Raw genomic sequence first — 57,671 nt, 5'->3', positions numbered from 1 at the left:
TGTGGAACTGCTCACATTGCCAGCCGTACTACAGAAATAACTGCGAGTCCACATCGACGGCATTTTCATCAACGGATCGGGAAACTCCTTTCTTAGTTGATGTGCTGAACGTCCTTTGATTTTGAACATGATGTCTGAAGGTGCCATCGTTGGAGGGCTGTTGAGGAATAAATGAACGTGGTCATCCATAATCTCCAACGCCAGTACCTTGCACTCAATCTCTTGAGCCACTTGATAAATCAACTCCTTGAGCCGCTCTGCAATTGCACCTTTAAGCACTTTGCGCCTCCGCCTGAGAATCCAGACAAAGTGATAGTTAAAGTGGGCGGGAGTCCGTCCACAGGCTTAGGAGATGTAAGACTGGCTCAGCCAGCAATCTCTGCATGAAGCCTGAATCCCACGGGCTTTAGCCCGTGGGAGTGGCTCAAGCGCCATAGCCATGCCTCCCAATCTAGAGATGCGCCTGCTGCAAATGCTGCTGATTCGAGCTATGGTGGCTTGGTTTTGGGAGTCTCCCTATACCAAACCCCTCATCCGTTGGGGAACGACACTGCACGATCGCTTTATGTTGCCCCATTTCATCGGCGAGGATTTGAAAGTCGTCCTTGCCGATTTGCAGGAAGCTAGATATCCTTTTGAATTTGACTGGTTTGAGCCATTTTTCGAGTTCCGTTTTCCCCGTTACGGTGAAATTGCCAGAGAAGGCATCCAGTTAGAGTTGCGTCACGCGATCGAGCCATGGCACGTTTTAGGGGAAGAAATCGCCAATAGAGGAGTTGCCCGATATGTTGATGATTCCCTCGAAAGAATACAAGTAAAATTGCGCGGGGCAATGGGGAATTCTCCCAATAGAAATGCCTTTTCCGCTCGCTACGTCGTTACGTGCAATGGTTATCCAGTGCCGCTCATTTCAACTGGAGTCGCAGGAGAATATGTCGGCGGCGTTCGCTTCAGGGCAAGACAATATGCATCGATGTTGCATCCTGCCATTGATTCCCACAGTCCTTTGACTTTTGAGATTGTCGATACGTGGGAAGGGCGATCGCTGGGTGGTTGCACTTACTCCGTCAATCCTCCCGATGGCAAGCTTTATCATACATTTCCGACTAATCCCTCACAAGCTCACAAGCGCGTCGCAGAACGCTTTATTGCCAATCCTCCCGCGATCGCAACCATTAAAGTGCTACCGTTGCCGTTAAATCCAGAATACCCCTTGACGTTGGATTTAAGACGGGTATAGGCAGGGAAATTAGACGGACATTATATTACTCGTGCGATCGTCTGCAAAAATTCTCCCCTCTCAAAATAGTCAAGGTAAGCGCGACGGGCATTTTTAACAATCCGAGCCGCTTCATCGGGATGCTTGAGATAATAATCGCATTTTTCTACCAAATCTGAAAAATCCCAGCTGACAGGCACGTAGGTTTCCCCTTCCACATAAATATTGGGTTGCGTCTCGATGTGCGCCATCGAAGGTTTTACCAGCAAGCAATTGTAACAAACCGCCTCAAAATCGCGCCAACAACTCTCGCCCCATCCAAACGGACTAAAGACAATGCGACTGCGTTTAATTTCTCGAAAGTATTGGCGACGAGAAACGAGTTGAGCGTGAATTTTGCCGCTAGAAACCACCTTATAATCGGATTGCAAGGGTTTGAGACTTTCTACTGCCATTTGACGATAGGCATAGTACCAATCTCTTTCGTGGCTAGAACCCAAAGATAGGCGGCAGAAAATATCGATTTCTTTGGCAGGTTGCCAGAACTCAAACCAAGATGGGGTTTGCAATTTTTTCTTGAATTGTTGGGCAGTTCCCAGATTCCAACCACAAACAATGCGATGTTGGTATTGTGGGGGCACTTGTGAACCGACGTGCCATTGACTAAAGTCTAGCTTTAACTCTCTAGCCAGAAAATCGGTGAACATCGAGCCACCGACGAAGGAGCGCTGATACTCATCCAAATTCTTATAACGCTGACGTTTGAGAAAATAATCGACATGGGGCAGCACATTAAAATAGTTGCTGGTTACCTGGGCGAACGGATCGATAAAGACTATCGTTCGCGTCGGTTGCTGTTGGCGAAGCGATCGCATGACTTGTTCGGCTTGGTCTGAACTTTCATTCCAAAAAGGCAGTACGAAGATAATCTCGGCATTCTGGTTTTTACAAGCTTCTCCAATCGCATCAAAAGATTCGGCTGCTATGTGTTCGATCTTCAAGTTAAGTTGGCGGCTGAGAAGTTTTTGGTAATAACGAAATGGTTCTTGTTGAGCCTTTGTAATGGAGTCTTTAGTATGACCGACAACAAGTGCTTTTTTCATGTCAGTTTTTTGTTCTAGCTTTTAAATAGGCAAACCGATGGGGTCAACATGGTTGAAATTCGCTATCGCGACTCACCTTTCAAGAATTTTCTAGTTAGAACGGCTGACTAATTGCAAATTGGTATAATTCAACCTGTTGCGATCGCCTCGGTCTATTATGAAACGGAGTTGTTCTCCTTAGTTCCCATTAATTAGCTGAATCTTCGAGAGCTTCGAGAACCCATTGACAGTAAGGTCGGGAATTTTCATCGACCTACCAAGTTCTTGCCTTGCGTTTCATTGGCTGTAGGGGCAAGACATTGCAAAGCCCCTACAGGAGAAGGTTAAAGCTTGATGCAAACTGCTTTGACCTCAGTATAGAGTTCCAACACGTCATGACCCATTTCGCGTCCCCAGCCTGACTGCTTGTAGCCACCAAAAGGCAGGGCTGCATCGAAGATATTGTAGCAGTTAATCCAAACAGTGCCAGCACGAAGCTTGGCTGCTAAGCGATGTGCTTTTGATAAATCATTTGTCCAGATGCCTGCTGCTAGCCCATAAATGCTGTCGTTGGCTAACGGTGTGAGTTCGTCGAGTTCTTGAAAGGGCATTGCTGTGACGACGGGACCAAAAATCTCCTCTTGCACCACCTTCATCGTCTGCTTGGTATCCACTAATACCGTCGGCTCAACAAAATAGCCCAAATCGCCGAGGCGCTGTCCGCCCGTTACCGCTTTTGCTCCTTCGGCAAATCCCGATCGCAAGTAGCCACAAACGCGATCGAGTTGCTCGTCAGAAACTAACGGGCCCATTTCCGTGTTAGGGTCTAGTCCCGGCCCCACTTGAATTTTCTTGGCTTGCTCGGCGACTCCTTCCACGACGCGATCGAAAATCGATCGCTCGACATAAAGTCTCGAACCAGCACAACAGCATTGACCGTGGTTGAAGAAAATCGCATTGGCTGCACCCGCGATCGCGGTTTCTAAATCCGCATCTTTGAGGACGATATTGGGAGATTTGCCACCCAGTTCCAGCGAAACTTTCTTGAGATTGCCGGCCGCAGCTTGCACGATTAGTTTACCGACTTCTGTCGAACCAGTAAAGGCAACTTTATCGACATCGGGATGGGCAGCGAGGGCAGCACCAGCCGTTTCGCCGTAACCGGTGACGATGTTGACGACACCATCGGGAAATCCCGCTTCGCCGATTAATTCGCCCAAACGGATGGCAGACAGGGGGGTTTGTTCGGCAGGTTTTAGGACGACGGTACAACCAGCAGCTAACGCTGGACCTAATTTCCATGCCGCCATCAGCAACGGAAAGTTCCAGGGAATGATTTGTCCGACAACTCCCACGGGTTCGCGTACAGTGTAGGCAAAGTATTGGCTATCGGGCGTGTAAGGAACGGATAGGGGAATGGTATTCCCTTCAATTTTTGTCGCCCATCCTGCCATATAGCGAAACAGGTCAATCGCCAGCGGCACGTCGGCAGTGCGAGCAACTGTAATGGGTTTGCCATTATCGAGGGACTCTAATTCGGCAAACTCTTCTAAATGGGCTTCCAATAAGTCTGCTAATTTCCAAATTAAGCGTCCTCGTTCTGAGACCGCGAGTTTTGTCCAAGTTCCTTCCTCAAAGGCATGACGTGCGGCTTTTACGGCGCGATCGATGTCCTCGCGTTCTCCAGAGGCAACACTAGCAATAACGCGACCGGTTGCCGGATTATATACGGGTAAAGTTTGACCGTTTGCCGCGTCAATCCACTTTCCGCCAATGAGGTGTTTGAAAGGTTGGTTTAAAAATTTCGAGACTTGGCTGCTGAGTTGAGGTTCAACAGCTTTTTGTATTTGAGTTGTCATATTTCTCTCCTTTGTATATGACTGGAGTGTTAATTAAGCGTTTAAAACGTTAAAAATTCTCGGTTGCTATTGGATAATCTGAAGGCAGAAGCGAGCGTCTCATGAGACTTGAGTTTATGCAATAGCGTTCGAGCGATCGCTTCTGCCTCTTTTTCAGTCTAGGCATCGCGAAGATTGCTCGTGCTATATCGGCAATAAAACTTAGACAAGATTCAGCACAATTCTGTGATAGGGTGCGTCAATTGGCGATGGGGTTGCGATCGCGTTCGCGCATCGGTGCATAATTATGAATTGAGCATTGCGAATTGTAAATTGGAGATGATATGGCCAATTACGATTGGATCGTTATCGGTGCGGGAATTACGGGATCTGCTTTGGGCTACGAACTGGCAAAAAAAGGATTCCGCACTTTGCTATTAGAAAAAGATGCTCGACCAGATAATGCCACCTACTATAGTTATGGGGGACTTGCCTACTGGTCTGGAACGACGGAATTAACTCGACAAATTTGTCAAGAAGGCATCGAAATTCATCGCAATTTGTCTGAAGAATTAGGGGCAGATACCGAGTTTCGCGACATCGATTTGGTGCTAACTATTGATGCACAAGACGAGCCTACAACGGTCGCTACCAATTATTCCCAATTTGCGATTGCCCCTCAAGTCCTCGATGTTGCCGGGGCTTGCGAATTAGAACCTTTGCTCAATCCCAATGCTATCTCAGGAGTTTTGAGATTTCCCCACGGCCACATCCATCCCCACAAGACTAACCTCGCCTATCAACAAGCTTTTTGTCGTCTGGGCGGGGAACTGAAAATCGAGCCAGTCGTCAACTTACTACGTCAAGGCGATCGCATCGAGGGAGTCGTCACCGATCGCAATCAATACTATGCAGCCAATACGGTAGTCTGTGCGGGAGGTTTGAGTAGAATGCTCCTCAAGGAAGCAGGAATTAGTATCAGACTCTATTTCACTCACGCACAACTGATTAAAACGCCGCCTGTCGATATTCGTCTGCGAACATTAGTTATGCCAGCTACTCAGAAACGGATGCTGCTGGAGGCACAAGCAACTGCACCAGAAATAGAATCTCTCTGGGAGCAACCAAGCCAGGACTTTATTGCAGGCGTTCTCGATCCCGGTGCCGTTCAATTTTTGGATGGCAGCTTTTATATCGGTCAAATCAGCGAAATCTATACCAATCCTCAAGTAAAAATCGATTCGGCGATTAGCGAGGCGCAAATTCGCACGGGAATGACCATTATACTACCTTCATTACAAAATTTACCAGGAACTTGGCATCGCTGTCTAGTTGCTTTTGCCAAAAATTCTCTCCCGTTAGTGGGTGAAATTAATCATTTGACTGGTGCTTATCTTTTCTCTGGATTCACCAGTACTTTAGTTTTTGCGCCACCTTTAGCCCGACATTTTGCTAGTTGGGCCGCCCAAGAAAAAGACAATATTATTCCTCAATTAAGTGCAAATAACTAATATCAAATCCGTTTAATTAGTCATAATATGTAGTCCTGCTCGCGACTCCTGTTGGTCGCACTACTGGTTATTGTGGTCATTCAACCGGATTTGGTATAAGTTAAATTCCCGAATTATCGACTAAGACGTTAGATTTGAGAGGATTTTTTTGGAGCTGATGCTCCGATTCTTCGGTTGACCGTTAAATTTCATAAACTAGAATGGTAGAGTTGTCATCCCGATAAAGCGTTAAAATTTTGTTCGTTATGGAGCGATTTTTTGATTGGATAGCCCATGCTAGGGAGGTATTAGGCTATAGCAAATCCCTCATAATTTGGAATCTTTTTCTAGCCTATATTCCTTTAGTCTTAAGCGTCTGGCTATTTCGGATTGTTGGGCGGCGATCGCTGCTTTGGTGGGGTGTTTTTGCCGTTTTTATCGCTTTTCTCCCCAATGCTCCTTATATTTTAACAGATATCATTCATTTAATCGAACTAATTCGACAAGGTTACTCGGTTTGGACGATTACTTTAGTATTGATTCCCCAATATTTAATATTTATTTTGGCTGGGATGGAAGCCTATGTTATTTCTCTGATTAACTTAGGTTACTACTGCTATAAATTAGGATGGGGAAAATATATTCCTTGGATCGAGTTAATTACTCACGCGCTTTGTTCTCTGGGAATATATCTCGGTCGCTTTCAGCGTTTTAATAGTTGGGATATCGTAACCAAGCCCGATAATTTAATGGATAGTATTGTTGATAATTTAACGGGAAAATGGTCGGTGCTGATGATGAGCGTTACTTTTTTAATTTTAGTAATCTTATACTGGTTCATGAAAGAAATAACGCTGGGCTTAATTTTCAGATTTCGCGATCGCAAAAAATATTAGTCGGCAGGCAAGGAAACAGAAAAAAGCTGAATATGAGTCAGGATTGTCATTGCGATCGCACAGAAAATGTCAAGCAGACGTGGCAGTACGAATATGTACTTCGAGAAAGCAACACCAAAAAAGCGATCGCTCGAAGGATTGGCTATGATAAGAAATAAGATAGGGTGCAATTCAAGGCACCTGATTTCTATAGCTTACTCCTGAAAATTATGGCAGTTAAGAAGCAATTTTCTAGTTTTCAAGAACTTCTTGCCAACTCACAGATTCCCGTCTTAGTTGATTTTTATGCGACTTGGTGTGGTCCGTGTCAAATGATGGCTCCGATTTTAGAGCAGGTGGGAATGCAGATGAAAAATCGGCTACAAGTCGTCAAAATCGATACGGATAAATACCCCGGATTGGCATCTCAGTATCAAATCCATGCCCTACCGACCCTAGTTTTGTTCAAAAATGGTCAGCCCGTCGATCGCATTGAAGGCGTAATGCTCGCACCCCAGTTAATCGAACACCTACAAACGTTACTTTAGATCGGTGCCCGTGAGTACGAAGATGTTCTATCTCGTCAACTCTCAATGCGTGCTGGCAAGAACTAAAACCTATTTTAGAACAATCTATTAGGCATTACTGATGTCAACAAGTTTTGCCGAGCCAGGTCATTCAGATTAAGACTTAGGCTTATAAGTCGATTTTACGTGCAATTCTTTCAACTGTTTTTCATCGACTGGTGCGGGTGCATCTGTCAGCAAACAACTTGCTTGTTGTGTCTTCGGAAAGGCAATTACGTCCCGAATCGATTCTTCGCCAGCTAATAGCATCACGAAGCGATCTAAGCCATAGGCAATCCCACCGTGGGGTGGCGTTCCGTATTCAAACGCTTCGAGAAGGAATCCGAATTTATTGTAGGCTTCCTCCATCGATAATCCAATCGTTGCAAACACTTTTTCTTGGATTTCTCGCTGGTAAATCCGCAAACTGCCGCCGCCAATTTCTACGCCGTTATAAACTAAGTCATAAGCTTGTGCTCTGGCTGTTTTTAGATCGTTTAAATCTTCCGGATTGGGTGCAGTAAAGGGGTGATGCAATGCTTCTAGGCGCTTTTCTTCTGCATTCCACTCAAACATGGGAAAGTCTGTCACCCAAAGTAAATCAATTTTATTGCGATCGATTAATCCGAATTCTTCTCCAATAACCAAACGCAACCTCGCCAGAGATTTATTAACCATATCTACATCTCCAGCGCCAAAGAGCAATAAATAACCGGGTTTCGCCCCTGTTTTTTCTATTAATTGCTGTTTCTGTTCTTGGGAAAGATTATCTTTAATGGCGCCAATAGTATCGAATTCATTGTCTTCGCGAATACGTATATAAGCGATACCTTTTGCACCCGCATTGCAAGCTTCTTCAAATAAATCTCCTTTGGGTTTAATTCTTACATTTGAGATAGCATGATTGCCGCCAGGAATGGGCAAGACTTTTACAGTTCCGCCACTTTGTACGGCACTAGAAAAGACTTTAAATCCGCTATCTTTGACGATTTCTGAAACATCAACTAGCTCTAAATTAAAGCGAGTATCGGGTCGATCGGTTCCGTAACGCGCCATCGCTTCGGCATAGGTAAGGCGCGGAAATGGACGAGGAATATCGATATTTTTAACGGCTTTAAAAATGTGGCAAACTAACGCTTCATTGAGTTCTAAAATCTCGTCGCGAGACATGAAGCTCATTTCCATGTCTAATTGGGTAAATTCTGGCTGTCTGTCGGCACGCAAATCTTCATCGCGGAAGCAACGCGCGATCTGATAGTAGCGATCGAACCCAGATACCATTAAAAGTTGTTTGAATAATTGTGGCGACTGGGGTAGGGCATACCATTCTCCTGGATTGACGCGGGAGGGAACGAGATAATCTCTCGCACCTTCGGGAGTGGAACGAGTCAGGATAGGCGTTTCAACTTCGATGAAATTCTGTTCGTTTTCGAGAAAGTGACGGATGGCTTTGACGACTTGGTGGCGCAATTGCAGGTTTCTATTCATGCGATCGCGTCTCAAATCTAGATAGCGATATTTCAGCCGCACTTCCTCTCGTACTGAGTCTGCCTCCGAACTGGAGACGACGAAAGGCATTTGTTTGTAGACTCCATTGAGAATTTCAATGTTGTCGGCGTAAATTTCTACCTCACCCGTAGGAATTTTGCTATTAATGGACTCTGGCGGACGTTGGCTGACTCGTCCGCTGACTTTCACGACGTATTCGTTACGCAACGACTCTGCGGCTTTATAAGAGTCGGGAGTGCGCTGGGGATCGCTGACGATCTGAACGATGCCGCTGCGATCGCGCAGATCGATAAAAATTACGCCTCCGTGATCCCGACGGCGATCTACCCAACCGAAAAGAGTGACTGTTTTGCCTATCTCAGTTGCTCTTAGTTCTCCACAATAATGAGTTCGCATAGTCGTTGTTTAATAGATGCTGTAATATAGAACCTTTTAGATTAACAGAATTTGCACGCATTGCCCATTATCCTGCATTTTTGCCAATCGTGTCAGGTCTGTTTGTAGTATATTTAATATATTATTGTAATTTAGGTGGATTTCGCTGCTGCGATCGCGAAAAATTCTAAATTGACCAAAGGATCAAGAACGCTGGCGCAGCCATCGCCAAATGCTCGCGACCCATTCTTCTGTCAAGAGCAACAGGCGATCTAGCCATTCCAAGATTCTTTCTAGGGGATGTTTGACATAGCCAACTGGAGTGGCTTTCGTTTCAATCCAATCGGGGTCGAGTTCTAGAGAATCATCCATTGGTTGACTGGGGACGATGGAAGACGGTTGTTTGACTTCGGCAACGTTTTGATGTCGAACTGCTGGCTTTGCCTGTCGATCGCGCGAGGAATGGCGAAGGGTTGAGAACGACTTTTGAGACTTGACTAATTTGGCAGAAGGCGGTGGCAACTGAGTTGGAACGGAATCGCCCAGACGAGACGTGCGATCGCTCGTAGATACCGTTTCTGTCTCGCTATAGAGATCGTCCCACGATAGCCAAGGATCTTCTATTTCTGCTGGCGATGCCTTGGCAGTCTCGTCTCCCGACAACTGCAATTGCTCTTGACGCTGACCGAAAAAGTAGTCAATGGCAGCTTGGATGAGTGCCTGAATTTGAAAGGGATCGGGTTCTGAGGTGGCTGGTTGTTGGGAGGACTTTAAGCCAGTCTGTAATCTTTGTAACCATTCCACGGAGCGATCGCGAACCGTTTGGGGTTCGGATGGAGATAGGGTAGCATCGGCGGAAGGGGAACGAACGAGATGTGATTCTCCAAACAGATCGATCGCGATCGCGATTGGACTCGTCTGCACCCAATGCATGACTTTCCAGAACAATCTTGCAGGCGGCAAGACATTATCGCTATTTTGCTCGAAAGACGAAACGAGTTCGGGAAATGGGTTGGCTGCTTCTTGCTGTAGGCGGCGTTCGTACCAAAAGTTAGCTATCTCCCAATAAATGCGCTTTTGTAGGGTTTTTTGCTGTTCGCCAGAGAAGATATCTAAAATTTGATTGTCTGAGGTAACTAAAACCAGATCGCGCGTCTGGAGAGAGCTAGCTATGCCTCGAACGATTATCTGACTGCTTTTGGCTGTCTTTGAAGAAGACCGAACGGCTAGATTTTCCGTCGATCGCGACCTTAGTAAATCGGAGGTTTTAAGAGTGCTTTGGGTTTGCTGTTGAATTCCTGCTAGCAGTTCTGTAGGCTGAGGAGATGAATTGCTCGAACTTTCTGGCGCGATCGCAACTTCGATCGCTTGTAGGACTTGTGCGATCGGTCGATCTGCGGGAGGAGAGTTTGGCTGAGTCTCCGTCGGCGAAGAAGATGCTGGTAATTGAGCTTTTTCAACCGTTTTTCCCAATTGCCGCCCAGCCATGCGTCCAGCTTGTACCAGCAAGTACATCGGGTAGATGAGGATTTGCACTCCCCACTCCAATGCCACTTTTAAGTGTCGTCCGGTTTTCTCGAACCGATCTTTAAACTGTAGCGATTGGCGATTGAGGAAGTTAAACAGTCTGCTCTTGTAGGGACCGGGGGCAGAAGAAGACATGGGAATTGAGGAAGGTTAACCTAGTAAAAATTGTCTCACCAACTTGAATTTTTGGCTGGTTACCTTGATGATAATTGACACTCTCCCGACTTGCAGATAGGAATTCTTGCCTCACCGGGGACGATCTAGAACAATCCCACAATCCCATAGCTTATTTCCCAACACTATCCCCTCTGCAAGCAATTTGTTTGATTTCCACAGGCTACCTTGACGGCAGAGATTGAAGCGCGTATTACCGAAGCAACTGGGCTTTGGACGAGGTAAGTACAATTGAGCGATCGCTTGCACAAAAATTGTTATTAGTTGCGATCGATTAGGTCAGTCTTTTTCTAAAAGGTTAGCGAGTAGTCATTAGTAAAAATTCCTACTAACTAATAACTATTAACTAATCCCTACGATCTTAATTAATTAAGAATTGTAGAAATTTTCCTAATTTCTCTTTCCATCAGCTATGACAGAAATAGGCTGTGAGGGGAAAAGGAATGCAAGCGATCGCACAATTTATTAAAATTTCGATACAATTTTTACTGATTTTCGTCCTCGTTTTGGGAATAGCGGGATGCGACTTTATAAAAATCAAATCGGGAGTAGAACCGTTACCTTCTATTGCTTCTTTACCTCTTCCGCAGCTACCCGATTGGATCGAGCAAATTAGTCCTACCGGACAATCCGAACCATTAGCCCAAATTCGCATTCGCTTTAAATATCCCTTAATTCCCGTCGAAAAGATCGATAGTCCGGATCGAGAAGAACTTTTAAAAAAGTTTGAACTTTTACCACCTATATCGGGAAAATTCCGCTTTTTAACTCCTCGTATGGTAGGATTTCAAGCCGACGAATCACTGCCTAAAGCGACTCGCTTTCGAGTCACTCTTAAAACAGGATTGGGAGATTTAAATAATAATCAGTTAGATAAGGATTTAGCTTGGACTTTCAATACCGAACCAATCCAGATTACTAATTTACCAGGTAGTATTAAGGCTGAAGATGCCGATGCCAATCCAATCGATTTAAAACCCAATCTAACTTTTACTTCTAATGTAGAATTAGATCGGGATTCTATTAAAGAACACTTGTTACTGTTGCCAAAAGATAAAGATGAAAGAATTAAAGTTAATGTAGCGCTTAAAGAAGAAGAAACTTCATTGGCAGAAGAACAATCTCAAGCAAGGTTCGATCCTTCTTCTCGTACATGGAATTACGAGATAACACCGCAACAGAATTTAGACAAAGCTACTCGCTACCGGATTGAATTTTCTCCTGGTTTGCGTCCCATTCGCGGAAATCTGCCTAGCGAAAAAAACTGGATTAGTTATGTTTCTACTTATGCGCCGTTGGCTTTTGAACAATTAGAATATTATGGTGCGCTACAGAAAGGAGTAGCTTACGGACGCTTTATTAAAGGCAGTCCTCAATTAAAATTTAATAATGGTTTAGTAGCAGATTCTGCTTTTAAACATATTCGTATTACACCTACTCCTAAAAAAGCAGTAAAACTTTTCCAGGTGTATGATAATGATAACTTAGTTGGTATCAATCCTTGGGCATTAGAACCTGCTACAACTTATACAATTAATATCGGGGAAAATCTCAAAGATAAATTCGGACAGAGTTTAGGAAAACCCATCACTCTGCAATATAATACCGGGGATGTTGCAGCGGATATTTGGGCACCGACCGGATTAAATATTTTTCCAGCAGATACTAACTTACAACTTCACGTTTCAACAGTTAATTTACCTAACTCTCGATATCAAGCTGCTTATCAAGTTCTACAACCAACGGATCTAGTTTATATTGATGCTAATTATCCTCAAGGTAGTGTAGAAAAACTGTTATCCCAAGCTAGTAGTTGGTCAACTTCCAAAGCAGGAGGAAGAAAAAATGAAATTTATGACAATATAGTTCCCTTAAAAGAAAAACTAGGTTCCGCTACAGGATTACTAGCTTATGGCATTAAAGCCAAAACAAATTATTATCAAGAAAATGGTCGAGAATCTTGGTTGGAACCAGAATTTTATGGATTGGTTGAGTTAACAAATTTAGGAATATTTTCTCAATGGTTTCCCGACTCCGGTTTGATTCGAGTCAATCATCTTTCTGATGGTTCTGCGGTTGAAAATGCGACGATTGAAGTTTATAAAACTCAATTAGAAACGAAATCTAAAACCAAACCAAATCTCTGCGCGATCGCAACTACCGATCCGACAGGAACGGCTATAATAAAAGGTCAAGATTGGCAGCAATGCCTCCAGAATAAAAATGCTCCTAAATTATTAGTAATTGCCCGCGAAGGTCAAGATTGGGCTTTTACGCAAACTGATGAATACAGCGGCAATTATGGCTATGGTATCTACGTAGGTTGGGATAATGGAAAACCTCAAGCAAGAGGAACAATTTTTTCTGACCGACAGTTATATCAACCAGGAGAAAAAGCTTGGTTTACGGGAATAGCCTATTATCTACAAAATGGTGTCCTCAAACAAGATAAAAATACTTCCTATCGATTGACACTCAGAGATCCTGCTGGAAAAGAAACCGATTTAGGGACTCAGAAAACCAATGAATTTGGCATGTTTTCTTTAGAATTAACCCTCGACAAAAATCGACCGTTAGGTTACTATAGCCTACAAGCAAAGGGAGAGGATGGAGTAGAAATTTCTGGTGACTTTCGCGTTGCTGAATTTAAGCCACCAAACTTTAAAGTCGATCTGACTCTCGATAAAGAATTTGCCACAATTGGCGAGAAAGTTGGAATTAGTACGGAGAGTAATTATCTCTTTGGATCTCCGGTACAAGGTGGGAAGATAAAATATTATGTCACTCGCCAAAAAGCAGAATTTATTCCTAAAGGTTGGGAGAAATTTTCTTTTGGTCGTCAGTGGTTTTGGCCCGAAGAACCACCAGAAGTTTCGGCTGATGTACGACAAGCTAGTCAAGTATTAGATGCATCGGGAAAAAATAGCGAAATCCTTGCAGTAGCAGAAGATTTACCGTATCCGATGACTTATCGCGTAGAAGCATCAGTTTCTGATGTCTCTAATTTATCTGTATCTAATGCGAAAACTTTTACAGCTTTTCCGAGTAAATATTTAATTGGATTGCAAAGCGATTTTGTTGCCCAAGCAGGTCAATTTTTTCCAGTTAAAGTAATCGTAACCGATTCCGCAGGTCAGATAATACCTGGGGAACGAGTTCGCGTCGAACTGCAACAGATGGAATATAGCAGCGTCACGCAACTGCAAGAAGGAAGCGCGACTTCTCAAAATCAGGTGGAATATAAAACCGTCGTAGAACAGGAGATTCGTTCGGGAAACGAACCGCAAACGATATCTTTTACACCACCCGAATCGGGTTCTTATCGCATCCATGCAAATTTCGCCAACAGTCAAAGCGATGTCAGCGCAACCGATACGCAAATCTGGGTGACGGGAGAAAATGTAGTGAATTGGGGCGATCGCTATGATAATAATCGCATAGAAATTCACCTCGATAAACAAACCTATCAACCGGGCGAAACTGCTACCGCATTAATCGAATCTCCCTATCCCGAAGCGGAGTTATATTTTGCCGTGATTCGCCACGATACTCTCTACAAGACCATCGAGAAAGTCCAAGGCGGCGCACCCAAGATACAATTTCAAGTGACTCCAGACATGGTTCCCAATGCCGCCGTAGAAGCAGTATTAGTGCGTCAGGGACAACCTATCTCTCAAGTCGAACCGGGAAGCGTCGAAAATCTCGTCCGCATTGGATTTGCCCCGTTTAATACTAGCTTGGAGGATAAATATTTACAGGTAAAAATAACTCCCCAACAAGACAAACTAGAACCAGGAACGCAAGAAACGGTAGACCTAACTTTACAGGATGACAAAGGCAATCCCATTCGAGGACAATTCACCGTCATGGCGGTTAATGAAGCCATCTTACAACTGAGTGGCTATCGTCCTCCCGATTTAGTCGCAACCGTCTATGCAGAACAAGATATTGCCACTCGCTTCGCCGATAATCGTCCCGATGTCATCCTCACTCCCCAAGCTTCTCCGTTAGAAAAAGGATGGGGATATGGCGGAGGAGAGTCAGCAGCAGCAGCAAACACCCGCATTCGCACGAATTTCCAGGCACTCGCTTACTATAACGGTTCTGTCCTCGCCGATGCTAATGGAAAAGCCAGCGTTACCTTTACTTTACCCGACGATTTAACTACTTGGCGCGTCATGGCAGTGGCAACGGATGGAAATCTCCATTTCGGCAATGGAGAAGCGACTTTTATGACAACTAAACCCCTGGTTACTAACCCCATTTTGCCGCAATTTGCTCGTTTGGGCGATCGCTTTCAAGGAGGTTTATCCGTCACCAATACGACGGGACAAACGGGGAATTTAACCATTAATGGTTCTGTGACAAACAAACTCCAATTTACCGATAACTGTAGAGACGCTACATGTAACGTCTCTACCAATGCAACATCAGGAACCAATGCCTATCGCTTTCCAATGGTTGCCTCTAAAGTTGGCGAAGGGAAAGTCCAGTTTGTCACCCGACTCAATAACCAAGCAAGCGATGCTTTTGAAGTTCCTCTGGAAGTAAGAGAGTTAGAGGTGACAGAACAAGCAATTGAATCGGGGGTAACGACGAGTCAAGTCAAAATTCCCCTGCAAATCGATAATAACGTCCTTCCCGATGCAGGTGGATTAGATATTTTCCTTGCCAGTACCCTCATTCCAGAAATTACTGCCCCAGCGAAAGAGGTTTTTGCCCAAGATTGGTTACCTTTCTTAGAAACCTCTGCAAGTCAACTTGCGATCGCGGCTAACTTACAAATCCTTTCTCAAAAATACGGTCAAACCTTTAGCAATTTCAACCCTACCCAAGAGGCGACTAACGCACTAGAAAACCTCCAAAAACTCCAGCAACCCGACGGCGGTTTTGCTTCTATTCCCTCCCCAGAAAACCCTCAGTCCGATCCTCTAATAACTCCCTACGCGGCGGAAAGTATTGCCCAAGCAAAAACCGCAGGATTTATCGTAGATTCGGAGATTATAGCCCGTCTCAAGGCTTATTTAAACAAAATTCTGGCAAATCCCGGTCAATACGATTGGTGTACTCTCCCATGCAGACGACAAGTACAGCTAGAAGCATTGATGGCGTTGGCACAATTAGGAGAAAAACGCACAGATTTCCTCGTCTCTATCTACGAACAATGTAATTCATTCGATCGCGTCAATCAAATTAAATTAACCCGCTATCTCTTCCAATTCCCCGAATGGCAAGACGAAGCACAAACCCTATTTAATGAGATTCAAGAAACAGTTTACGAAACGGGACGCACTGCAACGGTAAACCTGCCGCAAGAATGGCGATGGTTTAATTCTAATACGACTGCTCAAGCACAAGCCTTGCGCCTGTTTATTGCCCAAAAAGCGAGTCCAGAAAATTTAGATCGCCTCCTGCAAGGACTTTTGGCAATGCGGCGAGAGGAAACTTGGCAAACTAGCTATGACAATGCCCAAGCTTTAACGGCATTAGTAGAATATACTCAACTAGAACCGACTCCGCCTAACTATAGCGCTATCATTCGACTAGCTAATAAACAGTTAGGCAAAGTTCGCTTTGAAGGGTATCGCAACCCCGGTTACGAACTGCAAGTCCCGATGGAGAAGTTACCTCAAGGACGACACGATTTAATCCTCAACAAATCCGGTAAAGGTAACTTGCATTATTTAACTGCCTATCGCTATCGCCTGAAAGGAAATCAACCCGGACGTATAAATGGGTTGCGAGTCATCCGCTATATCCGTCCTGCTAACCAAGCACAAGTCTTGCGCGAAATCGATTTGTATGCGCCTGACGAATCCTTTACCGTACCGCCGGGACAGGTATTTGATATCGGATTAGAAATCATTACCGACCATCCCATAGACCATCTCATAATTAACGATCCCCTTCCGGCTGGTTTTGAAGCAGTCGATACCAGTTTCCAAACTTCTACCTCATATTTTCAGCCACAACAGGATAGTTGGGAAATTAACTATCAGAAAATCTATAAAGATAAAGTCGTGGCGTATGGCGATCGCTTAAAGGCTGGCGTTTATAGCATGCACTATTTAGTGCGTTCCGTCACCCCCGGTAGGTTTGAATATCCCGGTGCAGAAGTTTATCTACAATATGCCCCAGAGGAATTTGGGCGTTCTGCTTCTTCTGTTTTAGAAGTATCGGATAATTCTTAACAATTTGGCGAAAAGCAAATTTACAAAACTTTAAAATTTAAATTTGCTTTTAAAGGGTAAAAAAGCTAATAATTAGCTGATTTTTGGGAAAAATAGCTATCTTAGAACAACTTCAATAATGAAGAATTGTAAGGATTCTCCTCGCGATCGCGCCAAGGGAAAATTCCTGAAAAGTCTGATAAATTAGCTCGTTCGGACTCTTAGCGATCGTCCAATTGTAAATTTTATTTATTAAATTTAATGCAAAGAAATATAAGTTTATTTATATAAACATAGTGATATAAAAATATACAAAAAAATGTCACCCGATCTTATAAAGATGTAAATATACTTAAAAAATATATTGCAAGGTAACTCTTGCGAAATTCATCAAAAACCAACGTATCATCTTTTTAGTAATCATTCAGCTATGACAACCACTTTACAGACACGCGAAAAAGCCTCTTTATGGGAGCAGTTTTGTGAGTGGATCACCAGTACCAACAACCGCATCTATATCGGTTGGTTCGGCGTCATCATGATCCCAACGCTTCTCACTGCAACCATCTGTTACATCATCGCCTTCATCGCTGCTCCCCCAGTGGACATCGATGGCATCCGCGAACCCGTATCTGGTTCTCTCCTGTATGGCAACAATATTATCTCCGGTGCTGTCGTACCTTCCTCTAACGCCATCGGCTTGCACTTCTATCCGATTTGGGAAGCTGCCTCTCTCGACGAGTGGCTCTACAACGGCGGTCCCTACCAGTTAATCCTCTTCCACTTCTTGCTGGGAATTTGCTGCTGGATGGGTCGTCAGTGGGAGTTGAGCTACCGCCTGGGCATGCGTCCTTGGATTTGCGTTGCTTACAGCGCTCCCCTGGCTTCGGCTTTTGCCGTGTTCCTCATTTATCCCATCGGACAAGGCTCCTTCTCCGACGGGATGCCCCTGGGAATCTCCGGCACCTTCAACTTCATGTTCGTTTTCCAAGCCGAGCATAACATTCTGATGCATCCCTTCCACATGCTAGGCGTAGCTGGCGTGTTTGGTGGTTCCCTGTTCTGCGCGATGCATGGAAGCCTAGTTACCTCTAGCTTAGTGCGCGAGACTAGCGAAAATGAATCCCAGAACTACGGCTATAAGTTCGGACAAGAAGAGGAAACCTATAATATCGTTGCCGCTCACGGCTACTTCGGACGCTTAATCTTCCAATATGCGTCATTCAACAACAGCCGCGCCCTGCATTTCTTCTTGGGTGCTTGGCCTGTCGTTTGCATCTGGTTTACCGCTATGGGCGTCAGCACCATGGCATTTAACCTCAACGGCTTCAACTTCAACCAGTCAGTTCTTGACTCTCAAGGTCGCGTCATCAGCACCTGGGCTGACGTGTTGAACCGTGCTAATCTTGGCTTTGAGGTCATGCACGAACGCAACGCCCACAACTTCCCCTTGGATTTGGCTAGCGGCGAAGCCACTCCAATCGCTTTGACAGCTCCCTCTATTCATGGGTAAAGTTTCAGGCAAAAAATCCTAAAAGTCTAGGGTTATAATCATAATTGATAGGCGCTCTTTCGATCGAGAGCGCTTTTTGTTGTCAGCGATCGCGCGCGATCGCTTTCTATAATAAGAAAAGACTAAAAAGGACTAAATTTGGAGACGCACTCGCTATTTATACACCTCCCCTAGCTCGCCTGATCGAACAACTGCAACGTTTGCCCGGTGTAGGACCAAAAACCGCCCAGCGACTGGCACTGCATATTCTCAAGCGCTCCGAAGCCGAAGTGCAAGCATTAGCTAGCGCTATAATCGAGGCAAAAAAGCAAGTCGGCTTATGTCAAGTTTGCTTTCATCTCTCAGCCGAACCCATCTGCGAAATCTGCCGCAATCCCAATCGGGACAGTAGCACTATCTGCGTAGTGGCAGACTCTCGCGACGTGATTGCCATCGAAAAAACGCGAGAGTATAGCGGCAAGTATCACGTGCTAGGAGGAGTCATCTCTCCCATGGACGGCATCGGTCCCGAACAGCTTAATATTACCCCTTTGGTGCAGCGAGTCGATCGCGAGAAAGTAAAAGAAATCATTTTGGCAATTAGCCCAAGCGTTGAGGGAGAGACGACAACCCTTTATGTCGGTCAGCTTCTTAGACCATTTACGAAAGTCACGAGAATTGCTTTTGGTTTGCCCATGGGGGGCGATTTAGAATATGCCGATGAAGTTACTCTGGCAAGAGCTTTAGAAGGAAGGCGAGAACTGGATTAGAGATGATTGGAGATGGGGGTGTGGGGAGTGTGGGAGGCAAGGGGAGACTGGGGAACAAGAGGGACAAAGGAAAGTGGGGAGAAAATTCCCTAATCACCAATCCAAAATCCAAAATGGATCGTTGGCTTTTCCGATGTGACGGGTTTGCTTTCAGATGCTTGCTGCCCTCAAACAGGATAGGATAAACGCAGGTCAGCTATATTTTTGTTTCCTAATTCTCCATGAGCGAACCTGTCGTTAGTCAGGCAAGAAATTTGGGATTTACTTGTGAATTGACTGTCAACGGCAATTGGCAGATTCTTCCCTTTCACCCAAAGGAAAATTGGGTACTCTCCCAACTGGAAACTCGTTGGTTGCTAAGCATCGGCAATGTAGCGCAAATGTACTTATCTTCTGCCGAAGCGATCGCGTTTCTCAAACGTCGCCATCAACTTTTTTACGATCGCTCGCGGGGGGGGGTATAATATTATAATCGGTAACTACCCGATTGCCGTCTGGTAAATACGTCCACAGCCACTCCACCAAAAAACCTTCTGCTAGCTCAATCCAGTAAATTGAAGGCATAATATCGGGACTGCTAGGAGGTGGAGCTCGAACGATATAGGTGTTTTTCCCTTCTTTAACTAGATTATTCATGCCTGTCACTCCCTTTTTGGCAGCAATAAGATCGCTTAAATGCGAGCGCTGGAGCTTAGGCTAGAGATCTTTCTATCTAAACTCCAGTATCAAGTCAGACCTTGAGTTTTACATTGCTTTTTATTCTCCCACAAGCAACGAACTTTTTCATAGCCAAAACTTGACTAGCTTGCTGCGGCTTCAGTTTCAGTTGCTTGAACTTCTTCGGTTCCTGCCTCGGCGAGTTCGGCTTTAGCTTCTGCGATAAGATCTTCGAGGGTTTCGCCGACTTCGGCAATTACTCCCTTGCCTCTTTCATAAAGGAGAATTCCTCCTTTGATAGTGGCTTTAGCTATCGGTTTGCCTACGCCTGCCACAACTGGAACGAGAACGGGCAGGAGAACGATCGCAGCAATTCCGGGAACGCCAAGATCTTCAACAACACTTTCAATATCAGGGATGAGTTTGACTGCCATTTTTTCTCTCCTTAATCCCTACGCTTTTAGTCTATATCCTAAGAGCTGGCACTAGCCAAACAAAATAGAAAAATCTATCTAGAATGAAACAATTTTTAATAAGACAACACAGTTATAAATCAACATAAAAAGCAAATTTTAAAAAGGAAAAGGAAAAAAATGTAGATATCAGCGAACGTTATGAGAAAAAATCGTCAAATCTACGATTTCGCCAACTATTAATCCAAATCCGGCAACAAAGGTTAAGACTAAAAACGTTTGTGGTTTACTCCAGCCAGAAAAACTTGATTCGACTTGAGCTAAAACCGTAGCGACAAAAGGAATAACAATAAGATTAAAAGCTGTATTCCATATTATTGCCAAAGTCACTAATATACTGACAATTACACTCGCAATTACGACCACAACCAAACCTTGAGAACTGAGATCGAGCAAACGTTTTAACAGCGGATTGCTTTTCCAAGCCACAGCTAACGATACAAGTGCAACAAAAGCGCCTACTAGCCAAATAATATGGTGAGCCGATAAATACCACCCCAGTAAGGCGTAAGCCAGCCAAAGTATGACCAGAGATAGCCAAGGAATTCTGTCAAGGGATTTAACGTTCATAATTCTTCAATCGAGCCGTTAATTATTTGGCGACGATCCACAATAAATAATACTAAATAATTTCCTTGAGAAGTGCTTATTCGTTCGCAAAAAAAAAGACTGACATTAAATCCAGTCTTTTGTCTTGTTTAGATGGAGTTAATTCGACGAATGCACATCAGGGGGAACGCGATCCGCAATTTCAATTTTTCTCTCCGAGCGCTTAAAAAGCATCTAGATCGATCGCCTTCGATCCCCCTTGCTGTAACTGTTTTAACAGTTTACCGAGTTGAATCCATACCAAAGCGGCAATAAAAATCGTCACGGGAAGCGCGATCGCATAGGTAAGCCAGCGATCGAACAGAAACACTTCCAAACCCGACGCTAAAAACACGCAGATGCCTACAGACATTGCCAAAAAAGGCAATTGTAACTTGAATCCTTGCGCCTGTTTGAGCGTTTCAGACATTCCTGTTTTCGACCATTCTTGGACGATTTGTTTTAATGATGCTTCAAAAGCCAATCCAGAAGTAATTCCGGCAAATAATCCAAAGAATATCAAAAAATAAGGCGGTTCCGGTAAGTAATAGTACATAGGTTGTTTGTTTGTTGTTTGCTATTAGTAAATGATAGAGAGGCTATACATCGCCTTTCTACATCAACCAATAATTGATAACCACTAACCAATCGACAATTTACCTTAAAGTGTTGACCGTGGGAACCAATGCCGCCACACCCGAAACAGACAGTTCCCGGAAGGTATTTAAAGCAGCTTGCCATAACTGTTGGGGGTTGATCTCGTCTTTAATTAAAACCCACAGACGCTGTACTTCTTCGGTATGCAGGCGATCGTCTTCTGTCAGGGCAAGGAGCAACTGACGGCGCAAATAACGACCCTCGTCTGAGATCAGATATTGCAATCCAAGCTGGGCAGTTGGCAATAAGTCAAATTTCTTATCGGAACGCGCGATCGCGATCATATTTTCCAGACGCTGCCACTGGAATTTCCCATCCTTGAACAAAACTTCTAGCAAACGTCGCCGCAGTTGCGGCGATTCCCCCCTCAACAACCGTCGTGCCACGTAAGGATAGGCAACTTCGACGATCTTAAAATTGGGATCGAGACTGAGAGCGAGTCCTTCTTGGGTAATCAAAGACCGAATAATCAGGGCAAATTTAGCAGGAACGCGGAAAGGATAATCGTACATCAACTCTGAAAACTCATCGGTAATGGTTTTAAAGTTGAAATTCCCCACGCTTTGCCCGATTGCATTGCCCCACACCTTTTCTAAGGCAGGAATAATGGGTTTGATGTCCGTATCGGGCGTTAGGAAGCCTAATTTGACAAAATCCTCTGCGAGTGCCTCGTAATCTTGGTTAATCAGTTGAACGACTGCACTGGCAATGGTTTCCTTTGCTTCTTCCTCCAACTGATCCATCATCCCGAAGTCGATATATGCCATGCGACCGTCGGGAGTAGCAAACAAGTTACCCGGATGGGGATCGGCGTGGAAGAAACCGTGTTCTAAGAGTTGACGCAACCCAGAAGTCACGCCGATTTTTACGATTTCGTTGGGATCGATCCCTGCTGAGCGAATCTTTTCCGTATCGGTTAGTTTGTAGCCGTTAATCCACTCTAGGGTCAATACCTTATGGCTGCTGTATTGCCAGTAGATCGCCGGAACTTTGACCTCTGGATCGTTGCGGAAATTAGTCGCAAATTTCTCGGCGTTATGCCCTTCGTTTACATAGTCGATTTCTTCAAATAACTTGGCGCCAAATTCATCTACAATCAGGGTTAGATCGTGTCCTAGGTTAAGCGGCAACCAGCGTCCGAATCTTTGGGCGGCACAGCGCATCAGAAAGAGATCGAGAGCAAGCATCGGCCGCAGATTGGGTCGCTGAACTTTGACGGCTACTTCTTCTCCCGTATGGAGAACGGCACGGTAAACTTGACCCAAACTTGCCGCTGCCACTGGATGCGGTGAAATTTCTCGATAGGCTTCATCTACAGAGCAATTGAGTTCGGATTCGATAATAGCAAAGGCGATTTGATTATCAAAAGGCGGCAGTTGGTCTTGTAACTTAATTAGTTCGTCGAGAAAATCTTTACGAATTAGGTCGGGTCGGGTGGAGAGGGCTTGTCCGACTTTGATAAAGGTAGGTCCGAGATGGGTGAGGAGTTGGCGGAGTTGGCTAGCGCGTTTTTGCTTGTTTTTTTCAGTTCGATTCGTCCATTTATCCCACAAAAGACTGAAGAAAAAAGTTCCAAAAACCCAGACTACAGTTAGGGTGCGCCAGATGTAAAGCCAAGGTCGGATGCGATAGTATTTTGCGATCGCTTCTGCGTCGTAACGCCTTATGATTCCATTTTCCGAACTTGGGTCAGATAACAACTCTTGATGCCGACTCACAAGCTACTCTTTTGCCTCGCGTTTTAAAAGTGTTTTTTCTGGTCGATTTTCATTATACTATACAAAAGTACAAATTCCTTAATCTTTTATTATTGCCGATTTCAAAGAAAAACGCAAACCGTACAGCCACGTTTGTCTATCGCTCTTCTCGCGAAGGGACGGCGGGAAAACTTCAGCCAGGGGAGTAGTCAAAGCAAAGCTTTAAGTAATGCTTGAAATTTGAGTTGAATTTCAGCCATTTCTTTATCGGGGTCAGACCCCGAAACGATTCCCGCACCAGCGTATAAACGCGCCCGTTTTTTTTCAATCGATGCCGAACGAATTCCTACGATAAATTCTCCATTTCCTTGGTAATTTATCCAGCCAATAGGCGCTGCGTAAAGACCGCGATTGAAGCTTTCATATTGGCGAATTTGTTCGCAGGCAATTTCTGTAGGAACGCCTGCAACCGCTGGAGTTGGATGAAGTTTAGCGACAATTTCTAGGGGATGAATATTAGAAGGGAGTTTGGCATAAATTGGTGTCCACAAATGCTGAATATTGGATAATTTAAGCAGCTTAAGCGGCGATCGCTGGGGTTTTAATCCCAGTTGGGAAAGACGTTCGGCAATAAATTCAGTAACGGCTTTGTGTTCTCTTTTTTCTTTTTCGCTCCTCAAAAGTTTTTTGGCAAAACGATCGTCTTCAATCGCATTTTTTCCCCTTGGTGCCGATCCAGCTAAAGCATCAGTAATTAATTCTCCATCCCGGACGCTAAGCAAACGTTCGGGACTCGCTCCAATAAAATGATGTCCTCTTCCGTTAGCGAGGGAGAAAACATAGCAATCTGGATAGGTTTGGCGTAAATTATTTAAAGATTCTACGACTTGAAAAGGCGCATCAGAAGTAACATCTAGGGCATGAGCTAAAACAATTTTACTAAATTGCTTTTCTTGAATAGATTTCAGAGCAGAGGCAACGGACGATCTAAAATTCTCAAGCGATTGAAAGGTTACTTCTTGCTTAATTACCTGATTTCGATCGCTCGAACGATTGGGAGCGAGATTGTTAGCTGACTGAATAAAAGCTTTGATTTTATTCTGAATGGCTCTTAATAAATCTTGCAGTTCTGTATCGCAATCGATGGCTAAATTAATAACTAAAGTGCAATTTTGTTTTTGTCTAACTATTTGATAAGAAGGCAGAATAACGGTTGCGCGAGGGAAAGGAGAAGGGTCATTTTGCTGGGACTCAAAGAAAGTAAAACTACAAAATAAATAAGGACCAGAACCGGGCAAGCAAAGGTCTCCGATCCGAACGGTTCGATCCAGGCACTCTTCAATAAATTTCTGAGATTTGGCAAAGCGATCGCCCGAATTGATGGAAAAAGACTTAGCCACTTCAAACCCTAAAATTGCCTCTTCTCGGGCAGCATTTTCCCAATAAAAATGCGTGCGATCCGATCGCGCGATCGCCGCTAAAACCGATAGGGGGTCGATGGGATCGAGTTGGAGCGAAAAACTGACAATTTGTGTTTTGTATTTTCTAGGCGATTTCTCTTGAAGCCCTAAGAGAAATTGTTGGAGTTCTCTCTCGTTAGTAGATAAATGACTAGCACGAAAAGGGATGACTGGGACAGCAGCAGACATCGTAAATTTATTTATAATTTGTTTTTTCTCAAACCAGAATTAATGGTATGTCTGGAATATTAAACCGTCGTGTTTTTTCTGCTATCGTGCCTCCCCGAACTTCGGCTAGAGCCAGACAGTCAAGCTTTACAGTCTCTGAGGGTAGACGAGTCGCCAAACTGTCCTTCACTATAGTACCTAAGAAAGGCGCTCCAGTCAGACTTCAGACAGAGAACGAATTTTCCTTTCCTCGGTACGCACAATTAAAAATCATAACTGAGTTTTAGGATCGTTGTCTTTAATTGTGTCTAATGGCTACAACAAGTTACATTGACAAATCTCGTCGGAAGCTATGGCTAGCTGCTATCAAACCTCCCATGTATAGCGTGGCCATCATTCCAATTACGATGGGAACGGCAGTAGCATTTGCCGAAACCAACCGCTTTCACCAGGAAATCTTTTTCGCATTTTTAGGGGCAGCCATCTTAATTATTGCCTGGTTAAATCTGAGTAACGATGTTTTTGACTCGGAGACGGGGATCGATAAAAATAAAGCTGAATCGGTCGTTAATTTAACGGGAAACAAAACTTTAGTCTTCTGGATAAGCAATCTCCTGCTAGGATTGGGCATTTTGGGTATTATCTCCATTGCTTGGTTGCAGCAAGACGGGATGGTTTTAGGAATCGTTCTGCTTTGTTGCGCTTTGGGATACAGCTACCAAGGGCCGCCTTTCCGATTGGGATATCAAGGACTCGGAGAAATTATTTGCTTTGTCACCTTTGGTCCGCTGGCGATCGCAGCCGCTTATTATTCCCAAGCGAAAACATTCTCTCTCATGGGTTTAGCCGCTTCCGCTATCATCGGTTTGAGTACCTCGATTATCCTTTTCTGCTCGCATTTCCACCAAGTTGAGGACGATTTAGCCGCCGGAAAGCGATCGCCGATCGTTCGCATGGGAACGGCAAGGGGATCTCAGGTATTAGCCTGGTCAACGGCAAGTCTTTTTGCATTTACCGTTCTTTTTGTCCTCTTGAGAGTCTTTCCGGTCTCGACGTTATTAATTTTTGGCAGTCTGCCCTTGGCAAATCGATTGGTACGGCACGTCCAACAGCATCACGATAACCCCGAAATAGTTAGAACCTGTAAATTTCTCGCCGTCAATCTTCACTTTGTTAGCGGGATTTTATTGGCGTTGGGATTTGTTTTGCCAAGGCTACTTTGAGCCGAGATCGCTCTTTTAGTAACCAATTATTAGAAGTCGGAAGTCGGAATTCGGAACTCGGAAGTGAAGGCAGAAGGCTTTTAGGCAGAAGTCGGAATTCGGAAGTATGTCTCCCAGTCCCCCAGTCTCCCCTTCATTTTCAAGAGCGACTAGCGGTTAGCTGGCGCGGGTTTAGCTTGATAAGTGACTGTCTGCACCTGTCCGAGTTGTCCGAGCAGTTTGGGGGGTTCGTCATTAAACTTTACTAGAACGCCGCCTGCATTGCCAGCACGGACTATTATTTGCTGGTTAGCCGTCCAGGTACGCTGAGTTCCTTTTGGGAGATTTCCTTGAAACACTCTCTTGCCGTCAGCTCTGATTTCTAGCCAGCTCAACTCGTTGATTTTAAGATCGACAACAACAGGTTTTGTCTGGGGTTTTTTAGGCGCTGGGGCGGGTTTGGTGACTTTTGGTGTGGTTTTAGTAGTCGGAGAAGGCTGAGCGACTGGTTGAGGTGCGATCGCGATTTCTGGCGCGGATTGTCTGAGAACGTTGGCAATCCCTCTCACTGCCAAAACGACTAACAAGATGTAAAGAAAATAAAGATGAAAAGGACGTAATTGAAATTGCCAACTAGGCAACCGCAATCTAAAGCGCGAGTTTCTCCGTTCGAGGTTTAAATCGATCGGAAAAGTATTAGCAATTTCAGTCCCGTCTAATCCCAAAGCATCGGCAAATTGCTTGATTAACCCTCGAATATAAACGGGTTCGGGCAATGAATTCAAATCGCCCGTCTCGATCGCATGCAGCAGACGAACTGGAATTTGAGTCTTTGTCTCGATTAACTTGAGAGATATCCCTTTCTCAGTCCGAATTTGAGCCAGTTGAGAACCGATTTGGGCAAGTTTTTCTTGTCGTTCTTGCTGGGGCGTTTTTGGAGGTGACTTTTTTTTAAACTTGGCAAACATAATGACTGAATCGGTGCAGCTTCTTTTGAGAACGCGGGCAGGCAACAAGTTCCCCGCCATTAAATGTTCGTCGCCGTTACTAAATTGACGCGATTTTTTAAAAAATGGATTTCATTGTCGTCTAAAAATCGATAGCGACCGCTATGCAGTTTGGGTCGATTGAGTTGAATCGAACCAATAGCGGTGCGATGGAGTTTAAGGACTTCAAAACCTAACTGTCGAACGATCCGGCGAATCTGTCGGTTTCTTCCTTCTACCAAAATAACTTCTAACAACGTTTGCCGATCGCGATGTTTGAGTACTTCAACTCGTGCGGGTAAGGTTTTTTTCCCCATCAGCATTATCCCGTCTCGCCATTTTTGCAAAACGGACTCGGATGGATGTCCGTCGATCCAAACCTGATAGGTTTTAGGCAGATGGTAGCGGGGATGGGTTAAGCTTAGCGTCAGATTGCCATCGTTGGTGAGAAGTAAAGCGCCTGTCGAATTGCTATCGAGTCTCCCTACTGGATGAATTCCTCGACCTTGGCGGAGGTCTTCGGCGAGTAAGTCGAGAACGGTAGGTCGATGCTGGGGATCATAGCAAGTGGATAGAACACCGATGGGTTTATTGAGCAGAATATAAATCAGTTCGGGGCGATTGGCAGGTTGAATCGCTTTGCCGTCTACTTCTAGTCGATCTCGATGGGGATCGGCTTTGGAACCTAATGATACAATCTCTCCATTGAGTCGCACTCGTCCGGCGAGAATCATTTGTTCTGCTTGGCGACGCGAGGCGATTCCCCACTGGGATAAAATTTTTTGTACTCGTTCTGCCATTAGAAGAAAATTTAAAATGCTAGATTCTAAAAATTAAACTTTCCTATACTTCATTCTTGATTAATCTTGTACAAATCTTACAAGAAGGAATAGACATATAAATACCTGACCTCAGTCGAGAGGATATCAATGAGTCAGAAAAGTGAAATTATAAGTAAGATTCTTTCTCCGGCATTGCGGCTATGGTTGCGATCGCAAGTCGACTCTGTAGAAGACCTTCAGTTTCAAATATCGGGACGCAATCGCCACATTTTAAGCGGTTATATTCCCAATGTCTCTCTAAACAGCACTCGTGCCGTTTATCAAGGCTTGCACCTGAGTCGAGTACGCTTAGAAGGCGAAAATATTCGCATCAATATCGCTCAAGTGCTTAAAGGTAAGCCCCTCCAATTATTAGAACCCGTAAAAGTTACGGGCGAAATTCATTTGGAGGAAGCAGACTTAAATGCCTCCCTCTCATCCTCCCTTTTATCAAATGCCTTTACCGATCTGCTCTCGATGTTGCTCGAACTGAGCGGGCAACCTCAACCTACTACTATTCTAGAGAAGTATCGCCTTAGCTGGCACAAAGTTATCCTTAATGCCGATAAGCTTGTTTTGCATGGAACAATTGTCGATGCCCTGGGAAACGAACAGCCCGCTACTATTCGTGCGGGCTTAGAACTCGTCAATCATCAGATTTTGCGCCTTCATCCTATTGAGATAAACGTTCTGCCAAAATTGTTCCCGATCTCTCTGACCCAATTGCAAGTCGATTTGGGAGATGACGTGGAACTAGAGATAGTCAACCTAGAAACTGGAAAATTATTTTGTTGCGGTCGCTTAATCGTGCGATCGTAGCCTTCTTTCCCATCGATTCTATCGAAAAGCAGATCTTTTACTTGCGATTGAATCGCTAAGCTCTCCTCGTACTACCAGAATATCGCGTCTACCTTCTATTCAATTAGCGATCGCTGTTTTGAGGCTAATTTGGCTAAAATTTTGCTTGCGTCCATATCTTAATAGAGTTAACTTAGTAGGATTATGGATCGATAAAAGTTCTAGTATATAGAACTTAGATAGGAAAAACTCTCTCAGAGAAAATATTAAAAACTGTATTTTTCTGCCCCATATTATCTCTGGAATCCTTCCAAATTTGACTGACACTTTAAGATTGCATGACGATTTCTCGGACAATTTGCCTTGGATTTCTTGCTGTTATTACCGTAGGAACCTTGTTGCTCATCTTTCCCTTTTCTACTAGCGATGGGAGTTGGAATAACCCCATTGTTGCTCTATTTACCGCTACTTCTGCCGTCTGCGTTACAGGATTAGCCGTCGTCGATACGGGAACCTATTTTTCTTTCTGGGGGCAGCTAATTATTCTGCTACTAGCCCAAGTAGGCGGCTTGGGTTATATGACCATTACTACTTTCTTAATGCTATTAATTGGGCGAAAATTCGATCTCCAACAACGATTTGCTATTCAGGAATCTTTCGATCGACCTTTTATACTAGGCAGTCAAAATTTAATTCGTTCGATTATAGCTATGACGCTAATTTTTGAAATTACGGGCATCTTTTTAATGCTTTATCCATTTTCCAGAGATTATGGGTTAGAGCAAGGACTATGGCTTTCAATTTTTCACAGCGTCAGTGCTTGGAACAATGCAGGATTTAGTTTGTTCAAGGATAGTTTAATTGGATACCGTTCTTCCCCCATTATTAACTTAACGATTACGGGGTTAATTATTTTTGGAGGAATTGGCTATCAAGTTATTATAGAACTCTATTCCTGGCTAACAGAAAAATGTCAAAGAAAAAAAGCGAGATTTGTTTTTTCTTTGAACTTGAAAGTTGTTGTTAGTACGACAATAATCCTTTTAGGATTGGGAACGATAACATTGTTTTTCGCAGAACTTAGAAATGATGGTACTTTTGTGGATTTAAATCTTCAAGAAAAATTGTTAGCTGCCTGGTTCCAGTCTGTTACAAGCAGAACGGCTGGTTTTAATACCGTCGATATCGGCAAGATGACAGTTGAAGGATTATTCATCACAATGATCTTGATGTTTATTGGAGCTAGTCCTAGCGGGACGGGCGGCGGAATTAAAACAACTACGCTACGAGTTATTAGCAGTTGTACTCGCTCGGTTTTAAGAGGGGATGAAGAAGTAATTTTATATCAGAGAAAAGTTCCTTATCCTCTAATTTTAAAAGCGATCGCTGTGGTTTTCGGTTCGGTAATAACTATTTTTATTGCCACGCTGATAATTTCTTATATTGAAAACAATTTAAACGCGCTAGCAATTTTGTTTGAGGTGATATCAGCTTTTGCAACGGTAGGATTATCTATGGGAATCACTGCCAGCCTTTCTCCTTTATCCCAATTAGTTATTGTTGCCGTCATGTATATTGGAAGGGTAGGGATTATAATCTTAATAGCAGCGATTATAGGAGATCCTCGTCCTAGCGTAATTCAATATCCAGAAGAGAATCTGCTAGTCGGTTAACTGTCTCTAGAAAATGCAGAAAATAAAAATAGATTGATAACAGAAACAAGAAGGGGAAATGTATCAAAAATCGGTCAAATTTTTAAGTAACCTGCGCCGAGAAAATCGCCAGTTTGCCGTAATTGGGTTAGGACGTTTCGGTCGGGCAGTTTGTCAGACGCTTTGTAAGATGGGATATGATGTCTTGGGAACCGATCGCGATGAAAAAATCGTCTCTCAAGTACTCGCAGAAAAAATTGTTGTCAATGCCATTCAACTGGATTCAACCGAACTGACTGCCTTAAAAGAAGCAGGAATCTTTGAATTCGATACAGTAATCGTTGCGATTGGTAACTTTATTCAAGAAAGCATCATTACCACGTTAAATGTTAAAGAAGGTGGCGTTAATTATGTGGTTGCTAAAGCTTCATCAGAAATCCACGGCAAATTATTGAAACGAGTTGGGGCAGATCGCGTCGTCTTTCCCGAATACGATGCAGGTTGCGACTTGGCTTATAGCTTAACCAAACCAGCGATTTTAGAACGTTTCGATCTAGATCCAGAACACAGTATCGTAGAAGTATTCGTTCCTCAAGAATTTGATGGGAAAACTCTGGCAGAATTGCAACTTCGCAATCGCTATGGTTTGAACTTAATAGCAGTCGGAAAAGATGAGAAATTTAAGATAAATCCCGCACCCCACGAAAGGTTATACAAAGGAATGATGATGGTGGTAATCGGTTGCAACAAAGATATTCAAAAATTGCCGATTTAAACTAACTTTAACTCGAAGCGCTGGTGTAAAAACGCAAGGCAAATTGCCAGAAAAGTTTAGAAGCTAGCAACAGGACAAGCGCTAGAAGTCCAGATCCTAACACCCAGGTGGTCTCGCTGCGACCCAGCATCGCCTCTGCTGGAATAGTGGTCAAAAACGCAACGGGAACGACAAAGGTAAAGAAGACGCGATAAGCAGCAGGATAGGCAACCATCGGATAGCGACCGGCTTCTAACAACCCTCTGAGGACTTCGGTGACATTGTAAATTTTGACAAACCAAATACTGGTTGCTCCCAGCATAAACCAAAGGCTGTAGAGGATAATTAAACCGAATAAAACCGGGACGATACTGAATAAATAATTCCAAACAGATAAATTCAGTCGTCCTCCGGCATAGAGAATAATAATCGTACCAAAAAAGAGATCGGGAAATCCCCACGGAGAAATCATTCGCGTCGATAGCCAAAACTGACTGCTAATCGGTTTGAGCAAGACAAAATCTAGCGTACCGCGTTCGACTTGCTCGACAATGCGATTGAGATTGGGAACGAGAAACGCAGCAGAAAAACCTTGCAGGAGAGTAAAGATTCCTAAAACTAGCATAGCTTCTTGCCAATTCCAGCCCTGAAAATTGTAGCCAGTTCGATAGAAGAGAAATAATCCAAAAATACTGCCGATCAAATTAGCGAGACTGCTGAAGGTAGCAATGAGAAAATTGAGACGATATTCAAGTTCCGCCGCGATCGCAGTACTCCAGAATAAAAACAACACTTTGAAATATCGTTGCATGGGTGAAAATTTCTGTCGCTAATGACTAGCTTGACGCTCTCTGATAATTTTTGCAAACGATAGAGCGAGCGACTGTTGCATAGGCAAGCAAGGAACGGTAAACTATTTGTAGTATTTTTAGAAAAAATCGCGATCGAGTCAACAAAATCAACAACAAATTAAGATTAGCTCATCGCCGAACTATCTGTAGCACTTTTAAAACTGAATAGCGATGGAGAAAATAAAACTAGAACAAAAGCTAGGCTCGGCTCATCGTTCGTTGTTGAGCATCACTTCGATAGTCGCTAGTACGGCGATCGCATCTTCTCCAGTTCTAGCTGCCACTCTAGCCAATTCCGAAGCCCAATTCCAGTTAAACAATCTTAGTCACAAACCGCAAACAACGTCTACTTTCGCCGATACTAACGGTTTTACGACTGCCGCCCCTCCCGGCGGAGACGTGAGAAACTCGGCTCGCTCCTTGGCATTTTTTCCACCTCAGACTCCATCTGCTTTGAGCAGCTCCTTTAGTCTATCATTCGGCGAAGGTAGGAACTATTCAGGGGAAGTGCAAAGCGAAGCTCAAGTTCTCGGCACCTTTGCCATAGAAGCAGGCGAAACTTTTTCATTTGATTTCGCCAGTTCATTAGACCTCGAAACCTCAATTCAAGATCCTCAAACCGAAGGTGCAACGGCTGCTGGAGATATCTCTCTGTTATTGCTCGATAACGCAACTGTCTTAGATGACTTCCTTGTTCTCGGAAATTTATCAACTCCAGGCGACACCAACGATTTTCTGCTTTCTGACATTAGCGACAACATCACGTTGACCGACAATTCGCAAACGACGTCTTTTGGAGGAAACGAAGAATTTGCCACCATTTCGGTTCGAGGTTCGTTTGAGCGTTCCTTCAATCGCCCAACTAATCTAACTTTAATTCAAGGTCAAATGAATAGCGCATCAGTTGCCGACCCGCCCGTGTCAGTACCCGAAGCTAGCTTCGGTTTAGCTTTACTCGTCCTAAGTGCTGTTTCGACGTTAAGGCGCATTTTGAGGTCTAATTCAAAGTAATTCCGATTAACCATTTGCGATCGACCGAACTCGCTCTTAGCGATTAAGCAGGTAGTTTAACTCGCTCTCTAGCCACTCTTCAAATAGCTTATCAATAATCTCCTGACGGCTGGCAGAGTTGAGTTCGGCAGGAATAAACTCCGTTACCATTAGCAGATGATATCCTTGATCTGTTTTGAGCGGACCGATAATATTTCCGACAGGTTTGCTCATTACAACTGCCGCAATATCGGGTTTTAAACTCCAGCGATAAAGCTTTCCTTCATAGCCGCAGTAATTCCTGCGCCGTTCGTCAATATCGTAGAGGTGAGCCGCTTCGTAAAAACTGATTTCTTCTTCTTCAACTCGATAATAGATTTCCCAGGCTAGTTGCTCGTAGGGAACGACAATTTGATAGAGAACGAACTGCTCAAAATCGAGCTGATTTTGAGCGAAAAACTTTTCTACTTCCTTATCAAATAGATGCTCGGCTAATTTTTGAGCGAGCAAGCGAGTGCGAATTCCCGTCTCCCAGTCATCTGTAGTTATCATCTGCTCGGTTAGCCAGGCAAGCGCGTCTGAGGCTTTCTCTAAACGCTTTTCGTAACGGATGTCGTTTGCCTCGGCTTGAATTTCTTCCGGCGTAACGGTTACGCCCCTGTCTTGAGCGGCTTGAGCGATAATTTTTTGAGACACCAGTTTCTGACAAAGATCTTTGAGAAGCATCTCGTGCTTCAGGAAATCCACAATCTCTTCAGGAGTAATGGATACGCCCGAAAAATTAACGATCTTCCTTTGGCTTGCCTCGCTGTCGGTCATAATATATCGTCCTCCAGCAATAATCGACTCTCCATTAAGTGAGTCTCAACTGAGATTTTGCACCGTTCTCAACAACTGTTGTTGTCATTCATTTCCCGTGCGATCGCAAAAGTCTTCTAAAGAAGACTCGATAGGAATTTCAGTCGATTTTAATCGAGTTGAGCTTTGAGCCTAGAACTTGAGTTCTAGGCGTTGATGCCAAAGGTGCAAGATCTCAGTCTAAATAAACCTAGCTGTGTAAAGATTGTCAAATTCATGCCAAATAAGCCACACAGCTAGGTTAGGTTATTTTTTATTGCCGCAGATGAGTAAATTGAGGTCTGCCGACTTATCTGCTGATCGATGCAGATTCAAGGAACGATTCGGAGGAGCGGTTTTCCACCGTTTGAGTGCCACCTTCAATCTCGGTGAAAGTGTCGCGACCTTGGGCATCAGCAACGCCTTCTACGAAAGCAAAGTTACCATTAAAATTAGCGCGAGCGTTGACTCTCTTGTCGATGTCAATTCTGCTTCTGACATCGAGATCTTTCCTCTTTCTGATGTTGCTGTCAAAACGAACGCCGCCGCCGCCGACGATACCAGTTGCCTGGTCAACGATTTCTAAATAGTTGAGGTCAGAAATAATCATTGAGTTTCTCCTTTTTGATTAACCGATTGCTTGGAGCAACTTGGTTTACATTCTTACGATACCGAGAAAAATTAGGTGGGTGTTACCAATTTGGTAGAAAGTTTTTTCATTCTTTTGAGTTTTTCAATACCGAGCTATTAACTAGATTCATTTTGTTCGAGGTCAAACCAGTCGATCTAATTCGCGATAAAAATTCCTCGCAGCACCTTTTGAAAGTACAGGATAAATTCTGGGCAAGCGAGCAGTTACCTTCTAGTCGCTCGTTTTCCCATCGGGAGCGATTGCCGCCTCGGATGGTTCCACTTTTCTCCTCAATCGTCTCTAAATAACCGAGATCGGTAAGTTGGCTGGAGTCGCCTTGGGAAAATTTTCTTTCGGCTTTGGTTTCGAGATTTCTCTTGCGGTTTTGAGCCTCCTGTTGCTGGTTGTCTTTAACTAATCGGATATAGGTAGTATAGGGGATGTAGTGGAGTGGGTTGTATCCCGCGTAGCGCAAGATGAGAACGCATGCCCAGGAATATTTTCCGGCGAGAATTGCTTCAACAATTCGATTGAATTGTTCGGTTGTCATCGCCTTATCTAATTTGGGCTGAGAGTCAGAAAATTGGGAATTCATAGGAATGGCTACTCCTAAGTAAAGTGATACCAATTGGTAGGGGTCGAGCTTTCCGTGCCCGCACAGCTTTATAAATCGATGCCACTGCGCTGCAACTGTCGGATTGGGTCGAATAAAATGTCTGCAAAGCGACGGCGACGAATGATAATATCGGCACTGCCTGTCTGACCAGCCCTGAGTCTGATGGTTCGTCTCCCCTCATTGACATAATTGCGATCCAATTCCACCTTCACCCGATAGACTGTGCCCAGTCGCTCGTTTTGTTCGGCATCGGAAGAAATGGAGACGATTTTGCCGGAGATAATTCCGTAATCCTGAAAGGGATAAGCATCGAATTTAACTTTGACTGGCATTCCTTTCTTGACGAAACCCGCTTCTCGATCGGGCAGAACGGCTGAAAGAACCAGCGGTGCATCGCTAGGAGCAATTTCTGCGATCGCTTCTCCCGGCTGAACCACCTCGCCTGCGTTTTTGAGATTTAAGCGCGAGACGACTCCATCGACTGGGGCGCGGAAAAATCTCTGTTTGAGCTTAGCTTGCTCGCTGGCTAGCAAATTCTTCGTTTCGGCAATCTTGGCTTTGATCTGAGCGCTTTCAACTTTGAGTTGCTGAATGCGTTGCTCGGCTTCTAGCAGCATTCTGCGCCCCTGGGCTTGTTTCTGATTCAGTTCTGTCTCAAGTCGCTGGGCTTCTTTGAGGGAGGCGGAGAGTTCGCCTTGGCTTTGTGTCATGCGGTCTTGGAGTTCGCGCAGGGACTGTTCGGCTTGAAACAGTTGTTCGTCGGTACTGGCTACCTCTTGTAACTGGCTGAGACCGATCTGCTGCTGCACTTGGCGCAGGGACTGTTCGGCTTGAAAGATATATTCGAGAGAGACTGCCCCTTCTTTCTGCATTGCCCTGAGCCGTTTTAGCCGTTCCCGATGGGCTGCTTCTTCTAAGTCCAGTTGCACGAGCCGTCTTTTGGCTACGGCGGAGAGGGGTTTAATCTGGCTTTTTCTTGCCCGAACGGCTGCTATTTCCAAACTCAATTGAGTCAGTAAGTTTCGCTTGGTTGCGATTTTTTCTCTGGCTTGAGCGATCGCCAAACGCTGTTCTTGCGCGTCTTCAGTTGCGATCGCCTTTAGCGTTTGAGCTTCTAGAAGCGCGCGATCGAGCAGAGCTTGCTTTTGCCGACCTTCAAATTGATAGGCACTCAGCATTTGCTCCAACCGCTCGACTTCTTTTTTTGCCAACTCGGTATCTAGTTCGACCAAGACTTGTCCGGCTTTTACTACATCGCCCTCTTTCACGGCGATGCGAGTGACCTTGCCCGATTCAATCGGCTCGACTTTATAGGTTTCTCCTTTTGGCACTAACTGTCCTGTGGCTCTTCCTACTTCCTCGACTCGACCAAACCAAGCCATAATCCCAAAGACAAGGCAGAAAGCGATGCCGCCGACAATCAGACGACGAGGGAGAGAGGCGGAGGGTCGATCCAAAAATGCCTGAAAATCAGCAGACCAAGCGGTTGTCCGCTCCGCCAGGGTTGTGGTAGAGGCAGGAGATTCGGCAAGTGTCATTGTCGCCCCGGTCATTCCCCCATAAGTCGAGACAGCTTCAGCCGCTGGCACCAATGACAGGCGTGCAGTTCTAGTACTGTCTAACGTCTCGTTAGAAATTGTCTTAGGGGTTTGGGAGCTGGATTCCCCTCCTCTAGCAATAATTTTTTCTAACAGTCCCGGCCCGATTTGAACGTACCCTTTGTGGGCAAACCGGATTGCTTCGATGAGTTCGCGATCGCAAATGGTTTTGTTGAGATACCCCATCGCCCCGGCACGCATGGCGACAATAACGGATTCGTCACTGTCATGCACGCTTAAAACGAGAACCTTAACGTCTTTAAAGTTCTGGCGGATAATCTGCGTAGCGCTGATTCCATCTAAACCAGGCATCTCCAGGTCGATGAGGACGAGATCGGGTTGTAAAGCCTTAACTTGCTCGATCGCACCATAGCCATCGCTAGCGATGCCGCATACCTCTAGATCTGGAGATAGCTCTAGCTTGGCTTTGAGCGCTTCTCGAACCGTCTTTTGGTCGTCTACCAGCAAAATGCGAATCATAGAAAACCTTTTTATTATTTACGCGATTTGATTAACTTGTCATTTGTCACTTGTCATTTGTACTACTACTGACCAATGACTAATGTCGTGGATTTTAAAGATCGAGCTGCTGCTGCGCTAAGTGGTAGTAAAGTCCCTGTCGTGCCATTAGTTCTGCGTGGGTGCCTTGCTCGACAAGAACGCCTCGATCTAGCACTAGAACGCGGTCGGCATGGCGTACTGTCGAAAGGCGGTGGGCAACGATAAAGGTCGTGCGATCGCGGCTCATGCGAGCGAGATTTTGCTGAAAGCGCCGCTCGGACTCGGTATCGAGGGAACTGGTAGCTTCATCCAAAATGAGAATGCGCGGGTTTCCCAACAGGGCGCGGGCAATGGCAATTCGCTGTCGCTGTCCGCCAGAGAGATTAACTCCGCGCTCCCCGACTTTGGTGTTGTATCCCAAGGGCATTGATTGGATAAAAGCATGTGCCTCGGCCAGTTTGGCGACCTCAATGGCTTGCTCTAGCGTGTATTCGGGTCGAAAGAAGGTAATGTTTTCCAAAATGGTGCCGGAGAATAGAAAACACTCCTGAGGCACTACGCCCAGTCGCGATCGCAGCGACTGGGGAGAAACATGACGGATGTCGTGTTCGTCGATCCAGATGCGACCGCTAGTAGGTCGATATAAGGCTTGTAATAGCTTAATCAAAGTCGTCTTCCCCGAACCGCTGCGTCCCACGATCGCGATCGTCTGTCCCGGTTTCGCTTCAAAAGAAAGATTCTGGAGCGTATTGCGCTCCTCGTCGCTATCGTAGCGAAAGGTAACATCCTCGAATCGCACCTCGCCCCGCAGGGTCGGCAAAACCAACATTTGCGCTCCGGGAGGGTCTTCTGACTTGGTATCAAAAACATCGTTGAGCCGCTCTACCGAGATCAGAACTTCTTGCAGTTCGTCCCAGAGGTCTGTCAGGGTCAGCACTGGGCTGATTACTCGACCGATCATCATGTTGAAGGCAACCAACTGACCGATGGTGAGTTGGTCTTGAATCACCAGCGTTGCACCGTACCACAACAAGGCAAGACTGCCGAGGGAATTAATCAGCCCGCTGAGAACTCCCAAATTAATCCCGACTTTTTGCCCGCTAAATTGCACGTTCAGTTGCTCGGTCAGCCGCCCTTCCCAACGCCAGCGCACTTCTGGCTCGGCAGCAGCAGCTTTGATCGTAGCTACCCCCGTCATCATTTCTACCAGGGTTGAATTTTGATTCTCTAGGGCGTTGAAAAATTCTCGCGATATTTTACGCAGGAGTGGGGTTGCCACCAGGGTCAAAATTGCGATCGGCGGGATCAGGGCTAGGATCAGAAGAGTAAGCCGCCAATTGTAATAGAGCATCAGCCCTAAATAGACGAATCCCGTAACGAAATTTAACCAAGCCAAGAGGACTTGCTGGATTAGGAAACGTTGAATCTTTTGATTTTCTTGAACCCGCGAGAGGATGTCCCCCACGCGGCGCGATTCAAAGAATTTGAGAGGCAGAGTCAGCGCATGTTTGATAAAACCGCCAATCAAGCTGAGGTCTAATCGGATCGACAAATAACTGAGCAGGTATTGCCGGACTGAGGACAAACCGATGCTCCAAAGCCCGCAAAGCAGCGCGATCGCAATAAAAAAGTTTAATGTTACTTGGCTTTTGTTGACTACCACTTGGTCGAGAATGACTTGGGTAAACAAGGGACTAACCAGACCGAGAATCTGGATCAGCACCGAAGCCAAGATAATTTGCACGCCCAAAGTGCGATAGGGCAAGAGCACGCTCAAAAATCGACTTAGGGTGCGCTTCTCGTCAGGGGTTGCATATAAGCGTTCCGTTGGCTCTAGCAGCAGCGCATAGCCCGTCCAGCCGGAGAGAAACTCCCCTCTAGACAGCCAGCGTTTGCCCCGCGCGGGATCGACGACTAGAACCCTGTCTCCCTTAATGCGATCGACCACGATATAGTGATCGCCTTGCCAGTGGGCAATCCAGGGGAAATCTTGCTCCAGCAGGCGGCTCAAACTCGCTCGCACGGGTCGAGCTTGATATCCCAGGCTATCTGCCGCTTTGGCTAATCCTTTTAGAGAAGCGCCGGCACGTCCGATCCCGGCTAGATTGCGTAGGGAATTCAGGCTGAAATGCTTGCCCCAGTACTGGCTAATCGCTGCTAGGCAAGCCGCCCCGCAGTCTGAGGAGCTTTGCTGCTCGACGAAGGGGCAACCTCTATCAAACCAGCGACGGTGCTTTGAGGGTTGAGGAAATTCAATGGCTTGTGAATCTATGCGATCGCGATCGGGTTCTGGGGGAGCGGAGAAAACCATTTCTCCCGCATCGGGTTCGTGTCCGTTAGGAGCGGCTATTTCTGCGGAGGAAGACTTTTCTCCCAACGCAGCAGCCAGCTGGGGATCGAGCGCACGTACAGTTTCCCAATGGGCTTTAGGGAGCTGATAGACTAGCAAATCAGTCTGGGCAACCCAATCGGCTGGGATCGGCTCTGGATATCCCCAAGAACTTCCTATCTCTAGCGGTTGAGACCGAATCCGACCGCTGCGCAGCCAGTAGCGACCGGAATCTGAAGGGGTTGCTCGCGCGAGGAACTCTCCTGCTGCAATGCGTTTTTCTACTAGACAGGGCAAGAGTTGCTGGAGCCTGCGACTGGAGAGCGTTCCCAAGGCAGTCAGTGTTTTAAAAAAGATTAAGGCTTGCCGATGTTGGGTTTCGGCAAGCCAGTAGCTTGAAAGTGAGGGTAGCTTTTTAAGCCAAGGTTGCAACTGTGCGATCGCGATTCTAGCAACTTGAGTCGGACTGGCTGCCATCGCTCGATAAGGCAAGGACATCTCGCCAAACAAAGAGTCGCCCCCAAAGGATTTCCCCTCCCCTAACAACTGTGCGGACACTTCCCTTTCCTGCTGTGCGTCAAAGCCGAGCAATCGGACTTGTCCTTGACAGACTACGTAAAAATATTGGGAATTGTTTTCCGTCTGAACGTCATTGCGCGATCGACTCGCGGAGGAAATTGTCAGCGAATTGCCTAGCTCGAACTCAACCATCTCAAACGCTTTGCCCAAATCCGAGATGAGTGCTTCCTCTTCCGAAGGGAGTCTTAACTGTTTTGAAAGTATTTGCTGTAGCCGAGCCGTATCTTTTGAGCTAACCAGGAAAGGCTCTCTTGGCAAGCTTGAATTTTGTTTCATTTTTTTAACTTTCTTGCAGCAATAGAACTCTAAAACTCTCTGGCATTAAAATCGCCAAAGGCTTCTGTCAGCCAAAAGAAGTACATCGACACAGGATGAATCGAAACTAAAACCCACTGACAGCCAAACAGGGTGTCGTTCGATGTACAATTTCTGCCTGAGCCTATATAAGGCTATGTTTAGAAAAGTTTCTTTCTAAGTCCCCTCAAATTTTTCTGCGCGTTTGTAACGGGGAGCTAGAGTTCGAGCGAACAAGATCGTCGTTCGATGTAAAACTTTTGCCCAGTGTAGGTTTTGAGATGAAAAAAATAAACTGTGCCATAATCTTTGTATCTCCTTGTGATTGCATCTTGAGGGATCGAAACAAGGGGAAAGTCGCCTAGGTTTAGTGTTAACGGCACCAAACCTGGGCGCATCGCTTGCTTGGCTTTAGTGCGTCTCTTAGCTTTTCTCTAAAATAAAGTATGTAACAGTTTTTCAAAATGATACCGCCTAATTATTAATTCTTGAGAGAGCGCACTTTAACAGTAGGTTAGGGTATTTAAGTCGGATAAGGCGGTCAGTCTCTTTGTTAAATTTTGCAACGAATAGCGAACCCAAAAATTTTTTTGTAACTGACTATAAAACTCATCTTGGGTATATAGGCAATATTGAGAATGGAACTAATTGTTCCTCATTAAGGATATAACATAAATCTCTTAAAATAAAGGGTTTCTCCTAACGAATCAATAAAAATATAGAAAATCTAAATGATATAAATTGGAAGAAGAAAGCCCAGCCTGGCAGAATCACATTTTAATCTTTTCAAACCAAGCAAAAGAAGATCGAACGATCGTAGATCTTTAGAGTTTTTGCAATCATTGTGGCGATCGCCAAATGGTCGTCAAGTTGAAAAAAATTTCTGCTTAAGCCAAAGACAAATTTGACACAGAGAGCGATTCTTATGAATGCAGAATAGATTAACGATACTTAAAAGTAAAAAATCTATCTAAAGAACGATCTTTGCATGAATTTGCTTAGACTAAGTTAGTCTGGCTTGAGTAGCGCTCAAGTAGGTGATGCAATCTGCTGATGAATTCAAGACCACCTTTTCAATCCAGGAATTGTCAAGCCGAGACTACGACTCTTGAGTCCCGATTCAAAAAGAGCTGTCGAACGGGGCGATAAGAATTTCTAGGCAATTTTCTCAACCCAAGAGAGGAATTAAGTATTAAACTGGACAAGTGTATATTCTAGATGCAAGTTCGGTTTCATTAGTGGTTCATTAATCTGTGCGGACTTTTTCGCGCCAAATTCGAGGAAATTTTTAAAAATTTGTCTCGGAAGAGTTTTTGAGCATCGCTAGCCGAGCTTCATCTGAACCCTGCAATCGTTCAGATGGAGAAACGTTCGTGACTATTTTCGTAGGTAACATATCCCACCAAGCGGCTAAAGAAGACTTAGAAGAAATCTTTGCCGAGTACGGTACAGTTAAGAAAGTCGTGCTTCCTCTAGACCGAGAAACTGGGCGAATGAGAGGGTTTGCTTTCGTCGATCTGTCATCAGAAGACCAAGAAGAGCAAGCCATTCGAGATCTTGACGGGACTGAGTTAATGGGACGACAATTACGAGTCAACAAAGCCAGACCTAGAGAGGATAACCCAAATAGGGGCAGCTATCGCGCTCGATACTAGGAAAATTTTGCCGATCGTTTTCCGGTAGTCAAGCTAACATAACAACATCTAAATCTAGAGATGCCTCTGGAAGATTTAGACTGGGTTGAAAAAACTGATACCAGAGGTTTTTTGTCGTTTTAATGAGGTAATCGTGGCTAAACGCCGTAACTTAAAAAAAGAAAAAGCCGAGCGCAACAAAGCCTATGCTCGTCAGTTTAATAAATCGGGAACCGGACGTTTTTCTCGCAGACGTTATGACCGTTCCAGTCGTAGCAGCAGCACTAATAACAGTTCTACCGAAAATCAGGAGGAATAATACCAACAACCAGTAGGATTAATCGTCGGCTCGTCTTGAGATTATGCAAACATGAGACAATAATCCAGGCTAGTTTTGCACATAAACAATGAATAGCAAACCCAAAATTATTGTCCTTGACGACGATCCTACTGGGTCTCAAACCGTCCACAGTTGCTTGCTGTTAATGCGTTGGGACGTAGAAACTCTTAGGTTGGGACTAGCGGATGATTCTCCAATATTCTTCGTCCTAACTAACACGAGAGCTTTAACGCCAGACAAAGCGGCTAGCGTTACGCGAGAAGTCTGCCACAATCTAAAAATTGCGATCGAAACCGAAAAAATCGAAGAGTTTCTAGTTGTCAGTCGCTCTGACTCAACGTTGCGGGGACATTATCCCATCGAAACCGATGTCATTGCCGAAGAACTGGGGGGGTTCGACGCGCATTTTCTCATCCCCGCTTTTTTTGAGGGAGGACGAATCACCCGCGATAGCATTCATTATCTAATAGTCGATGGCGTAGAAACGCCCGTCCACAAAACAGAATTTGCCCGCGATTCGGTGTTTGGCTATCACCACAGCTACCTGCCCGACTACGTGGAAGAAAAAACCAAAGGTCGCATCAAAGCGAGCGAGGTAGAACGCTTTTTACTGGCGGATATTCGTCAGGGAACGCTAGAGCGCCTGATGAATTTAAAGGACAATCGCTGCGCTGTTGTAGATGGAGAAACTCAAGCCGATTTAGATCGATTTGCCGCAGATATTCTGGCGGCAGCAGCGTCGGGAAAACGATTTTTGTTTCGCAGCGCCGCGAGTATCCTCACTTCTCTCGCGCAACTGGGCAAACAACCCATCGCCCCAGAAGACATGGCGAAGTACAAACCGACTGCTAAACCGGGCGCGGTGATAGTAGGGTCTCACGTTAAGAAAACGACTCAGCAATTAGAACAATTACTCAAAGAACTCACCACAGTCGGGATCGAAGTTGATGTAACGCAATTGCGAAACGATCCCTCTCAAAGAGAGACTCTATTGACGCAAACGCTGCAACGAGTCAAAGAAGTTCATCGAGCGGGTAAAACGCCCGTCGTCTATACGAGTCGCCAAGAACTTGCCTTTGAAACCGTACAAGAACGTTTGGACTTTGGCATTGTCGTTTCTTCGCTATTGATGGACGTAGTGCAAGGATTGCCTTCAGACATTGGCTTTCTCATCAGCAAAGGAGGGATTACCTCGAATGACGTACTGAGTAAGGGACTGAGCTTGACCGCAGCGCGGTTGCTCGGTCAAATTTTGCCGGGATGTTCGATGGTACGCACTTCCGCCGAGCATCCCCTATTTCCCGATCTTCCGGTGGTTTTATTTCCTGGTAATGTTGGCGACGCGCAAGGATTGGTAACGGTTTATCGCCGTTTGAATCGCTGAAGCTCGCCATTGCTAAAAATTAAAATTTCATAATTGGCAACTGAAGACCCATATTGCGCTAGGATGTCGTTTAGTCAATTGACTCTCATCAAATGTCTTCCGATCGCGTACTCCCGTTAACCGATTCCCAAGAAGAACCTTCACCCTTTCCTCTCGAACGCTACTCGCAAGTTCATCTCAAAAGAGAGGGCGAGAAACTGCTGTTAGTGTTGCCAACGCTCCCTCAAAAAGAGGAGAGCAACGATTGGTCGCAAACTTGGCAGCAGATCAAGTACTGTCTCAAGAGTAACGATCGCGCCACTCAAGCAGGAACGGTCGTTTATCTCGTCGCCCAAGATCGTCTGCTCGACGGCAGACAGCTACAGGCGATCGCGGAAGCCCTCAAAGAAGAACGACTTCTGCTAAAGTGCGTTCGTACCAGTCGCCGTCAAACCGCAGTGGCAGCCGCTACTGCGGGCTACTCGGTAGAACAAGAAACCCTAACCCAACCTTTTGGGGTTAATTCGACTCAAGTTGTCTTGCCATTAGCCGAACCGCTTTATTTGAAAACAACGGTGCGCTCTGGCGTTACAATTCGCCATCCTGGTACAGTAATCCTTGTAGGAGATGTCAATCCAGGAGGTGAAATCGCAGCCGACGGCGACATTATCGTTTGGGGAAGCTTGCGAGGCATTGCTCGTGCAGGAGTAAAGGGCGATCGCGAATGTCGAATTATGGCATTGAGAATGGAACCCACCCAACTCCGAATTGCCGATGTCGTTGCTAGAGCGCCAGCCGTAGCACCAAAGGAATTCGAGCCAGAAGTCGCCTATATGACCCAGCAAGGCATTCGTATTACTGGCGCGATCGATTTTGCCAAAACCTATTCTTTCTCTCAAAAAGTCAAAGGATGGGTAGAGAAAGGGACAAAGTATGAAGGATAGAGATGAGGAGGACGAGGAGAGTGTGGGAAGTGTGGGGAGAGGGGGGAGCTTCCGGAAGCTTCGGGAGAGGAAGAGACTCCGAGACAATTAACTACTGACTACTAACTACTAACCACTAACAAATCACCAAATAATTACGAATTACAAATTACGAATTATTTGAATCCCCAATCCTTTCATACTTTCATCGAATCACTGGTAACTGCCTCCTGCATAAAAGCCTTTACTTCCGACTTCCGAATTCTAATAACCTGGTTACTGTTTACCAATCGCTGATAACTGAATATGAGTCATATTATCGTCATCACCTCCGGAAAGGGAGGGGTTGGAAAAACTACTGTTACCGCAAACTTGGGATCGGCAATCGCCCAACTAGGAAAAAAAATCGCCCTAGTCGATGCCGATTTCGGACTGAGAAACTTGGATTTGCTATTAGGGTTAGAACAACGAGTCGTCTACACGGCAGTAGATGTTCTGGCAGGGGAATGCTCGCTCGAAAAAGCCCTTGTCAAAGATAAGCGCCAACCCAATCTAGTGTTATTGCCAGCGGCGCAAAACCGCACGAAAGACGCAGTCACTCCCAACCAAATGAAGGATTTGGTAGAGCAACTGACCAAAACCTACGACTATATTTTGATCGACTCTCCGGCAGGAATCGAAATGGGATTCCGCAACGCGATCGCTCCGGCACAGGAAGCTATTATCGTTACTACGCCCGAAATGGCAGCAGTACGAGATGCCGATCGCGTAGTTGGCTTGCTCGAAACCGAAGATATCAAAAACATTCGTCTGATCGTCAATCGCGTCAAACCAGAATTGATCCAGGTCAACCAAATGATTAGCGTTGAGGATATTTTAGATCTGTTGGTCGTGCCTTTGCTAGGCATCGTTCCCGACGACGAGCGCATTATTATCTCGACCAACAAAGGCGAACCCTTAGTACTCGACGAAAAACCTTCTCTCCCTGCCCTAGCGTTTGGCAACATTGCCAGACGCTTAGAAGGGGAGGAAGTCCCTTTTCTCGACCTCATGGCAGCTCACGATACTCTCATTACCCGTATCCGCCGTTTGTTTGGCGCATAGGGATCGACGCGGAAGACTATTTTAAGATTAAGGATTTTTAATAGCTCGTATGATTCTCGAACTGCTGGAAAAACTGTTTCGGCGACAAGTCAAAAGCGGCGAACAAGCCAAACGCCGCCTTCAGCTCGTCCTCGCTCACGATCGCTCTGGATTGAGCCAAGAGGCGCTAGAATGCATGCGCCAAGAAATTTTAGAAGTGGTCGGTCGCTATGTAGAAATCGATTCCGATGAAATGGAATTTGTCTTAGAAAGCGATCAAAGAATTACGGCTTTAATTGCCAACCTGCCGATCCGACGAGTGAAAAATAGACCCCTGCGATCGTCAATAGAAAAAAATTCTAGTACGATTGAAGAGAATCCGGTTTAACGGTCAGTTAATTGACAACAGAGTGCCTTGAAAATTTCTCGTCAGTCTTCTCTTCCCGTTTCCCTTTGGCTCAGTTTGGCTACTACTCCCTTTGTACTCGGTATGTTAGCCTTTCGTTCCCTAACCCAAAGCTTAATTGAATTAGGTCAAGCTAGCGAAGAAGTCTTTCGTGGCGATCGCTTGCCGATACTCAATTTTCCAGAGCCAGACGATCGATCCATAGACAATTGAGCATTGGTTCGAGATCGCATTGTTATTACTTACAAATATAACCTAGCGCGAGTTTCTTGCTGGCGCGGTCGAGAAGCTTGGTGTGAGCGCTAGTATTGAGATAACGTTGTATTTTTACCAAACGGGGAAAAGTCCTGCGTCGTATTTTCGATGGAACAATTTTTTCTGCAAGCTCCCTTTAAACCGACTGGCGATCAACCCCAAGCGATCGCCCAACTGGTAGAATCTCTTCAACAAGAAAACCGCTTTCAAACACTTTTAGGTGCTACGGGGACTGGAAAAACGTTTTCAATCGCCTCGGTTATTGAAAAGATTGGCAAGCCTACCCTCGTGTTAGCCCACAATAAAACGCTTGCTGCCCAACTTTGTAACGAACTGAGGCAATTTTTCCCTAATAATGCTGTCGAATATTTTATCAGTTATTACGATTACTATCAACCCGAAGCCTACATTCCCGTAACCGATACTTACATTGAAAAAAGCGCTTCGATTAACGATGAAATCGATATGTTGCGACACTCCGCAACCCGTTCTTTATTTGAGAGAAAAGACGTAATTGTTGTTGCATCAATTAGCTGCATCTATGGCTTGGGGATGCCATCTGAATATCTTAAAGCCGCTATTCCTATAGAAGTTGGCAAAGAAATCGATCAGCGTCAATTATTGCGAGATTTAGTTTCCGTTCAATATTCTCGCAACGATCTCGAACTTGTACGGGGACGCTTTCGACTAAAAGGAGATGTTTTAGAAATTGTTCCCGCCTACGAAGATAGAGTCATCCGAGTCGAATTCTTTGGCGATGAAATCGATGCGATTCGCTATCTCGATCCCGTTACGGGGGAAATCCTTCAGAGTATGGATAAAGTGAATATCTATCCGGCGCGTCACTTCGTTACTCCTGAAGAACAATTAGAAGAAGCTTGTCAAAACATCGAACAAGAATTAAAAGAACGATTAGAAGAATTAGAAAAAGCTGGGAAACTATTAGAAGCACAACGCCTCGAACAACGAACTCGCTACGATCTAGAAATGTTGCGAGAGGTGGGTTATTGCAATGGCGTTGAAAACTATTCCCGCCATTTAGCCGGAAGAAATCCTGGGGAACCACCAGAATGTTTAGTCGATTATTTTCCAAAAGATTGGCTATTAGTCATAGATGAGTCTCACGTTACCGTTCCTCAATTACGAGGGATGTATAATGGCGACCAATCTCGAAAAAAAGTCTTAATCGAACACGGATTTCGCCTTCCCAGTGCAGCAGATAATCGTCCTTTAAAAGCAGAAGAATTTTGGAGAAAAGTTCGTCAATGTATTTTTGTTTCTGCTACGCCGGGAGATTGGGAGATCGAACAGTCAAATGGACGAGTCATCGAACAAATTATCCGTCCGACAGGAGTTCTCGATCCGGAAATTTTTGTCCGTCCAACTGAAGGTCAGGTTGACGATTTATTAGGCGAGATTAAAGAAAGAGTCAAGCGCAGAGAAAGGGTATTGATTACTACTCTAACTAAACGGATGGCAGAGGATTTAACGGAATTTCTTCAAGAAAGAGGAATTCAGGTTCAATATCTACACTCAGAAATTCAATCGATCGAGCGCATAGAAATTTTACAATCCTTACGCGAGGGAAAATTTGATGTCTTAATCGGCGTTAATTTATTGCGAGAAGGATTGGATTTACCAGAAGTTTCTTTAGTAGCGATTTTAGATGCAGATAAAGAAGGATTTTTGCGAGCGGAGCGCTCTTTAATTCAAACTATTGGTAGGGCAGCGCGTCACGTGCGAGGACAAGCGATTTTGTATGCCGATAATTTAACAGATAGCATGCTCAAAGCGATCGAAGAGACAGAAAGACGGCGAAAGATTCAGATGGCATATAATCGGATGCACGGCATTACTCCTCAGCCAATTAAAACGCGATCGCATAATTCTATCCTGGACTTCTTAGAGATTTCTCGCAGGTTGAATTCACAACAGTTAGAAGAAGTCTGGGAACAGTCAGATGAGTTACCTTTAGAAAAAATTCCTGAGTTAATTCAACAGCTTGAAGAGAAGATGAAAGAGGCAGCCAAGAATTTAGAGTTTGAAGAAGCTGCCAAATATCGCGATAGAATTAAGCATCTGCGAGATAAGTTACTGGGTCATTAAATCAGTTATCAATTGGCAGTAAAGCTACTAAAGCAATACGCCCAGAAATGAATTTCTAGGTCGCCAAGTGCCGTAATTGGCGATCGCGTTTCATTTTTAGTAGCTAATTTTTAGTAGCTAAACGAGCTTGTCGTTGGCTATCATGAAAAGCTAGGATAAACCGTTCGATTGAGCTTCAATATGCCAACCACTCAACAACAGACTCGGATACCAGGCAAACGATTGATTCTAACCGCGTTTACCTTGCCCGTATTGCTCGGTTTAGTATGGGCACCAAGCGTCAAAGCAAAAGATGTTGAGCTGCAAGTTGGCATCATCCAGCGACTCGGCGAAGAAAATAATACTGAGATCGCCCTTTCGAGTACAAAGGGAGATATCCTAACGCTCAGTTTTACCGATCGCAGCGGACAAACCCAAACCCTACAAACAAACCAAGTAAAACTGCAAGTTGTAAAACAACCTTTGCAAGCTCCCACGTTCTCAGAACGAGTAGTGCTTGGCAATTATTCTACCTTCGAGACGGCTGAAAATAGTGCTAAAGAATGGCGAGCTAAAGGAATTAAAGTCGAAATCGCTCAACCAGATCGCTGGGAGGTTTGGGCAAAACGAGAGATTTATAAAAATCCTCTACTGCGTCGCCTGCTATTGCAGAGTCTCAGAGCGCGGGGATTCAACCAATCCTATCTAGAAACGGAAATTCTCTCCGAAAAATTCCAACCGATTTTTACTGTCAACGGAAAGCGCTACGAGCCAAATTATTTAGAGATTAGCGCTGGCAATGACCTCATCCAAGTAACTGCTCTCAAAAATAACGACCGCATCTATGGCGGAAGGTTGAGGCTGCAACCGAATGCCTATGGAACTTTTACCCTAGTCAATCAAGTCCCGCTCGAAACCTATTTGCGAGGAGTCGTTCCCCACGAAATCGGACATCAAGCCCCCGACAATGCCATTAAAGCTCAGACAATTATCGCTAGAACCTACGCTTTGCGAAATCTACGACGATTTCAGGTAGATAATTATCAACTCTGTGCAGACGTACACTGTCAAGTGTACTACGGATTGTCGGATACCAATCCGCGAGCCGATCGCGCGATCGCCGAAACCCAAGGATTAGTTTTAACTTACCAAAATGAATTGGTCGATGCGCTCTATTCCTCAACGACGGGTGGGATAACGGCAAGATTTAGCGATGTCTGGAATGGAGAAGAACGTCCTTACCTAAAACCCGTTATCGATTCACCCAGACAAGTTTGGAATTTGTCCCAACAATCTTTGGCTGATGAAGCAGCATTTCGCCGTTTTATCGGCATGAAAGAGGGTTTTAATGAAACGGGACAAAAAGTATTTCGCTGGAATCGAAAAGGAACTCTTCAAGAACTCAATGAAGATTTAAAAGAATATCTCGAAAAACGCAGACATCCCCTTGCAGATTTTCAGACAATTCAGCGGATGGAAATTACCAAGCGATCGCCTTCGGGACGCATCCTCACCATGGCGATCCAAACCGATAAAGGTATACTCGAACTGCATAAAAATGAGATTCGCAGTTGCTTTGGGACTCCTCGCAGCACTCTATTTTATCTCGAACCCATGTACGACGAAAAGAATCAATTAAAAGGCTATACCTTTATTGGCGGTGGCTTCGGACATGGAGTAGGGTTAAGTCAATTTGGCTCCTATAATTTAGCCAATATAGGTTGGTCTGCCGAGCAGATTTTGGCATTTTATTATCCGGGAACCAAGCTGCAACCGCTTGATGATTCGATTGTTTTTTGGCGCGATCGCACTTTAGATAACGTACAAGCTCAAGCCAACCAATTTTAGATTGGTGATTTTCTTAATTAGCATTTGCGAGAGGATCGGGCAAAAAGAGAAAACCATGAATATATTCCTCCGTCCACTCGCTTCCATACAAGCGCGTAAACATTCCCCGTGCCGGATCTTTTGCGGCGCGATAGGCAATATAGCGCCGTTGAGCCTCTAAAATCTCTTCTCGTTGCTGGCTGTCTGTCACGGGTTCCGCTTTTTCGACAAAATCTAGATAGGCTTGCAGATAATCTTTAAAAGCTTCCAATACTCGCGTTTGAACGACTTCCATCTCTTGAGGACGAGTCCACAAGAATGCAGGAGAAAAGAAGGGTTTTGCCTCTTCTGGAAAATCTCCTCCCCAGGGTAAGTGTTGTTGATAGGCTTTAAAGATGGGCAAGATGGGTTCGCTGTATTTCTGCTGATAAGCAGCATCGTGAAAGAGAGGCTGCATGTCCAAAGCAATTAAGTGCCCTCCTGGTAGAGTGACTAAGTCTGCGCCAAAAAACGGTAAATCGTAGGCTGGATGGGGAAAAATAACGAAATTAAGGACTTGTAGAGAAGCGCCTCCTCGAACGTGAGCGGCTCGAATTTGCCGAAGTTTGGGAGATTTAAAGGCATAGCTAGTCGTGATGACTGCTTCTTGTTTTTTCCCTTTGCCCATCGTGCCTTCTTTGTACTCAAACCCCTCTGGAATGGGATAGGGGGATAAATCTAGCCGTTCTTTTAGTAGAGCGATCGCGTAATCTAAAAAAGGCTGATATAGAGTCATGGGATGAAAGGATTTGGATTGGGGATTTTGGCTTGTTCCCATCTCTAAATTTAGCAAACTATTCGGCTATCTTTTGGTTGAGGTGACAGCTAAAGGGACGGCATCTTCAAACAAAAATTCATAGAGGAATCGCTCTGCCCATTCGTGCCCGAAATAACTACTAAATAAACCAGAGGCAGGATCGCGATCGGCACTGTATTGGTCGTAATCTTTTTGAGCCTTAACAATACGCTGGATATCTTCTGGATCGGTTAAAGGCGTTGCTCGCTCTAGCAATTGCCAATATAGCTCGACATATTCTCGGTAGGCTGGAAATAATCGATTTACTACGGTTTGACTATCAGTTTTAGCAAACAATAAGTATTTAGAAAAATACTGGTTTGCATCATAAAATTTCATTTCCAAGTTTTGTGCCAAATCGTTATATTTATCCCGAATCGATCGCATTGGTTCGATGTATTTTTCTAGATATTTGCGATCGCGAAACAGGGGTTGAAAATCCAAAACGACTAAAATTTTTTTCTGACCAAACGATAAAAAATCGATTCCTAATAACGGTAGGTCGTAACAATGGCTGGGATAAATAACGCTATTAAAAACTTGCGCCGTTTCTCCCGCCTCGATGTAGGTATAGCGAATTTTGCGCAGTTCGGGACATTGATAGCACCAACTTTGAATAGTGGCTGGGTTCTTGCCGCGATCGCTAACCTGGTAATCCAATCCTGGTGGAATAGAGCGACTGCGTAAATCAAAGCGACTAAAAAGCTGCTTTTCTAAATATTCGCGAAACGGCTCAAACATAGACGATAGCACGTATATTAAAGCTTCCTCCGAGAATAGAGGAAGCCAACGAGCGCCGTCTCATTTGTTGCCAACAAAGCAACAAATTTTAATGTTGATGTTAACGAAAGTTCTCAGGTTGTAAACGTTGAGGATGAGAGTTAAGAGAACCAAACGGACTGCCTTGCAACCTCGTTCCCGTTCCGCCATCGGCTGGATCGAGGAAAGGACGCAAGTTAATTGCCTCAGAGGACTTAGTACGCATCGCTAGTTTGGATAGGTCTTGACCCAAGACTTGACCGAGTTGACCGAGAATTGGATTAGAGCGACCGTTATCAACCAAGGTAGTGACTCCCTGAGTTGGTTGACCGCTATCGGCAACGGTCAGATTTTCAAAAACGCGATCGCGAGTGACTATCGGATCTTGACCGTCAGGTACGGTAAAAACAATGCGGCAACTCGAATTTTTCTGAGTAGTCACGCAGACGGTATTGTAATTATTTTCCACGGCGGTTCTCATCTCCAACAGCCCGTCTGGTCGATAGAACTCTAGGCGACGACTGATTTCAGCACAGCGGCGTTCTGCCGACCAACCGCCTCCCATTTGACGGGGAATTGCCCAGGCATAAGCTTCGCCCGGACGGCTTTCTGGATGGTACATTACCGTGTATTCGCCATTGACCGTTTGGCAAGTAAAGCGAGGTTCGGTGCTGGCAGAGGTCGAGGATTTTTCTTCGGATTCGGGATCGCTAGAAGTCGGAGTAGATTCGTCTTCTGATTCAGTATCGGTGGAAGTTGTAGAAGACTCATCTTCAGCTTCGGAATCAGTAGAAGTTGAAGAGGATGAATCATCCGGTTGAGATTCTTCATCATCGATAATGACATCTGGGATGTCTCGCCGCGATCGCTCGTTTTCCTCTGCCTTTTCTTCTTGCGATCGTCCGACTTCTTCCAGACTGAGTTGAATCGCAGAGTTAGGCGACTTGGTATCGGAATTTGTCCAAAGAGATTGAGCTGAAACCCTTTGGTTAGTCGATAGCAGTAAAATGCCCATACCCAAAGGTAAAGCGATCGCTTTGAGTATAGAAACTGCAACTTTGGTGCGAGAGTACGAACTTTTTAATAACATAGCTACAGATTGTTGCAATTGGAGTTATAGCAACCCTTAACGATCTAAGATCTAAGATTGCTATATTTAGTTTTAACCTTAAAATTGCAAATTAACATAAGTAAACTTAAGTTTCATACTTCTGCAAACTCAGGCTGATATCGCACTACTCCCGCGCGATCGGTTAATGTTCCTTGCATTCTCGCTAGCTACTAAGGACAGCGTCAGGACACCTCGACTGCGAAGTGCATCAACCAACTTAGCTTCGGCTTAGCGAGCGATCGAACGCTGTCTCTAGAACAGAGCGAATTGCAGCGATATGATTAGGAATTTCGCGACTAACAACAATCATTTGTCTATCTTTACAATTTTTGACAATAATGGTTAAGGGAGCATTGTATAAATAGACTTGTTAGAGTGTATTAACGCTCGCTCAGGTCACAGTCTGGCTGTCAGATCGTACAAAACGTAGAAAGCTAAAATCTTCTAAAAGATGCTTAGATTTCCCGCGTTTTGGGTAATTTGGCAGACTTGATGACTGTCGCTCTCAGCAAATAGACTTTAAAACAACAAGCTGTGCGTTTTGAGGAATTCTTCCGATGAATATCTCTTTCGATCGAGCTTGTTAAGTTTTGTAACAAAAATAAGAAACTGATTCCCAAAACCTTTGTTCTCATTAAGGAGATTTCTGAATGGCTTTTGGACCCGCATCTCAATTAGGTGTTGCTTTATTTGAAGACACGCCTCCGGTAGAAATGGTACCGGGTTGCTCGGAAGAAGAAGCAGAAGCTGTCATCCGAGCCGTTTATCGGCAAATTTTAGGCAATGCCTATGTGATGGAAAGCGAGCGTGCGCTCGTGCCCGAATCGAAATTCAAGCGAGGCGAACTAAGCGTGCGCGAGTTTGTCCGGGCGGTTGCCAAATCCGAGCTTTACCGCTCTCGCTTCTTCGAGACCTGCCCTCGTTATCGCTATACCGAGTTAAATTTCAAACATTTTCTCGGTCGCGCTCCCGACGGGTTAGAAGAGATGAGAGCGCACAGCACCATCTTGGATAACGAGGGATTTGAAGCCGACATAGATTCTTACATCGATAGCGATGAGTATCAAAACGCCTACGGAGAAAATATCGTTCCCTACTACCGAGGCTACAAAACCCAGCCAGGACAAAATATGGTTGGGTTTACTCATATGTTTGCGCTTTTGCGGGGAGCCTCTAGCAGTGACCTAAAAGGAAGTATTGCTGGAAAAACTCCCGTATTGAATAAATACGTCATTCAGGAAACGCCCCTTCCCGTCATTCCGCCTTCTGGTGGTTCTACGGGCAATGGTTGGTCGTTCCAAGAAAGTCCCTTGGCTTCCCGTACTCGTCTGGGTGCGGGTGCTGGCGAAGACGGCAAGGTTTACCGCGTTGAAGTAACGGGTTACAGTTCCCCCGGTCGGGTTAACAAAGTCTCTAAATTCCGTCGAAGCAACAAAGTCTATTTTGTCCCTTACAATCAACTCTCCCAAGAGTATCAGCGCATCCACCAACAAGGCGGCGTAATTGCTAGCATTACGCCCGTTGGCTAATTCAGTTACTAAAAACTGTAGGGGCAGAGCATGCTTTGCCCCTACGATAACTGATTCAAAAAGCATTGAAAATTTGAAAATAGGAGAACTGTAATGTCTGTAGTTTTAGATACTCCAATAGAACTGCGTCCCAATAGCAGCCTTGACGATATAGACATTGCGATTCGGGCAGTGTACAAGCAAGTGCTAGGCAATCCCCACATTATGGAAAACGAGCGCCTAGTAACGGCAGAATCGCAGTTGAAAAATGGTAGTATAACGGTGCGCGATTTTGTCCGCGCCGTTGCCAAATCCGACTTATATCGCGATCGCTATTTTGAATCCTGCTCCCCCTATCGCTTTGTAGAGCTAAATTTCAAACATTTACTCGGTCGCGCTCCCTTAGATCGCAGCGAGATTTCGGAGCATATTCGCATCTGTATCGAAGCAGGCTATGATGCAGAAATCGACTCCTATATCGACAGCCAAGAGTATCAGGAGAAATTCGGCGATAATACCGTTCCTTACTATCAAGGCGCAAAAAGTCAAGTAGGACAAAAGCAAGTCGGCTATAACCGCACGCTTTCTCTATATCAGGGTTATGCAGGCGTGGATAGCGCTTTTAAAGATTCTCGCTTGGTCGAAGCTATCGCTACCAATAGCGGCAATAAGATTACTTTACCGAGTACTGGCGGCCGTCGCGGTGCCTATAAGGATGCAACTGAAAAGATGTTTAAGATCGTGGTGAAGGGGTCTAAATTTGATAGTCCTCGTCGCAGCAGCAATACTGAGTATGTTGTTTCAGGCGCTAAGATGACCCCGCAAATTCAGCGAATTCATCGAGCTGGCGGAACGATTGTCAGCATTACAGAGATCCAATAAATTCTGGCATTTTGTCTGGATAGAGATGCAGGTTTTGCATCTCTATTCTGTCTGGTTTTTGAGAGCGCTTTTGCATTTTTAATTCGTTTTTTAAACATAGGAGCAATTGTATGGCTGCTTCAGAAGGAGTGACTCCTTTAGGCAGGTCTACGAGTGCCTACAGCAATACAAGCAAACGTTTTCGCATTACTGTAAGTACCGTTGGTGCCCCCAACTTTAGAACGAGTTCTGTCATATACGAAGTGAGTTACGACCAACTATCTCAGAAAATTCAAAACATCCATAGAATGGGCGCAAAAATTCTCAGGATTAGCGAAATTAGCTAATTCAATTATCACAGTTTTTAGCGATCGAGCCGATAGCTGACTTCTGAGTTTCCTAAAATCCAGTGGTTTATGGAGATTAGTTAACATGATTGGTTTTTCTAGTCAAGGCAGATTCGACGAGCGCAAAGTCGCGATCGAGGTGACGGGTTTCTGTCATCAAGAACTCAAGCGGCGAGGGACTTTTACCCTAATGATTCCCTACTCTCGACTCAATCAAACCATGAAGTGGATCGATCGCCTTGGCGGTCGGATTGCAGGCATTAAAATGAGTTCTTCGCCTTTAATGGGAAAAAAATGAACCGAGCGATCGCCAGCCTTTTTATCTTGCTTTACTGAGTTCTTGCTTTAATTTATCTAGCTAAATTCAACAATTTTGTAATGGATCTTACCGAATTCGTAAAACTTTCTCTAGGACGTTGGCGATCGCAACGCAGCGCTCATCATCTAGCCTTTGCTCACTTTGAAGCAGTTACTTCGACCATCGATATCGTTTCTTTGGCTAAAGATAATCCAGAGGTCGTTAACCTCTGTAAGTCCTACCAGATCGATCCTCAACTTGCGACTTCTCCCTTTCGCATGAGTTGGGAAGGAGAGTCGGATTGGAATGAGGAAGAGCTAATCAAAGGAACGACAGTTCTCGTTCCCATTCCCGATGCCGATAACCCGACCAAAGGACGGTTACTCCGAGACCAAGGGTATGCAGAAACCATTCCTTCGGTGGGAAAATATCACATTACCGAAGATAGCGTATTCGTCCTAGAAACCGAGTACGATCGCGCGGCAGCAGAAGAAAGAATTTGGTTTGCTACTCCTAACTTGCGCTTGCGAGTATCGCTGATTAAAACCAGTGCTGGTTCGGGAGTTGTCACCGCTTCTTTTTCTTCAGAAATTCGTTCTTTAAAAGAATGAGGGATAAAGGATGAAAAACGATTTAATGCTGACTCTAGCTCGTTATCTGGCTGGGGATTTTAGCAATCAAAAACAGTCCTATGAAGACCCTAAAACCTACGCTCACATTCGCGTGTTTTTTCGTCCTTTACCCTGGGAATTTTTTGGTGGGATAGGGTTTTATTCCGAGCAAACCTATGATTACGATCTCTGGAGTCCCTATCGTCAGGGCGTTCATCGTTTGGTCGATCGCGGAGATTCTATCTATGTAGAAAATTACAGCCTTGAAGATCCCTTGTGCTATGCAGGTGCGGGACGAGATTTAGCGATTTTGAAAACCATTACTCCCGATTGCCTTCAAAGACGATATAACTGTTCGATGATTTTTAGAAAAGAAAACGAGATTTTTCGGGGAAATGTTGAAGGAAATTGCTGTTTGATCGAACGCAATGGTCGCCAAACCTACTTAGTTAGCGAAGTAGAACTGACAGAAAATACCTTTGTCAGTTGGGATCGAGGCATGGATGTCAATACCCACGAGCAGGTGTGGGGATCGGCTGCGGGAGCTTTGAGATTTGAGAAGCGAGAGAGTTTTGCCGATGAAGTTCCCGTTGTAATTTCATCAGATTCATAAGTAGAGATGCGAGCGATCGCGTCCGTATAACAGTCTAACGATCGGGTTAATCGATGAGTGTATCGGAACTTGAAAACATTATGCTACCTCCAGTAGCTCGCAAAAAAATGCAGGCTTGGATCCGAAGTCGCCACCTGATTTGTTCGGGAAATTTTTTCATTTTTGAAACCTTAGAATACTCGGCAGTAGAGCGCTTCGAGGAGTGCGTTGCCAGTTTGGGAGGCACTTTAATTTCTGTCGAGCCTATCAAAAAAGTTTGGATTGGAAATCATCGGCAAGTTCTTCTCTATCAAGCTAAAGCGAGCTTGCATACTCCTCCTCATAGCGATCTCAAGCAATATTGGATAAAATACGGCGGTTTTTATACAAAATTTGACGAAAGGGTTTGATAAGGAGAAAGGAAAAAGGCAAAAGTAAAATTTCCCATTCAATCTTATTTCAAGTGCCCGCCTTACAGTTTGCGATCGCCAGATGCCTCTCTCGACTCATCAAATTGGTAGCGGGCGCGATCGCAGTTTAAAGATTTTTGGCAAAAGATAAAGCTTGATAATTGAGTTGGGCATAGTTGAGTGCAGATCTGCTAGGT

51 protein-coding genes and 1 pseudogene (1 of these 52 cut by a window edge) are annotated in these 57,671 nt (G+C 44.9%); 30 read left to right on the top strand and 22 right to left on the bottom strand.

What is annotated here, in order from left to right:
• A pseudogene (gene tnpA / locus NIES593_RS02335) lies at positions 1-318 on the bottom strand (IS200/IS605 family transposase) (its annotated part extends 36 nt beyond the left edge of the window); the annotation flags it as partial.
• A 121-nt stretch (positions 319-439) separates the two neighbouring features.
• Between tnpA and NIES593_RS02330 the strand changes: the two are divergent.
• Complete coding sequence (locus NIES593_RS02330) at positions 440-1,240, top strand: transglutaminase family protein (protein ID WP_245817237.1); 801 nt, start codon at positions 440-442, stop codon at positions 1,238-1,240.
• A 20-nt stretch (positions 1,241-1,260) separates the two neighbouring features.
• On the opposite strand, the gene NIES593_RS02325 is transcribed toward NIES593_RS02330, so the two are convergent.
• Positions 1,261-2,322 carry a glycosyltransferase gene (locus NIES593_RS02325; protein ID WP_073598019.1) on the bottom strand — a complete coding sequence of 354 codons (1,062 nt, stop codon included), beginning with the start codon at positions 2,320-2,322 and terminating at the stop codon, positions 1,261-1,263.
• Between the two features lie 323 nt (positions 2,323-2,645).
• Complete coding sequence (locus NIES593_RS02320; RefSeq protein WP_073598018.1) at positions 2,646-4,160, bottom strand: aldehyde dehydrogenase family protein; 1,515 nt, start codon at positions 4,158-4,160, stop codon at positions 2,646-2,648.
• A 323-nt stretch (positions 4,161-4,483) separates the two neighbouring features.
• On the opposite strand from NIES593_RS02320, the gene NIES593_RS02315 reads away from it, so the two are divergent.
• The 4 genes from NIES593_RS02315 (at position 4,484) to trxA (ending at position 7,052) form a co-directional block, all read left to right on the top strand.
• On the top strand, positions 4,484-5,650 hold the full coding sequence (locus NIES593_RS02315; protein ID WP_073598017.1) for an NAD(P)/FAD-dependent oxidoreductase: 1,167 nt from the start codon (positions 4,484-4,486) through the stop codon (positions 5,648-5,650).
• 245 nt (positions 5,651-5,895) lie between these two features.
• Positions 5,896-6,525 (top strand): DUF1361 domain-containing protein, encoded by a 630-nt coding sequence (locus tag NIES593_RS02310; protein WP_073598016.1) that lies wholly within the window; start codon positions 5,896-5,898, stop codon positions 6,523-6,525.
• Between the two features lie 32 nt (positions 6,526-6,557).
• The gene (locus NIES593_RS25065) at positions 6,558-6,683 is read left to right on the top strand and encodes a hypothetical protein (RefSeq protein WP_281250693.1); all 126 of its coding nucleotides are present in this window, start codon (positions 6,558-6,560) and stop codon (positions 6,681-6,683) included.
• A 51-nt stretch (positions 6,684-6,734) separates the two neighbouring features.
• Positions 6,735-7,052 (top strand): thioredoxin, encoded by a 318-nt coding sequence (gene trxA / locus NIES593_RS02305; protein WP_073598015.1) that lies wholly within the window; start codon positions 6,735-6,737, stop codon positions 7,050-7,052.
• A gap of 135 nt (positions 7,053-7,187) precedes the next feature.
• On the opposite strand, the gene aspS is transcribed toward trxA, so the two are convergent.
• Positions 7,188-8,975 carry an aspartate--tRNA ligase gene (aspS, locus tag NIES593_RS02300; RefSeq protein WP_073598014.1) on the bottom strand — a complete coding sequence of 596 codons (1,788 nt, stop codon included), beginning with the start codon at positions 8,973-8,975 and terminating at the stop codon, positions 7,188-7,190.
• A 183-nt stretch (positions 8,976-9,158) separates the two neighbouring features.
• On the bottom strand, positions 9,159-10,616 hold the full coding sequence (locus tag NIES593_RS02295; protein ID WP_073598013.1) for a hypothetical protein: 1,458 nt from the start codon (positions 10,614-10,616) through the stop codon (positions 9,159-9,161).
• A 482-nt stretch (positions 10,617-11,098) separates the two neighbouring features.
• Between NIES593_RS02295 and NIES593_RS02290 the strand changes: the two genes are divergently transcribed.
• From NIES593_RS02290 to NIES593_RS23380, 4 genes are all read left to right on the top strand, one after another.
• A complete protein-coding gene (locus tag NIES593_RS02290; protein ID WP_175561014.1) occupies positions 11,099-16,846 on the top strand; it encodes an alpha-2-macroglobulin family protein in 5,748 nt (1,915 codons plus the stop codon).
• Positions 16,847-17,255: 409 nt separating this feature from the next.
• The gene (psbA, locus tag NIES593_RS02285) at positions 17,256-18,338 is read left to right on the top strand and encodes a photosystem II q(b) protein (RefSeq protein WP_073598012.1); all 1,083 of its coding nucleotides are present in this window, start codon (positions 17,256-17,258) and stop codon (positions 18,336-18,338) included.
• Positions 18,339-18,493: 155 nt separating this feature from the next.
• Positions 18,494-19,087, top strand: a complete 594-nt coding sequence (recR, locus tag NIES593_RS02280) for a recombination mediator RecR (protein ID WP_015141940.1) — start codon at positions 18,494-18,496, stop codon at positions 19,085-19,087.
• A 221-nt stretch (positions 19,088-19,308) separates the two neighbouring features.
• Positions 19,309-19,551: a hypothetical protein gene (locus NIES593_RS23380; RefSeq protein WP_073598010.1), complete on the top strand. Its 243-nt coding sequence runs from the start codon at positions 19,309-19,311 to the stop codon at positions 19,549-19,551.
• Here NIES593_RS23380 and NIES593_RS23130 read toward each other — a convergent pair.
• The 6 genes from NIES593_RS23130 to NIES593_RS02245 all read right to left on the bottom strand — a co-directional run bounded on the left by NIES593_RS23130 (position 19,502) and on the right by NIES593_RS02245 (position 24,808).
• Positions 19,502-19,723, bottom strand: coding sequence for a hypothetical protein (locus NIES593_RS23130; RefSeq protein ID WP_083602281.1), 222 nt, complete (start codon positions 19,721-19,723; stop codon positions 19,502-19,504). The two genes, NIES593_RS23380 and NIES593_RS23130, sit on opposite strands and share 50 nt — an antisense overlap.
• A gap of 164 nt (positions 19,724-19,887) precedes the next feature.
• Entirely contained in the window at positions 19,888-20,178 is a 291-nt protein-coding gene (locus NIES593_RS02265) for a DUF5132 domain-containing protein (protein WP_073598009.1), read from the bottom strand.
• 168 nt (positions 20,179-20,346) lie between these two features.
• A complete protein-coding gene (locus tag NIES593_RS02260) occupies positions 20,347-20,787 on the bottom strand; it encodes a hypothetical protein (RefSeq protein ID WP_073598008.1) in 441 nt (146 codons plus the stop codon).
• Between the two features lie 202 nt (positions 20,788-20,989).
• Positions 20,990-21,361: a hypothetical protein gene (locus tag NIES593_RS02255; protein WP_073598007.1), complete on the bottom strand. Its 372-nt coding sequence runs from the start codon at positions 21,359-21,361 to the stop codon at positions 20,990-20,992.
• 100 nt (positions 21,362-21,461) lie between these two features.
• Complete coding sequence (locus NIES593_RS02250) at positions 21,462-23,180, bottom strand: ABC1 kinase family protein (RefSeq protein WP_073598006.1); 1,719 nt, start codon at positions 23,178-23,180, stop codon at positions 21,462-21,464.
• 188 nt (positions 23,181-23,368) lie between these two features.
• The gene (locus NIES593_RS02245; RefSeq protein ID WP_073598005.1) at positions 23,369-24,808 is read right to left on the bottom strand and encodes an isochorismate synthase; all 1,440 of its coding nucleotides are present in this window, start codon (positions 24,806-24,808) and stop codon (positions 23,369-23,371) included.
• Between the two features lie 290 nt (positions 24,809-25,098).
• Between NIES593_RS02245 and menA the strand changes: the two genes are divergently transcribed.
• Positions 25,099-26,010: a 2-carboxy-1,4-naphthoquinone phytyltransferase gene (gene menA / locus NIES593_RS02240; protein WP_073598004.1), complete on the top strand. Its 912-nt coding sequence runs from the start codon at positions 25,099-25,101 to the stop codon at positions 26,008-26,010.
• Between the two features lie 149 nt (positions 26,011-26,159).
• Here the strand turns inward: menA and NIES593_RS02235 are convergent, their stop codons facing one another.
• Together NIES593_RS02235 and NIES593_RS02230 are read right to left on the bottom strand one after the other, a co-directional pair.
• A complete protein-coding gene (locus NIES593_RS02235) occupies positions 26,160-27,017 on the bottom strand; it encodes a helix-turn-helix domain-containing protein (RefSeq protein WP_245817234.1) in 858 nt (285 codons plus the stop codon).
• The gene (locus NIES593_RS02230; protein ID WP_073598003.1) at positions 27,017-27,775 is read right to left on the bottom strand and encodes a pseudouridine synthase; all 759 of its coding nucleotides are present in this window, start codon (positions 27,773-27,775) and stop codon (positions 27,017-27,019) included. The genes NIES593_RS02235 and NIES593_RS02230 overlap by 1 nt, the downstream gene beginning before the upstream one ends.
• A gap of 129 nt (positions 27,776-27,904) precedes the next feature.
• Here NIES593_RS02230 and NIES593_RS02225 point away from each other — a divergent pair, with 129 nt between their 5' ends.
• The 3 genes from NIES593_RS02225 (at position 27,905) to NIES593_RS02215 (ending at position 31,021) form a co-directional block, all read left to right on the top strand.
• On the top strand, positions 27,905-28,615 hold the full coding sequence (locus tag NIES593_RS02225) for an LmeA family phospholipid-binding protein (protein ID WP_083602277.1): 711 nt from the start codon (positions 27,905-27,907) through the stop codon (positions 28,613-28,615).
• 317 nt (positions 28,616-28,932) lie between these two features.
• On the top strand, positions 28,933-30,267 hold the full coding sequence (locus tag NIES593_RS02220; RefSeq protein ID WP_073598001.1) for a TrkH family potassium uptake protein: 1,335 nt from the start codon (positions 28,933-28,935) through the stop codon (positions 30,265-30,267).
• 58 nt (positions 30,268-30,325) lie between these two features.
• Positions 30,326-31,021 carry a potassium channel family protein gene (locus NIES593_RS02215; RefSeq protein ID WP_073598000.1) on the top strand — a complete coding sequence of 232 codons (696 nt, stop codon included), beginning with the start codon at positions 30,326-30,328 and terminating at the stop codon, positions 31,019-31,021.
• Between the two features lie 7 nt (positions 31,022-31,028).
• Here NIES593_RS02215 and NIES593_RS02210 read toward each other — a convergent pair whose 3' ends face one another.
• Positions 31,029-31,811: an ABC transporter permease gene (locus NIES593_RS02210; protein WP_073597999.1), complete on the bottom strand. Its 783-nt coding sequence runs from the start codon at positions 31,809-31,811 to the stop codon at positions 31,029-31,031.
• Positions 31,812-32,022: 211 nt separating this feature from the next.
• On the opposite strand from NIES593_RS02210, the gene NIES593_RS02205 reads away from it, so the two are divergent.
• Positions 32,023-32,862: a hypothetical protein gene (locus NIES593_RS02205; protein WP_073597998.1), complete on the top strand. Its 840-nt coding sequence runs from the start codon at positions 32,023-32,025 to the stop codon at positions 32,860-32,862.
• 36 nt (positions 32,863-32,898) lie between these two features.
• Here NIES593_RS02205 and NIES593_RS02200 read toward each other — a convergent pair whose 3' ends face one another.
• The 5 genes from NIES593_RS02200 to NIES593_RS02175 all read right to left on the bottom strand — a co-directional run bounded on the left by NIES593_RS02200 (position 32,899) and on the right by NIES593_RS02175 (position 40,208).
• Positions 32,899-33,660: a peptidylprolyl isomerase gene (locus NIES593_RS02200; RefSeq protein ID WP_073597997.1), complete on the bottom strand. Its 762-nt coding sequence runs from the start codon at positions 33,658-33,660 to the stop codon at positions 32,899-32,901.
• A 328-nt stretch (positions 33,661-33,988) separates the two neighbouring features.
• Positions 33,989-34,288, bottom strand: a complete 300-nt coding sequence (locus NIES593_RS02195) for a hypothetical protein (RefSeq protein WP_073597996.1) — start codon at positions 34,286-34,288, stop codon at positions 33,989-33,991.
• 106 nt (positions 34,289-34,394) lie between these two features.
• Entirely contained in the window at positions 34,395-34,904 is a 510-nt protein-coding gene (locus NIES593_RS02190; protein ID WP_073597995.1) for a HetP family heterocyst commitment protein, read from the bottom strand.
• Positions 34,905-34,972: 68 nt separating this feature from the next.
• The gene (locus tag NIES593_RS02185; RefSeq protein WP_083602276.1) at positions 34,973-37,003 is read right to left on the bottom strand and encodes a response regulator; all 2,031 of its coding nucleotides are present in this window, start codon (positions 37,001-37,003) and stop codon (positions 34,973-34,975) included.
• A 94-nt stretch (positions 37,004-37,097) separates the two neighbouring features.
• Positions 37,098-40,208, bottom strand: a complete 3,111-nt coding sequence (locus NIES593_RS02175; protein ID WP_073597994.1) for an ABC transporter transmembrane domain-containing protein — start codon at positions 40,206-40,208, stop codon at positions 37,098-37,100.
• 1,391 nt (positions 40,209-41,599) lie between these two features.
• Here NIES593_RS02175 and NIES593_RS02165 point away from each other — a divergent pair.
• From NIES593_RS02165 to NIES593_RS02125, 9 genes are all read left to right on the top strand, one after another.
• Positions 41,600-41,881 carry an RNA recognition motif domain-containing protein gene (locus NIES593_RS02165; RefSeq protein ID WP_073597992.1) on the top strand — a complete coding sequence of 94 codons (282 nt, stop codon included), beginning with the start codon at positions 41,600-41,602 and terminating at the stop codon, positions 41,879-41,881.
• A 133-nt stretch (positions 41,882-42,014) separates the two neighbouring features.
• Positions 42,015-42,179 carry a hypothetical protein gene (locus NIES593_RS23885; protein ID WP_175561009.1) on the top strand — a complete coding sequence of 55 codons (165 nt, stop codon included), beginning with the start codon at positions 42,015-42,017 and terminating at the stop codon, positions 42,177-42,179.
• Positions 42,180-42,267: 88 nt separating this feature from the next.
• Complete coding sequence (locus tag NIES593_RS02155; RefSeq protein WP_073597990.1) at positions 42,268-43,584, top strand: four-carbon acid sugar kinase family protein; 1,317 nt, start codon at positions 42,268-42,270, stop codon at positions 43,582-43,584.
• Between the two features lie 92 nt (positions 43,585-43,676).
• Positions 43,677-44,507 carry a septum site-determining protein MinC gene (minC, locus tag NIES593_RS02150; protein ID WP_073597989.1) on the top strand — a complete coding sequence of 277 codons (831 nt, stop codon included), beginning with the start codon at positions 43,677-43,679 and terminating at the stop codon, positions 44,505-44,507.
• A gap of 285 nt (positions 44,508-44,792) precedes the next feature.
• Positions 44,793-45,590 carry a septum site-determining protein MinD gene (gene minD / locus NIES593_RS02145; RefSeq protein ID WP_073597988.1) on the top strand — a complete coding sequence of 266 codons (798 nt, stop codon included), beginning with the start codon at positions 44,793-44,795 and terminating at the stop codon, positions 45,588-45,590.
• Positions 45,591-45,639: 49 nt separating this feature from the next.
• Entirely contained in the window at positions 45,640-45,957 is a 318-nt protein-coding gene (gene minE, locus NIES593_RS02140) for a cell division topological specificity factor MinE (RefSeq protein ID WP_015141911.1), read from the top strand.
• A gap of 27 nt (positions 45,958-45,984) precedes the next feature.
• Complete coding sequence (locus NIES593_RS02135; RefSeq protein ID WP_073597987.1) at positions 45,985-46,188, top strand: hypothetical protein; 204 nt, start codon at positions 45,985-45,987, stop codon at positions 46,186-46,188.
• 150 nt (positions 46,189-46,338) lie between these two features.
• The gene (uvrB, locus tag NIES593_RS02130; protein ID WP_073597986.1) at positions 46,339-48,336 is read left to right on the top strand and encodes an excinuclease ABC subunit UvrB; all 1,998 of its coding nucleotides are present in this window, start codon (positions 46,339-46,341) and stop codon (positions 48,334-48,336) included.
• 180 nt (positions 48,337-48,516) lie between these two features.
• Positions 48,517-50,163 (top strand): SpoIID/LytB domain-containing protein, encoded by a 1,647-nt coding sequence (locus tag NIES593_RS02125; protein ID WP_073597985.1) that lies wholly within the window; start codon positions 48,517-48,519, stop codon positions 50,161-50,163.
• A 13-nt stretch (positions 50,164-50,176) separates the two neighbouring features.
• Here NIES593_RS02125 and NIES593_RS02120 read toward each other — a convergent pair whose 3' ends face one another.
• From NIES593_RS02120 to NIES593_RS02110, 3 genes are all read right to left on the bottom strand, one after another.
• Positions 50,177-50,917, bottom strand: coding sequence for a phycoerythrobilin:ferredoxin oxidoreductase (locus NIES593_RS02120; protein WP_073598059.1), 741 nt, complete (start codon positions 50,915-50,917; stop codon positions 50,177-50,179).
• A gap of 66 nt (positions 50,918-50,983) precedes the next feature.
• Positions 50,984-51,718, bottom strand: a complete 735-nt coding sequence (locus NIES593_RS02115; protein ID WP_073597984.1) for a 15,16-dihydrobiliverdin:ferredoxin oxidoreductase — start codon at positions 51,716-51,718, stop codon at positions 50,984-50,986.
• Between the two features lie 100 nt (positions 51,719-51,818).
• Positions 51,819-52,826: a COP23 domain-containing protein gene (locus NIES593_RS02110; protein WP_245817230.1), complete on the bottom strand. Its 1,008-nt coding sequence runs from the start codon at positions 52,824-52,826 to the stop codon at positions 51,819-51,821.
• A gap of 671 nt (positions 52,827-53,497) precedes the next feature.
• Here NIES593_RS02110 and NIES593_RS02105 point away from each other — a divergent pair.
• The 7 genes from NIES593_RS02105 to NIES593_RS02075 all read left to right on the top strand — a co-directional run bounded on the left by NIES593_RS02105 (position 53,498) and on the right by NIES593_RS02075 (position 57,474).
• Positions 53,498-54,376 carry a phycobilisome linker polypeptide gene (locus NIES593_RS02105; RefSeq protein WP_073597983.1) on the top strand — a complete coding sequence of 293 codons (879 nt, stop codon included), beginning with the start codon at positions 53,498-53,500 and terminating at the stop codon, positions 54,374-54,376.
• 93 nt (positions 54,377-54,469) lie between these two features.
• Positions 54,470-55,237, top strand: coding sequence for a phycobilisome rod-core linker polypeptide (locus NIES593_RS02100; protein ID WP_073597982.1), 768 nt, complete (start codon positions 54,470-54,472; stop codon positions 55,235-55,237).
• Positions 55,238-55,347: 110 nt separating this feature from the next.
• Entirely contained in the window at positions 55,348-55,563 is a 216-nt protein-coding gene (locus tag NIES593_RS02095; protein ID WP_073597981.1) for a rod-capping linker protein CpcD domain-containing protein, read from the top strand.
• A gap of 85 nt (positions 55,564-55,648) precedes the next feature.
• On the top strand, positions 55,649-55,861 hold the full coding sequence (locus NIES593_RS02090; RefSeq protein WP_073597980.1) for a rod-capping linker protein CpcD domain-containing protein: 213 nt from the start codon (positions 55,649-55,651) through the stop codon (positions 55,859-55,861).
• 80 nt (positions 55,862-55,941) lie between these two features.
• Entirely contained in the window at positions 55,942-56,472 is a 531-nt protein-coding gene (locus NIES593_RS02085; RefSeq protein WP_073597979.1) for a phycobiliprotein lyase, read from the top strand.
• A gap of 10 nt (positions 56,473-56,482) precedes the next feature.
• On the top strand, positions 56,483-57,085 hold the full coding sequence (locus NIES593_RS02080; RefSeq protein ID WP_073597978.1) for a chromophore lyase CpcT/CpeT: 603 nt from the start codon (positions 56,483-56,485) through the stop codon (positions 57,083-57,085).
• A gap of 80 nt (positions 57,086-57,165) precedes the next feature.
• On the top strand, positions 57,166-57,474 hold the full coding sequence (locus NIES593_RS02075; RefSeq protein WP_175561012.1) for a CpeR family transcriptional regulator: 309 nt from the start codon (positions 57,166-57,168) through the stop codon (positions 57,472-57,474).
• Positions 57,475-57,671: the final 197 nt, after the last annotated feature.

The organism is Hydrococcus rivularis NIES-593 (genome assembly GCF_001904635.1).
Taxonomy (GTDB): domain Bacteria; phylum Cyanobacteriota; class Cyanobacteriia; order Cyanobacteriales; family Microcystaceae; genus Hydrococcus; species Hydrococcus rivularis.
Note: the sequence above shows the minus strand (reverse complement) of the source record. Positions and strands in the feature narration are given on the sequence as shown.

Coding starts and splice junctions, on each gene's coding strand:
- NIES593_RS02330 (WP_245817237.1), top strand. CDS start 440: ATGCCTCCCAATCTAGAGATGCGCCTGCTGCAAATGCTGCTGATTCGA.
- NIES593_RS02325 (WP_073598019.1), bottom strand. CDS start 2,322: ATGAAAAAAGCACTTGTTGTCGGTCATACTAAAGACTCCATTACAAAG.
- NIES593_RS02320 (WP_073598018.1), bottom strand. CDS start 4,160: ATGACAACTCAAATACAAAAAGCTGTTGAACCTCAACTCAGCAGCCAA.
- NIES593_RS02315 (WP_073598017.1), top strand. CDS start 4,484: ATGGCCAATTACGATTGGATCGTTATCGGTGCGGGAATTACGGGATCT.
- NIES593_RS02310 (WP_073598016.1), top strand. CDS start 5,896: ATGGAGCGATTTTTTGATTGGATAGCCCATGCTAGGGAGGTATTAGGC.
- NIES593_RS25065 (WP_281250693.1), top strand. CDS start 6,558: ATGAGTCAGGATTGTCATTGCGATCGCACAGAAAATGTCAAGCAGACG.
- trxA (WP_073598015.1), top strand. CDS start 6,735: ATGGCAGTTAAGAAGCAATTTTCTAGTTTTCAAGAACTTCTTGCCAAC.
- aspS (WP_073598014.1), bottom strand. CDS start 8,975: ATGCGAACTCATTATTGTGGAGAACTAAGAGCAACTGAGATAGGCAAA.
- NIES593_RS02295 (WP_073598013.1), bottom strand. CDS start 10,616: ATGTCTTCTTCTGCCCCCGGTCCCTACAAGAGCAGACTGTTTAACTTC.
- NIES593_RS02290 (WP_175561014.1), top strand. CDS start 11,099: ATGCAAGCGATCGCACAATTTATTAAAATTTCGATACAATTTTTACTG.
- psbA (WP_073598012.1), top strand. CDS start 17,256: ATGACAACCACTTTACAGACACGCGAAAAAGCCTCTTTATGGGAGCAG.
- NIES593_RS23380 (WP_073598010.1), top strand. CDS start 19,309: ATGAGCGAACCTGTCGTTAGTCAGGCAAGAAATTTGGGATTTACTTGT.
- NIES593_RS23130 (WP_083602281.1), bottom strand. CDS start 19,723: ATGAATAATCTAGTTAAAGAAGGGAAAAACACCTATATCGTTCGAGCT.
- NIES593_RS02265 (WP_073598009.1), bottom strand. CDS start 20,178: ATGGCAGTCAAACTCATCCCTGATATTGAAAGTGTTGTTGAAGATCTT.
- NIES593_RS02260 (WP_073598008.1), bottom strand. CDS start 20,787: ATGAACGTTAAATCCCTTGACAGAATTCCTTGGCTATCTCTGGTCATA.
- NIES593_RS02255 (WP_073598007.1), bottom strand. CDS start 21,361: ATGTACTATTACTTACCGGAACCGCCTTATTTTTTGATATTCTTTGGA.
- NIES593_RS02245 (WP_073598005.1), bottom strand. CDS start 24,808: ATGTCTGCTGCTGTCCCAGTCATCCCTTTTCGTGCTAGTCATTTATCT.
- menA (WP_073598004.1), top strand. CDS start 25,099: ATGGCTACAACAAGTTACATTGACAAATCTCGTCGGAAGCTATGGCTA.
- NIES593_RS02235 (WP_245817234.1), bottom strand. CDS start 27,017: ATGGCGGGGAACTTGTTGCCTGCCCGCGTTCTCAAAAGAAGCTGCACC.
- NIES593_RS02230 (WP_073598003.1), bottom strand. CDS start 27,775: ATGGCAGAACGAGTACAAAAAATTTTATCCCAGTGGGGAATCGCCTCG.
- NIES593_RS02225 (WP_083602277.1), top strand. CDS start 27,905: ATGAGTCAGAAAAGTGAAATTATAAGTAAGATTCTTTCTCCGGCATTG.
- NIES593_RS02220 (WP_073598001.1), top strand. CDS start 28,933: ATGACGATTTCTCGGACAATTTGCCTTGGATTTCTTGCTGTTATTACC.
- NIES593_RS02215 (WP_073598000.1), top strand. CDS start 30,326: ATGTATCAAAAATCGGTCAAATTTTTAAGTAACCTGCGCCGAGAAAAT.
- NIES593_RS02210 (WP_073597999.1), bottom strand. CDS start 31,811: ATGCAACGATATTTCAAAGTGTTGTTTTTATTCTGGAGTACTGCGATC.
- NIES593_RS02205 (WP_073597998.1), top strand. CDS start 32,023: ATGGAGAAAATAAAACTAGAACAAAAGCTAGGCTCGGCTCATCGTTCG.
- NIES593_RS02200 (WP_073597997.1), bottom strand. CDS start 33,660: ATGACCGACAGCGAGGCAAGCCAAAGGAAGATCGTTAATTTTTCGGGC.
- NIES593_RS02195 (WP_073597996.1), bottom strand. CDS start 34,288: ATGATTATTTCTGACCTCAACTATTTAGAAATCGTTGACCAGGCAACT.
- NIES593_RS02190 (WP_073597995.1), bottom strand. CDS start 34,904: ATGAATTCCCAATTTTCTGACTCTCAGCCCAAATTAGATAAGGCGATG.
- NIES593_RS02185 (WP_083602276.1), bottom strand. CDS start 37,003: ATGATTCGCATTTTGCTGGTAGACGACCAAAAGACGGTTCGAGAAGCG.
- NIES593_RS02175 (WP_073597994.1), bottom strand. CDS start 40,208: ATGAAACAAAATTCAAGCTTGCCAAGAGAGCCTTTCCTGGTTAGCTCA.
- NIES593_RS02155 (WP_073597990.1), top strand. CDS start 42,268: ATGAATAGCAAACCCAAAATTATTGTCCTTGACGACGATCCTACTGGG.
- minC (WP_073597989.1), top strand. CDS start 43,677: ATGTCTTCCGATCGCGTACTCCCGTTAACCGATTCCCAAGAAGAACCT.
- minD (WP_073597988.1), top strand. CDS start 44,793: ATGAGTCATATTATCGTCATCACCTCCGGAAAGGGAGGGGTTGGAAAA.
- minE (WP_015141911.1), top strand. CDS start 45,640: ATGATTCTCGAACTGCTGGAAAAACTGTTTCGGCGACAAGTCAAAAGC.
- uvrB (WP_073597986.1), top strand. CDS start 46,339: ATGGAACAATTTTTTCTGCAAGCTCCCTTTAAACCGACTGGCGATCAA.
- NIES593_RS02125 (WP_073597985.1), top strand. CDS start 48,517: ATGCCAACCACTCAACAACAGACTCGGATACCAGGCAAACGATTGATT.
- NIES593_RS02120 (WP_073598059.1), bottom strand. CDS start 50,917: ATGACTCTATATCAGCCTTTTTTAGATTACGCGATCGCTCTACTAAAA.
- NIES593_RS02115 (WP_073597984.1), bottom strand. CDS start 51,718: ATGTTTGAGCCGTTTCGCGAATATTTAGAAAAGCAGCTTTTTAGTCGC.
- NIES593_RS02110 (WP_245817230.1), bottom strand. CDS start 52,826: ATGTTATTAAAAAGTTCGTACTCTCGCACCAAAGTTGCAGTTTCTATA.
- NIES593_RS02105 (WP_073597983.1), top strand. CDS start 53,498: ATGGCTTTTGGACCCGCATCTCAATTAGGTGTTGCTTTATTTGAAGAC.
- NIES593_RS02100 (WP_073597982.1), top strand. CDS start 54,470: ATGTCTGTAGTTTTAGATACTCCAATAGAACTGCGTCCCAATAGCAGC.
- NIES593_RS02095 (WP_073597981.1), top strand. CDS start 55,348: ATGGCTGCTTCAGAAGGAGTGACTCCTTTAGGCAGGTCTACGAGTGCC.
- NIES593_RS02090 (WP_073597980.1), top strand. CDS start 55,649: ATGATTGGTTTTTCTAGTCAAGGCAGATTCGACGAGCGCAAAGTCGCG.
- NIES593_RS02085 (WP_073597979.1), top strand. CDS start 55,942: ATGGATCTTACCGAATTCGTAAAACTTTCTCTAGGACGTTGGCGATCG.
- NIES593_RS02080 (WP_073597978.1), top strand. CDS start 56,483: ATGAAAAACGATTTAATGCTGACTCTAGCTCGTTATCTGGCTGGGGAT.
- NIES593_RS02075 (WP_175561012.1), top strand. CDS start 57,166: ATGCTACCTCCAGTAGCTCGCAAAAAAATGCAGGCTTGGATCCGAAGT.